Source organism: Aeromicrobium wangtongii, assembly GCF_024584515.1.
Taxonomy (GTDB): Bacteria; Actinomycetota; Actinomycetes; order Propionibacteriales; family Nocardioidaceae; genus Aeromicrobium; species Aeromicrobium wangtongii.
The window spans coordinates 224,232-279,354 of the sequence record NZ_CP102173.1; the positions used below are offsets into that span (position 1 = coordinate 224,232).

General features: G+C 70.8%; 61 protein-coding genes and 1 tRNA gene (2 of these 62 only partly in view). 32 read left to right on the plus strand and 30 right to left on the minus strand.

The features are described 5' to 3' along the window. Nucleotides 1-86, minus strand: partial view of an acyl-CoA dehydrogenase family protein gene (locus NQV15_RS01125; protein ID WP_232403058.1) — the 5' end (the start) only. 1,093 nt of this gene lie to the left of the window's left edge; the window shows 86 of its 1,179 coding nt (coding positions 1-86); its start codon is at nt 84-86; the stop codon falls past the left edge of the window. Nucleotides 87-156: 70 nt separating this feature from the next. Beyond that, on the minus strand, nt 157-1,494 hold the full coding sequence (locus NQV15_RS01130) for a threonine/serine exporter family protein (protein WP_404801322.1): 1,338 nt from the start codon (nt 1,492-1,494) through the stop codon (nt 157-159). 87 nt (nt 1,495-1,581) lie between these two features. On the opposite strand from NQV15_RS01130, the gene NQV15_RS01135 reads away from it, so the two are divergent. The 9 genes from NQV15_RS01135 (at nt 1,582) to aroQ (ending at nt 13,194) form a co-directional block, all read left to right on the plus strand. Then, the gene (locus NQV15_RS01135) at nt 1,582-2,568 is read left to right on the plus strand and encodes an alpha/beta hydrolase (protein WP_232403062.1); all 987 of its coding nucleotides are present in this window, start codon (nt 1,582-1,584) and stop codon (nt 2,566-2,568) included. Between the two features lie 42 nt (nt 2,569-2,610). Continuing rightward, nucleotides 2,611-4,542, plus strand: a complete 1,932-nt coding sequence (locus tag NQV15_RS01140; RefSeq protein WP_232403064.1) for a DNA polymerase III subunit gamma and tau — start codon at nt 2,611-2,613, stop codon at nt 4,540-4,542. Beyond that, nucleotides 4,520-7,174, plus strand: a complete 2,655-nt coding sequence (locus NQV15_RS01145) for an aminodeoxychorismate synthase component I (RefSeq protein ID WP_232403066.1) — start codon at nt 4,520-4,522, stop codon at nt 7,172-7,174. Before NQV15_RS01140 ends, NQV15_RS01145 begins: the two co-directional genes overlap by 23 nt. Nucleotides 7,175-7,228: 54 nt before the next feature. Then, the gene (locus NQV15_RS01150; protein ID WP_232403067.1) at nt 7,229-9,028 is read left to right on the plus strand and encodes an N-acyl-D-amino-acid deacylase family protein; all 1,800 of its coding nucleotides are present in this window, start codon (nt 7,229-7,231) and stop codon (nt 9,026-9,028) included. A 5-nt stretch (nt 9,029-9,033) separates the two neighbouring features. Beyond that, nucleotides 9,034-9,663, plus strand: a complete 630-nt coding sequence (locus tag NQV15_RS01155) for a TetR/AcrR family transcriptional regulator (RefSeq protein WP_232403069.1) — start codon at nt 9,034-9,036, stop codon at nt 9,661-9,663. A gap of 20 nt (nt 9,664-9,683) precedes the next feature. Continuing rightward, on the plus strand, nt 9,684-10,280 hold the full coding sequence (gene recR / locus NQV15_RS01160; protein WP_232403071.1) for a recombination mediator RecR: 597 nt from the start codon (nt 9,684-9,686) through the stop codon (nt 10,278-10,280). 106 nt (nt 10,281-10,386) lie between these two features. Further along, on the plus strand, nt 10,387-11,682 hold the full coding sequence (locus tag NQV15_RS01165; protein ID WP_232403074.1) for an aspartate kinase: 1,296 nt from the start codon (nt 10,387-10,389) through the stop codon (nt 11,680-11,682). Further along, nucleotides 11,679-12,716: an aspartate-semialdehyde dehydrogenase gene (locus NQV15_RS01170; protein WP_232403082.1), complete on the plus strand. Its 1,038-nt coding sequence runs from the start codon at nt 11,679-11,681 to the stop codon at nt 12,714-12,716. Before NQV15_RS01165 ends, NQV15_RS01170 begins: the two co-directional genes overlap by 4 nt. A gap of 34 nt (nt 12,717-12,750) precedes the next feature. After that, on the plus strand, nt 12,751-13,194 hold the full coding sequence (gene aroQ / locus NQV15_RS01175) for a type II 3-dehydroquinate dehydratase (RefSeq protein ID WP_232403085.1): 444 nt from the start codon (nt 12,751-12,753) through the stop codon (nt 13,192-13,194). Between the two features lie 3 nt (nt 13,195-13,197). Here aroQ and NQV15_RS01180 read toward each other — a convergent pair whose 3' ends face one another. The 4 genes from NQV15_RS01180 to NQV15_RS01195 all read right to left on the minus strand — a co-directional run bounded on the left by NQV15_RS01180 (nt 13,198) and on the right by NQV15_RS01195 (nt 16,483). Beyond that, nucleotides 13,198-13,965 carry a hypothetical protein gene (locus NQV15_RS01180; protein ID WP_232403087.1) on the minus strand — a complete coding sequence of 256 codons (768 nt, stop codon included), beginning with the start codon at nt 13,963-13,965 and terminating at the stop codon, nt 13,198-13,200. 24 nt (nt 13,966-13,989) lie between these two features. Further along, nucleotides 13,990-14,610, minus strand: coding sequence for a TetR/AcrR family transcriptional regulator (locus tag NQV15_RS01185; RefSeq protein ID WP_232403088.1), 621 nt, complete (start codon nt 14,608-14,610; stop codon nt 13,990-13,992). A 62-nt stretch (nt 14,611-14,672) separates the two neighbouring features. Further along, nucleotides 14,673-15,356, minus strand: coding sequence for an ABC transporter ATP-binding protein (locus tag NQV15_RS01190; protein ID WP_232403089.1), 684 nt, complete (start codon nt 15,354-15,356; stop codon nt 14,673-14,675). Then, a complete protein-coding gene (locus NQV15_RS01195; protein WP_232403092.1) occupies nt 15,353-16,483 on the minus strand; it encodes an ABC transporter permease in 1,131 nt (376 codons plus the stop codon). Before NQV15_RS01195 ends, NQV15_RS01190 begins: the two co-directional genes overlap by 4 nt. 279 nt (nt 16,484-16,762) lie before the next feature. Between NQV15_RS01195 and NQV15_RS01200 the strand changes: the two genes are divergently transcribed. Continuing rightward, on the plus strand, nt 16,763-17,926 hold the full coding sequence (locus NQV15_RS01200; RefSeq protein WP_232403094.1) for an amidohydrolase family protein: 1,164 nt from the start codon (nt 16,763-16,765) through the stop codon (nt 17,924-17,926). Between the two features lie 98 nt (nt 17,927-18,024). Here the strand turns inward: NQV15_RS01200 and NQV15_RS01205 are convergent. Both NQV15_RS01205 and NQV15_RS01210 read right to left on the minus strand, forming a co-directional pair. After that, a tRNA-Pro gene (locus NQV15_RS01205) sits at nt 18,025-18,101 on the minus strand. A 7-nt stretch (nt 18,102-18,108) separates the two neighbouring features. Beyond that, nucleotides 18,109-19,026, minus strand: a complete 918-nt coding sequence (locus tag NQV15_RS01210; protein WP_232403095.1) for a metallophosphoesterase — start codon at nt 19,024-19,026, stop codon at nt 18,109-18,111. A 50-nt stretch (nt 19,027-19,076) separates the two neighbouring features. On the opposite strand from NQV15_RS01210, the gene NQV15_RS01215 reads away from it, so the two are divergent. Further along, the gene (locus NQV15_RS01215; RefSeq protein ID WP_232403096.1) at nt 19,077-19,538 is read left to right on the plus strand and encodes a GatB/YqeY domain-containing protein; all 462 of its coding nucleotides are present in this window, start codon (nt 19,077-19,079) and stop codon (nt 19,536-19,538) included. Nucleotides 19,539-19,642: 104 nt separating this feature from the next. On the opposite strand, the gene NQV15_RS01220 is transcribed toward NQV15_RS01215, so the two are convergent. Next, the gene (locus NQV15_RS01220; RefSeq protein WP_232403097.1) at nt 19,643-21,823 is read right to left on the minus strand and encodes a transglycosylase domain-containing protein; all 2,181 of its coding nucleotides are present in this window, start codon (nt 21,821-21,823) and stop codon (nt 19,643-19,645) included. A gap of 167 nt (nt 21,824-21,990) precedes the next feature. Here NQV15_RS01220 and NQV15_RS01225 point away from each other — a divergent pair, with 167 nt between their 5' ends. Next, nucleotides 21,991-22,248 (plus strand): WhiB family transcriptional regulator, encoded by a 258-nt coding sequence (locus NQV15_RS01225; RefSeq protein ID WP_255670279.1) that lies wholly within the window; start codon nt 21,991-21,993, stop codon nt 22,246-22,248. A gap of 3 nt (nt 22,249-22,251) precedes the next feature. Here NQV15_RS01225 and NQV15_RS01230 read toward each other — a convergent pair whose 3' ends face one another. Together NQV15_RS01230 and NQV15_RS01235 are read right to left on the minus strand one after the other, a co-directional pair. Further along, the gene (locus NQV15_RS01230; RefSeq protein ID WP_232403098.1) at nt 22,252-23,454 is read right to left on the minus strand and encodes an ArsA family ATPase; all 1,203 of its coding nucleotides are present in this window, start codon (nt 23,452-23,454) and stop codon (nt 22,252-22,254) included. After that, nucleotides 23,451-24,410: an ArsA-related P-loop ATPase gene (locus NQV15_RS01235; protein WP_232403099.1), complete on the minus strand. Its 960-nt coding sequence runs from the start codon at nt 24,408-24,410 to the stop codon at nt 23,451-23,453. The genes NQV15_RS01230 and NQV15_RS01235 overlap by 4 nt, the downstream gene beginning before the upstream one ends. Nucleotides 24,411-24,519: 109 nt before the next feature. Here NQV15_RS01235 and NQV15_RS01240 point away from each other — a divergent pair, with 109 nt between their 5' ends. The 5 genes from NQV15_RS01240 (at nt 24,520) to NQV15_RS01260 (ending at nt 27,807) form a co-directional block, all read left to right on the plus strand. Beyond that, nucleotides 24,520-24,675 (plus strand): DUF4177 domain-containing protein, encoded by a 156-nt coding sequence (locus tag NQV15_RS01240; RefSeq protein WP_118397113.1) that lies wholly within the window; start codon nt 24,520-24,522, stop codon nt 24,673-24,675. Nucleotides 24,676-24,703: 28 nt separating this feature from the next. Further along, entirely contained in the window at nt 24,704-25,165 is a 462-nt protein-coding gene (locus NQV15_RS01245) for a RidA family protein (RefSeq protein ID WP_232403100.1), read from the plus strand. Beyond that, nucleotides 25,162-25,983 (plus strand): NUDIX hydrolase, encoded by an 822-nt coding sequence (locus NQV15_RS01250; protein WP_232403101.1) that lies wholly within the window; start codon nt 25,162-25,164, stop codon nt 25,981-25,983. The genes NQV15_RS01245 and NQV15_RS01250 overlap by 4 nt, the downstream gene beginning before the upstream one ends. Beyond that, nucleotides 25,980-26,765 carry an MBL fold metallo-hydrolase gene (locus NQV15_RS01255; RefSeq protein WP_232403102.1) on the plus strand — a complete coding sequence of 262 codons (786 nt, stop codon included), beginning with the start codon at nt 25,980-25,982 and terminating at the stop codon, nt 26,763-26,765. Before NQV15_RS01250 ends, NQV15_RS01255 begins: the two co-directional genes overlap by 4 nt. Before the next feature lie 145 nt (nt 26,766-26,910). Beyond that, nucleotides 26,911-27,807, plus strand: a complete 897-nt coding sequence (locus NQV15_RS01260) for a DUF559 domain-containing protein (protein WP_232403103.1) — start codon at nt 26,911-26,913, stop codon at nt 27,805-27,807. A gap of 57 nt (nt 27,808-27,864) precedes the next feature. Here the strand turns inward: NQV15_RS01260 and NQV15_RS01265 are convergent, their stop codons facing one another. After that, on the minus strand, nt 27,865-28,542 hold the full coding sequence (locus NQV15_RS01265) for a Crp/Fnr family transcriptional regulator (protein ID WP_232403105.1): 678 nt from the start codon (nt 28,540-28,542) through the stop codon (nt 27,865-27,867). Between the two features lie 125 nt (nt 28,543-28,667). Between NQV15_RS01265 and nth the strand changes: the two genes are divergently transcribed. The 5 genes from nth to NQV15_RS01290 are packed head-to-tail and all read left to right on the plus strand — an operon-like array spanning nt 28,668 to nt 32,672. Next, nucleotides 28,668-29,375, plus strand: coding sequence for an endonuclease III (gene nth / locus NQV15_RS01270; RefSeq protein ID WP_404801323.1), 708 nt, complete (start codon nt 28,668-28,670; stop codon nt 29,373-29,375). Continuing rightward, complete coding sequence (locus tag NQV15_RS01275) at nt 29,372-30,010, plus strand: TlpA family protein disulfide reductase (protein ID WP_232403109.1); 639 nt, start codon at nt 29,372-29,374, stop codon at nt 30,008-30,010. The genes nth and NQV15_RS01275 overlap by 4 nt, the downstream gene beginning before the upstream one ends. Further along, complete coding sequence (locus tag NQV15_RS01280; RefSeq protein ID WP_232403113.1) at nt 30,007-30,654, plus strand: NUDIX hydrolase; 648 nt, start codon at nt 30,007-30,009, stop codon at nt 30,652-30,654. Before NQV15_RS01275 ends, NQV15_RS01280 begins: the two co-directional genes overlap by 4 nt. A gap of 24 nt (nt 30,655-30,678) precedes the next feature. Continuing rightward, entirely contained in the window at nt 30,679-31,851 is a 1,173-nt protein-coding gene (locus NQV15_RS01285) for a MarP family serine protease (protein ID WP_232403116.1), read from the plus strand. Beyond that, nucleotides 31,848-32,672 (plus strand): hypothetical protein, encoded by an 825-nt coding sequence (locus NQV15_RS01290; RefSeq protein ID WP_232403118.1) that lies wholly within the window; start codon nt 31,848-31,850, stop codon nt 32,670-32,672. The genes NQV15_RS01285 and NQV15_RS01290 overlap by 4 nt, the downstream gene beginning before the upstream one ends. A gap of 3 nt (nt 32,673-32,675) precedes the next feature. On the opposite strand, the gene NQV15_RS01295 is transcribed toward NQV15_RS01290, so the two are convergent. From NQV15_RS01295 to NQV15_RS01350, 12 genes are all read right to left on the minus strand, one after another. Beyond that, nucleotides 32,676-33,125 carry a phage holin family protein gene (locus tag NQV15_RS01295; protein ID WP_232403120.1) on the minus strand — a complete coding sequence of 150 codons (450 nt, stop codon included), beginning with the start codon at nt 33,123-33,125 and terminating at the stop codon, nt 32,676-32,678. A gap of 37 nt (nt 33,126-33,162) precedes the next feature. After that, nucleotides 33,163-33,324 (minus strand): hypothetical protein, encoded by a 162-nt coding sequence (locus NQV15_RS01300; protein WP_232403122.1) that lies wholly within the window; start codon nt 33,322-33,324, stop codon nt 33,163-33,165. Between the two features lie 88 nt (nt 33,325-33,412). Then, complete coding sequence (gene acs / locus NQV15_RS01305) at nt 33,413-35,398, minus strand: acetate--CoA ligase (RefSeq protein WP_232403124.1); 1,986 nt, start codon at nt 35,396-35,398, stop codon at nt 33,413-33,415. Nucleotides 35,399-35,477: 79 nt separating this feature from the next. After that, nucleotides 35,478-37,112, minus strand: a complete 1,635-nt coding sequence (locus NQV15_RS01310) for a solute symporter family protein (protein ID WP_232403125.1) — start codon at nt 37,110-37,112, stop codon at nt 35,478-35,480. Next, the gene (locus NQV15_RS01315) at nt 37,109-37,447 is read right to left on the minus strand and encodes a DUF485 domain-containing protein (RefSeq protein WP_232403128.1); all 339 of its coding nucleotides are present in this window, start codon (nt 37,445-37,447) and stop codon (nt 37,109-37,111) included. The genes NQV15_RS01310 and NQV15_RS01315 overlap by 4 nt, the downstream gene beginning before the upstream one ends. Before the next feature lie 198 nt (nt 37,448-37,645). Further along, the gene (locus NQV15_RS01320; protein WP_232403130.1) at nt 37,646-39,154 is read right to left on the minus strand and encodes a sodium/solute symporter; all 1,509 of its coding nucleotides are present in this window, start codon (nt 39,152-39,154) and stop codon (nt 37,646-37,648) included. Beyond that, the gene (locus NQV15_RS01325) at nt 39,151-39,567 is read right to left on the minus strand and encodes a hypothetical protein (RefSeq protein WP_232403132.1); all 417 of its coding nucleotides are present in this window, start codon (nt 39,565-39,567) and stop codon (nt 39,151-39,153) included. The genes NQV15_RS01320 and NQV15_RS01325 overlap by 4 nt, the downstream gene beginning before the upstream one ends. Continuing rightward, the gene (locus NQV15_RS01330) at nt 39,564-40,298 is read right to left on the minus strand and encodes a LytR/AlgR family response regulator transcription factor (protein ID WP_232403134.1); all 735 of its coding nucleotides are present in this window, start codon (nt 40,296-40,298) and stop codon (nt 39,564-39,566) included. Before NQV15_RS01330 ends, NQV15_RS01325 begins: the two co-directional genes overlap by 4 nt. Nucleotides 40,299-40,359: 61 nt before the next feature. Continuing rightward, nucleotides 40,360-41,499, minus strand: coding sequence for a sensor histidine kinase (locus tag NQV15_RS01335; RefSeq protein ID WP_232403136.1), 1,140 nt, complete (start codon nt 41,497-41,499; stop codon nt 40,360-40,362). 25 nt (nt 41,500-41,524) lie between these two features. Continuing rightward, nucleotides 41,525-42,136 (minus strand): energy-coupling factor transporter transmembrane component T family protein, encoded by a 612-nt coding sequence (locus tag NQV15_RS01340; protein ID WP_232403138.1) that lies wholly within the window; start codon nt 42,134-42,136, stop codon nt 41,525-41,527. Then, the gene (locus tag NQV15_RS01345; protein ID WP_232403472.1) at nt 42,133-42,945 is read right to left on the minus strand and encodes an energy-coupling factor ABC transporter ATP-binding protein; all 813 of its coding nucleotides are present in this window, start codon (nt 42,943-42,945) and stop codon (nt 42,133-42,135) included. Before NQV15_RS01345 ends, NQV15_RS01340 begins: the two co-directional genes overlap by 4 nt. Continuing rightward, entirely contained in the window at nt 42,834-43,424 is a 591-nt protein-coding gene (locus NQV15_RS01350) for a biotin transporter BioY (RefSeq protein WP_232403143.1), read from the minus strand. The genes NQV15_RS01345 and NQV15_RS01350 overlap by 112 nt, the downstream gene beginning before the upstream one ends. Nucleotides 43,425-43,522: 98 nt before the next feature. Here NQV15_RS01350 and NQV15_RS01355 point away from each other — a divergent pair, with 98 nt between their 5' ends. Next, nucleotides 43,523-44,113, plus strand: a complete 591-nt coding sequence (locus NQV15_RS01355) for a TetR/AcrR family transcriptional regulator C-terminal domain-containing protein (RefSeq protein ID WP_232403145.1) — start codon at nt 43,523-43,525, stop codon at nt 44,111-44,113. On the opposite strand, the gene NQV15_RS01360 is transcribed toward NQV15_RS01355, so the two are convergent. The 3 genes from NQV15_RS01360 to NQV15_RS01370 all read right to left on the minus strand — a co-directional run bounded on the left by NQV15_RS01360 (nt 44,097) and on the right by NQV15_RS01370 (nt 46,572). Further along, complete coding sequence (locus NQV15_RS01360; protein ID WP_232403147.1) at nt 44,097-44,255, minus strand: hypothetical protein; 159 nt, start codon at nt 44,253-44,255, stop codon at nt 44,097-44,099. The two genes, NQV15_RS01355 and NQV15_RS01360, sit on opposite strands and share 17 nt — an antisense overlap. A 146-nt stretch (nt 44,256-44,401) precedes the next feature. Further along, nucleotides 44,402-45,859, minus strand: a complete 1,458-nt coding sequence (locus tag NQV15_RS01365) for a GuaB1 family IMP dehydrogenase-related protein (protein WP_232403148.1) — start codon at nt 45,857-45,859, stop codon at nt 44,402-44,404. Nucleotides 45,860-45,891: 32 nt separating this feature from the next. Beyond that, nucleotides 45,892-46,572 (minus strand): class I SAM-dependent methyltransferase, encoded by a 681-nt coding sequence (locus NQV15_RS01370; RefSeq protein WP_232403149.1) that lies wholly within the window; start codon nt 46,570-46,572, stop codon nt 45,892-45,894. Nucleotides 46,573-46,620: 48 nt separating this feature from the next. Between NQV15_RS01370 and NQV15_RS01375 the strand changes: the two genes are divergently transcribed. Beyond that, nucleotides 46,621-47,337, plus strand: a complete 717-nt coding sequence (locus tag NQV15_RS01375; RefSeq protein WP_232403150.1) for an oxidoreductase — start codon at nt 46,621-46,623, stop codon at nt 47,335-47,337. A 315-nt stretch (nt 47,338-47,652) separates the two neighbouring features. Here the strand turns inward: NQV15_RS01375 and NQV15_RS01380 are convergent, their stop codons facing one another. Next, complete coding sequence (locus tag NQV15_RS01380) at nt 47,653-48,453, minus strand: HAD family hydrolase (protein ID WP_232403151.1); 801 nt, start codon at nt 48,451-48,453, stop codon at nt 47,653-47,655. Between the two features lie 106 nt (nt 48,454-48,559). Here NQV15_RS01380 and ssd point away from each other — a divergent pair, with 106 nt between their 5' ends. The 8 genes from ssd (at nt 48,560) to NQV15_RS01420 (ending at nt 53,462) form a co-directional block, all read left to right on the plus strand. Then, on the plus strand, nt 48,560-49,597 hold the full coding sequence (gene ssd / locus NQV15_RS01385) for a septum site-determining protein Ssd (protein WP_232403152.1): 1,038 nt from the start codon (nt 48,560-48,562) through the stop codon (nt 49,595-49,597). Further along, the gene (locus tag NQV15_RS01390) at nt 49,594-50,736 is read left to right on the plus strand and encodes a TadA family conjugal transfer-associated ATPase (protein ID WP_232403159.1); all 1,143 of its coding nucleotides are present in this window, start codon (nt 49,594-49,596) and stop codon (nt 50,734-50,736) included. The genes ssd and NQV15_RS01390 overlap by 4 nt, the downstream gene beginning before the upstream one ends. A gap of 2 nt (nt 50,737-50,738) precedes the next feature. Next, entirely contained in the window at nt 50,739-51,527 is a 789-nt protein-coding gene (locus NQV15_RS01395) for a type II secretion system F family protein (protein ID WP_257125079.1), read from the plus strand. After that, nucleotides 51,524-52,222, plus strand: coding sequence for a type II secretion system F family protein (locus NQV15_RS01400; RefSeq protein ID WP_232403169.1), 699 nt, complete (start codon nt 51,524-51,526; stop codon nt 52,220-52,222). Before NQV15_RS01395 ends, NQV15_RS01400 begins: the two co-directional genes overlap by 4 nt. Nucleotides 52,223-52,337: 115 nt before the next feature. After that, on the plus strand, nt 52,338-52,511 hold the full coding sequence (locus NQV15_RS01405; protein ID WP_232403171.1) for a DUF4244 domain-containing protein: 174 nt from the start codon (nt 52,338-52,340) through the stop codon (nt 52,509-52,511). Between the two features lie 56 nt (nt 52,512-52,567). Continuing rightward, the gene (locus tag NQV15_RS01410) at nt 52,568-52,768 is read left to right on the plus strand and encodes a DUF4244 domain-containing protein (RefSeq protein WP_232403173.1); all 201 of its coding nucleotides are present in this window, start codon (nt 52,568-52,570) and stop codon (nt 52,766-52,768) included. Next, entirely contained in the window at nt 52,765-53,115 is a 351-nt protein-coding gene (locus NQV15_RS01415; RefSeq protein WP_232403175.1) for a TadE family type IV pilus minor pilin, read from the plus strand. Before NQV15_RS01410 ends, NQV15_RS01415 begins: the two co-directional genes overlap by 4 nt. Further along, nucleotides 53,112-53,462, plus strand: coding sequence for an Rv3654c family TadE-like protein (locus tag NQV15_RS01420; protein WP_232403177.1), 351 nt, complete (start codon nt 53,112-53,114; stop codon nt 53,460-53,462). The genes NQV15_RS01415 and NQV15_RS01420 overlap by 4 nt, the downstream gene beginning before the upstream one ends. Nucleotides 53,463-53,466: 4 nt before the next feature. Here the strand turns inward: NQV15_RS01420 and NQV15_RS01425 are convergent, their stop codons facing one another. Beyond that, complete coding sequence (locus NQV15_RS01425) at nt 53,467-54,432, minus strand: class I SAM-dependent methyltransferase (protein ID WP_232403179.1); 966 nt, start codon at nt 54,430-54,432, stop codon at nt 53,467-53,469. Nucleotides 54,433-54,525: 93 nt separating this feature from the next. Next, nucleotides 54,526-55,123, minus strand: the final stretch of a protein-coding gene (locus NQV15_RS01430) for a DEAD/DEAH box helicase (RefSeq protein ID WP_232403181.1). 1,718 nt of this gene lie beyond the right edge of the window; only the last 598 of its 2,316 coding nucleotides appear in the window; the start codon falls outside the window, past its right edge; it ends in the stop codon at nt 54,526-54,528.

The following is a 55,123-nucleotide window of genomic DNA, read 5'->3' on the forward strand; positions in this document are numbered from 1 at the left end:
CGGATGTCCTGGGGGATCTGGGTCGTGAAGAACGTGCGCATCTCCTCGCGGAACGCGGCGTCCTCCTCTGACAGCTGCAACTTCATGGGCGGCTCCTCAGCTCGGATGCGCCTGCGGCGCATCGCGAGTCTAGCCCTCGTACGTCAAGATGCACCGTCAGTGCATGTTCTTTTTTCGATCCGCGCGAGCTCGGGTGCGGGCGCGCAGCGGGCCGACGAGCCGCGGACCGGCGAGGCGCTGCTCGAGCCGCCGGGCCTCGCGGCGCAGCGGCTGGGCGACGTACTCGCCCAGGATCACCCCGGCGGCCAGCGAGATCGCGACGGCGGCCGCGGTGATCATCGCCACGATGCCGGTGAAGTCGTCATCGGCGAGCAGCGACAGCGCGCGGTAGATCGAGACGCCCGGCAGCAGCGGCACGATCGCGGCGGTCACGATGACCAGGGGAGGGACGCGGGCCCATCCCGAGACGCTGTAGCTGACCACGCCGATGAAGATCGCCGCGACGGCGGCCGGCCAGGCCCGCCCGCCCCCGTGGTCGACCAGGACCAGGTAGATGGCGGCGGCGGCACCGGCGATCGCGGCGATCGGCAGGAGGACGCGGCGCGGGGCGTAGCCGGCGAAGGCGAAGGCGGCGGCGCCGACAGCGGCGCCGGTGATCATCAGTGGGAGCCGGGACAGGCCTCCCGCCCCCGGCTCGACCATGAGCTGCACCCCCAGCGCGCTGCCCAGCGTGAGGCCACCGCTGACGCCGACGATGACGCCCGCCGTCGACATCATGACCTCCAGGATGCGGGCTCCGGCCGTGACGTAGAAGCCGGTCAGCGCGTCCTGGATCGCACCGATGAAGCCGAGGCCGGCCAGCAGCATCACGATGCTCGCCGTGACGACCAGCGACGGGTCGACGTCGAGATCGGTCGCGCCGACCCCGACCGCCAGCAGGGACGCGAACAGGCCGCCGGCGACCTGGGCGTAGAAGAACGGCAGCCGCAGACGGGACAGGTAGCGCTGCAGCACCTCCAGCCCCATCGCGGCGAAGGCGGCGATGACCGTCACGATGACGCCGCCGCCGATCAGCAGCGCGATGCCGGCGCCGATGCCTCCCCATCCGGCCGTGACCGCCCAGCGCGGGGTCTGGTGGCCGGTGGAGGAGATGCGCGCGACCCGGGCCCGCGCCTCCTCGAGGTCGATCTCGTTGGCCAGCAGGTCCGCGACGAGGTGGTCGACGCGGGTCAGGTCGTCGAAGTCGGTCTCGCGGTGCGTCACCCGCCGGGTCAGCGACACCGGAGGCTCGTCGGCGGAGGCCTGGTAGCTGAGCGTGAGGGTCGTGAAGGTGACGTCCTCCATCACCTGGCGCAGTCCCAGGTGGTGTGCCACCGAGGCCATCGTCGCGGTGACGTCGGCCGCGCCGGCGCCGTTGGACAGCAGCATCTCGCCGACCCGCAGTGCGAGGTCGAGGATCTGGTGCGTATGGCGCGTGCTCGTCACACCCCCCATCATGGTGGCCGTGGCGAACGGACCCGAACGGGTACCCGGCGCGGCCACGCAATCCCGTGGCCGAGAGCCCGACAACGCAGGAGAAACATGAGCGACTGGACGCCCGACGACCTCGGTCACGGCTACGAGAAGCGCACCATCGCTCTCGGCGAGGACCCCGACGGCGAGGGGACGATCGAGGCGACCCTCGTGCGTCACACGCCGCCCGATCCGGTGCGCGCGGCCGTCCTGTACGTCCACGGGTTCAGCGACTACTTCTTCCAGGACGAGATGGCGCGGTTCTACACCGAGCGCGGCTTCGCCTTCTACGCCCTGGACCTGCGCAAGTGCGGGCGCTCGCGGCGTCCCGGCCAGACGGGACACTACGTGTCCGACCTGGCGATGTACGACCGTGAGCTCGACGAGGCGCTGGCGATCGTCCGGCGCGAGACCGGCGACAAGCCGGTGCTGATGTCGGGTCACTCGACAGGCGGGCTGATCATCCCGCTGTGGCTCGACCGGATGAACCGCCGACCGGGCGGCACCAAGGGGGCGGGAGTCGTCGGCGTCGTGCTCAACAGCCCGTGGTTCGACCTGCAGGGCAAGTCATGGATGCGAACGGTCGGGACGCGGGTGATCGCGGCGGTCGCCAGGTTCCGCCCCAAGGACATGATCAACCTGCCGGCCACCGATGCGTACGGGTCGAGCCTGCACGTCAGCGGCCACGGCGAGTGGGAGTTCAACACCGCCTTCAAGCCGCTCAACGGCTTCCCGGTCTCGTACGGATGGCTCACGGCCATCCGCCGCGGCCACGCCCAGCTGCACCGGGGGCTCGACATCGGCGTGCCCTCGCTGGTCCTGCGCTCCACCCGCAGCCGGCCCGCCCGCAGCTGGTCGCCCGATGTCGACGAGGCGGACGTCGTGCTGGACGTCAAGCAGATCGCGCGCTGGTCCGGCTGCCTCGGCGACGCGGTCACCGTCGTGCCGGTCGACAAGGCCCGGCACGACGTGTTCATCTCCAAGAAGGAGCCGCGCGAGGCCGCCTACGCGGTGGTCGACACCTGGCTGCGGGCCACCGGCCTGATCGGGTCCTGACTCCGCTGCGCGCTGTCATGGTCGGTCGTTAGTCTCTACGGTGTGGATGCCCCCCTCGCCCTGTACCGCCGCTACCGGCCGGAGACGTTCGCCGAGGTGATCGGACAGGAGCACGTGACCGATCCGCTCCGGCACGCGCTGGCTGCCAACAAGGTCAACCATGCCTACCTGTTCTCGGGGCCGCGCGGCTGCGGCAAGACGACCAGCGCCCGCATCCTGGCGCGCGCGCTCAACTGCGAGAAGGCGCCCATCTCCGATCCGTGCGGGGAGTGCCAGAGCTGCCGCGACCTGGCACGCGGCGGGCCCGGCAGCATCGACGTCATCGAGATCGACGCTGCCAGCCACGGCGGCGTCGACGACGCCCGTGACCTGCGGGAGCGCGCATTCTTCGCGCCGGTCAGCAGCCGTTACAAGGTCTACATCATCGACGAGGCGCACATGGTCTCCCCGCAGGGCTTCAACGCGCTGCTCAAGCTCGTCGAGGAGCCGCCGCCGCACCTGAAGTTCATCTTCGCCACGACCGAGCCCGACAAGGTCATCGGCACGATCCGGTCGCGGACCCACCACTACCCGTTCCGGCTGGTGCCGCCCAAGGTGCTCGGCGACTACCTCATGCAGCTGTGCCGCGCCGAGGGCGTCGAGCTCGCGCCGACGGCGTTGCCACTGGTCGTCCGTGCCGGCCAGGGCTCGGTGCGTGACACGCTCAGCGTCCTCGACCAGCTGCTCGGCGGTGCCGGGCCCGAGGGTGTGACGTACGACCTCGCGGTCCAGCTGCTGGGCTACACGCCCGACTCGCTGCTCGACGAGGCCATCGACGCCTTCGCCGCCAGCGACGGCGGCGTCGTCTTCGGCGTCGTCGACAAGGTCATCGAGTCCGGGCAGGACCCGCGCCGGTTCGCCGAGGATCTCCTGCAGCGCCTGCGCGACCTGGTGATCGTCGCGGCCGTCCCCGATGCGCTCGACAAGGGCCTGCTCGACGTCCCCGGCGACCGCGCCGAGCGCCTGGTGGCCCAGTCCAACGGCTTCGGCCCGTCCGAGCTGACGCGGGCCGCCGACATCGTCAACGCGGCGCTCATGGAGTTCCGTGGTGCGACGGCGCCGCGGCTGCTGCTCGAGCTGATGTGCGCGCGCATCCTGGTCCCGGGTGCCGACAACTCCACGCAGGGCTTCCAGGCCCGCCTGGACCGCATCGAGCGGCGCCTGGGCGTGCTTCCGGCAGGTGCAGCACCCGCGTCGGCGGTGGACGCCGCGCCGCCGGCCGTCGCCGCGCCCGCGCCCCAGCCGGTCGCGCCCCAGCCTCCCGCGCCCCAGCCGCCCGCGCCGCAGCCGGTCGCGTCCCAGCCGCCCGCGCCGCAGCCGGTCGCGTCCCAGCCGGTCGATCCGCCGGTCGCCGAGCCCGCTCCCGTCGCGCCCCCGGTCTCCGCGGAGCCCGCGCCCGTCGCCGCGGCAGCGCCCGGCCAGCTGACGATCGCCGACGTCCGGCGGCTGTGGCCCGAGATCCTCGACAAGATCCGCGACATGCGCCGTTTCGCCTGGATCATGCTGAGCCAGAACGCCCAGGTCATGGGGCTGGACGGCAACATCCTCACGATCGCGCTGGTCAACACCGGTGCCCGCGACTCCTTCCTGAGCAGCGGCTCGGACGAGTACGTGCAGCGTGCCCTCAACGAGGTGCTCGGCGTGACGTGGCGCATCGAGGCGATCGTCGATCCCGGCGCTCGTCCCGGTGTTGACGACCACCACGAGGAGCGCCCGCCCACGCGTCCCCCGGTGGCCGAGAGCGGCCCGCCGGTCGCCGTGCCCGACTCCGTGCGTGCCGCCCTGCGCGAGTCGCACACGCCCATGACCCGCGAGGACCCCGACGCGTCCGCCGACCGCAACGATCCGGTCGTCGAGGTCGAGGACCTCGACCCTGAGGCGCTGCTCAGCCGCGAGCTGGGTGCGCAGGTCATTGACGAGACCCGCAACGACTGAGCTGTCGCGGCGGCCACTCGACCTCGCGGCGGACCCGCTCGACGTCCTGCGGCGATTCCGGGGACGTGAGCGGCTGGTCGCCCTGCTGGGGGCCTGGCACCACGGCGAGGCGCTGATCGCCTTCGACCCGGTCGAGGTGCTCGACGGTGACCCGTTCAGCGGGATCGACCTCGACGCGCTCGATGCGACCGGTTTCGGTGGCGGCTGGATCGGCGCCTGGGGATATCAGCTGGGCAGGCTGGTCGAGCAGCTGCCGCCGGCGCCGCACCGCCCGCGCCCGCAGCCCGATGCCCGCATCGCGTTCTACGACTGCGTCCTGCGCCTGACCGACGGCACCTGGTGGCTGGAGTCGCTGACCCGCGACCCGGCGCGCGACGAGCGGATCCTGGCGGCCCTGGCCGAACCGGCGCCGCCCCCGCTGCCGTACGAGCTCGGGACGTTCGAGATGACACCGACGCCGCAGGGGCACCGGGCGGCGGTCGGCGCCGTGCTCGAGCACATCGCCGCGGGCGACATCTTCCAGGCCAATCTGTGCGCCCGCCTGGAGGCGCCCTTCGCGGGCGACCCGCTCGACGTCTTCTGTGCGGGCGTCGCGGCGCTGCACCCGGCCTACGCGGCCTTCGTCGACAGCCCCGACGGGGCACTGGTGAGCCTGTCGCCCGAGCTGTTCCTGCGGCGCACCGGCGACGAGGTGCTCAGCTCGCCGATCAAGGGCACGGCACCGCTGGACACCGACCCGGCGGAGCTGGTGGCATCGGCCAAGGATCGCGCCGAGAACATCATGATCGTCGACCTGATGCGCAACGACCTGGGCCGCGTCAGCGTGCCGGGGTCGGTGCGCGTCGCGGCGCTGAACCGGGCCGAGCGGCATGCGGTGTGGCACCTGGTCTCCGATGTCGTGGGTCACGTGGCGCCGGGCGTGCTCGACTCCGACCTGCTGCGCGCGACCTTCCCGCCCGGCTCGGTCACCGGGGCGCCGAAGGTGCGAGCGATGCAGATCATCAACGAGCTGGAGCCCACGGCCCGGGAGGCGTACACCGGTGCGATCGGCCACGTCAGTCCGGCGGCCGGGCTCGAGCTCAACGTCGCGATCCGGACCTTCGAGATCGCGGGCGGCGCGATGTGGCTCGGGGTGGGTGGCGGCATCGTGGCCGACTCGACCCCCGAGGGCGAGTACGCCGAGTGCCTGGTCAAGGCGCGGCCGCTGATCGAGGCCGTCGGCGGGGCGCTCGAGCTGGTGGCGGACGTCGTGCCGCCGGACCGGTCGTTGCACCTCGCCGCGCCGCCGGCCCCGGCGGCCGACGTGTCGCGGGGGGTGTTCGACACACTGCTGGTGGTCGACGGCCGGGCCGTGGACCCGGACGCCCACCTGGCCCGCCTCGACGCGAGCGTGCGCGCGGTGCTCGGATCGACGATCCGGGCGGGGCTCGACGAGGCCGTCGCCCGGCGGGCGGCAGCGCTCACCGGGCGGCACCGGCTGCGCGTCGACGCGGCGCCCCACGGGGACGAGGTCGTGGTGAGCATCGCGACCGCGCCGCTCGAGGAGACGACGGGATCGTGGTCCTTGACCCCGCGGTCGATCGGCGACGGCTGGGGGCAGCACAAGTGGGTCGACCGCAGCCGGCTCCACGACGAGCGGGGGCCGCGGCACGACCTGCTGCTGGTGGCCGACGACGGCTCCGTGCTCGAGACCGCTCGGGCGAATCTGTTCCTGGTGCACGACGACGGGGTCCACACCCCACCGACGGACGGACGGATCCTGCCAGGAACGGCCCGCTCCCGCGTCGTGGAGATCCTGCGCGCGGCATCGGTGCCGGTGTTCCAGCGACGCCTGACCAGCCATGACGTCGCCGCCTCGACCGAGGTGTTCGTGACCAATGCGCTGCGTGGCGTCGTGCCGGTCGAGTCGGTCGACGGCGTGGGCACGTGGGCGCCCGGACGAACCACCGCGTGGCTGCGCGATGAGCTCGAGCGGCTGTGGCGCGGTGACCCCTCGAGCCCTCCGTCCGCTCCGGTGGCCGACCCGTCGTCGCAGCGGGCCAAGGTGCTGTTCGTCGACAACTACGACTCGTTCGTCTACAACCTCGTGCAGTACGTCGGCGAGCTGGGCGCCACGGCCCAGGTGGTCCGCAACGACGAGGTCTCGGTCGAGGAGCTGGTCGCGGCCCGCCGACGCGGGGACTTCACGCACCTGATCGTGTCGCCGGGCCCGGGACGTCCCGACGATGCCGGCATCAGCGTCGAGGCGATCCGTCGACTCGGGCCGACCACCCCGACGCTGGGCGTCTGCCTGGGCCACCAGGCGATCGCCGAGGCCTACGGCGCCCGCGTGGTGCGGGCGCCCGAGATCGTCCACGGAAAGCCGTCCCTGGTCCACCACGACGGTGCCGGCGTGCTCGCCGGCCTGCCGAGCCCTCTGGTCTGTGCGCGCTACCACTCCCTGGTGGTCGACCCGGCGACCCTGCCGGCCGAGCTGGAGGTGACCGCCCGCACGGCGTCCGGCGTCGTCATGGGCATCCGCCACCGCACCCACCCGGTCGAGGGGGTCCAGATGCATCCCGAGTCGATCCTGACCTCCCGCGGCCACGACCTCCTCCAGACCTTCCTCGCCACTCGGCGGGGTGAACCCTAGACATAGCGAGTGGTTGCTCGCTATGTTCGTCACCTCAACTGTGACGGAGGCCACATGAACGCGCTCGACCTGGTGATCAACGGCGGCACCTACTTCGACGGCACCGGGGCGCCCGGCGTCGTCGCGAACGTCGGCATCAAGGACGGACGCATCGCCGCCGTCACTCCCGACCCGCTCCCGGTCGGCCCGGACACGAAGGTCGTCGAGGCGGCCGGCCAGTGGGTCATGCCCGGATTCGTCGACGCCCACACCCACTACGACGCCGAGGTGCAGGTCGCGCCAGGTCTCAACGAGTCCGTGCGCCACGGGGTCACCACGGTGCTGGTCGGCAACTGCTCGCTCTCGACGGTCTACTCCACGCCCCTGGACATCGCCGACCTGTTCAGCCGGGTCGAGGCGCTGCCGCGCACGCACGTGCTGAACGCGTTGGAGGAGGGCAAGACCTGGTCGACGCCGCAGGGCTGGGTCGACGCCCTCGAGTCGCTGCCGCTCGGCCCGCACGTGGCCTCCTTCCTCGGGCACTCGGACGTCCGCGCGAGCGTCATGGGCATGGGACGCTCGACGGACCCGGCCCAGAAGGCCACCCGCGCCGAGCAGGCCGAGATCGAGCGACGCCTCGAGGACGCCCTCGACGCGGGCTTCCTGGGCATCTCGACCATGACGAACCCGTGGGACAAGCTCGACGGCGACCGCTACCGCTCCCGCTCGCTGCCCTCGACGTACTCCAGCTGGAAGGAGTTCCGCGGCCTGAGCCGGGTGCTCCGCCGCCGCGACCGGGTGCTGCAGGGCGTCCCCAACCTGAACAAGAAGTACGACATCGCCTTCTACCTCGCGACCGCCACGGGCATCGGGCGCAAGTCGTTGCGGGTCTCGCTGCTCGCCGCCGCCGACACCAAGGCCGAGCCGTGGGTGCAGCGCATCTTCGAGCCGCTGGCGTTCCTCGCCAACAAGATCGGCAAGGGGCGGTTCACCTGGCAGCACCTGCCCACGACATTTCGCGTGTGGGCCGACGGCATCGACCTGGTGGTCTTCGAGGAGTTCGGCTCCGGCCGCGAGGCCCTGCACCTGCGCGAGGAGATGGGCCGCAACGAGCTGCTGACCGACGAGGCGTACCGCCGCTGGTTCCGGCGCGACTTCGACAAGCGCTTCTCGCCGCGCGTGTGGCACCGCGACTTCGACGACGCCGAGATCACCGAGTGCCCCGATGCGGCGCTGGTCGGCATGATGATCGGCGACGTCGCCCGGCAGCGGGGCATCCACCCGGTCGACTGCTACCTCGACCTCGTGGTCGAGCACGGCACCGCGCTGCGCTGGAAGACCAACATCGCCAACACCCGGCCGGAGGTGCAGGACAAGCTGATCAACCGCTACGGCATCACGATCGGCTTCTCCGACGCCGGCGCACACCTGCGCAACATGGCGTTCTACAACTTCGGCATCCGCCTGCTCAACCGCGTCCACCAGGCGCAGTCGGGCCGCAAGCCCTTCATGAGCGTCGAGAAGGCGATCTTCAAGCTGACCGGCGAGCTCGGCGACTTCTACGGCATCGACGCCGGACACATCCGCGTGGGCGACCGGGCCGACGTCGTCGTGGTGGATCCTGCGGGCCTCAGCGACGAGGTCGACAGCTATCACGAGGCGGTCATGCCCGCGTTCGGCAACATCAGCCGCATGGTCAACCGCAACGACGCAGCGGTCGCGGCGACCGTCGTCAGCGGCGAGGTGGTGTTCGAGCGCGGCGACTTCGTCGAGGGCTACGGACGCACGCTCGGCACCGGTCGCTTCCTGCGCGCCGGCGAGCCCCGCGGCACCGTGGCGCCCGTCCGCAGGGCCGAGCCGGCGATGGCACAGTAGAGGTCGTGACCGCGACCCCCCGACGCACGCAGGCCGAGCGCCGGGAGGGCACGATCGCGGCGATCGTCGACGCGACGGTCGAGGCACTCGGCGAGGTGGGCTACGCCCGCACGACGACCAACGAGATCGCGCGTCGCGCCGGGGTGTCGCAAGGCGGGCTGTTCCGGCACTTCGGCTCGCGCCTGGACGTCATCCTGGCCGCCGCGGACGCGGTGCGGGCGCGCCAGTTCGTCGACTTCCGGGCCGGGCTCGGCGCGCTGGGCCAGTTCGACGTCGCCGCGGTGGTCCGCCTGCTGCGCCGCGCGACCCGGGCACCGGTCAACGCCGCCTGGTACGAGCTGCTCCTCGCGGCGCGCACCGATGCGGATCTGCGTGAGCGTCTCGCGCCGTTGGCCGACCGCTACTACCGCGAGATCGTCGACATGGGCCGGGTGCTGCCGATCGCTGCGAACCTGCCGCCCGAGGAGCTCGACACGATCATCATCAGCATCGTGCACATGCTCGACGGCGAGGCGCTCACCGCGACCGTCCACGTCGACACCGCCCACGAGGACCTGCGGGTGGAGCAGCTCGTGCGGATCCTGGCCGGTCAGCCGCTGGTCGACCGCGAGTCGCATGACGCGGCTCAGGCCTGACCGCATACGCTGAACACCTTATGTATGACGGCGTGGTCCAGGACCTGATCGATGAGCTGGGGCAGCTGCCCGGCATCGGTCCCAAGAGCGCGCAGCGCATTGCCTTCCACCTGCTGGACGCCGATCCCGAGGACGTCCGCCGGTTCGCCGCGACACTGGTCGAGGTCAAGGCCAAGGTCCACTTCTGCTCGACCTGCGGCAACGTCACGGTCGACACCGAGTGCCGCATCTGCGCCGACCCGCGCCGCGACCCCAGCGTGCTGTGCGTGGTCGAGGAGTCCAAGGACGTCATCGCGATCGAGCGCACGCGCGAGTTCCGGGGGCGGTATCACGTGCTGGGCGGGGCGATCTCGCCCATCGCGGGCATCGGCCCCGACCAGCTGCGCATCAAGGAGCTGCTCGGCCGCCTGCAGGACGCCACCGTCACCGAGGTCATCATCGCCACCGATCCCAACCTCGAGGGCGAGGCGACCGCCACCTACCTGATCCGCATGCTCTCGACGTACGGCCTGCGGGTCAGCAAGCTCGCGAGCGGGCTGCCGGTCGGCGGCGACCTGGAGTACGCCGACGAGCTGACCCTCGGCCGGGCGTTCGAGGGCCGCACGACGATCGGCTGATCGGTCCGGGCAAACCCAGATTCTCCCGTGGCGGGGGACGGTGAGTAGACTTCGGGACGCGCAGCGTCGCGCATCCCGTACCTCTTCCTCCAGGTAGGACAGTCCCGTGGGCATTGTCGTCCAGAAGTACGGCGGCTCCTCGGTTGCCGACGCAACCAGCATCAAGAGGGTCGCCCAACGCATCGTCGCGACCAAGAAGGCCGGTCATGACGTCGTCGTCGTGGTCTCGGCCATGGGCGACACCACCGATAACCTCATCGACCTCGCCAACGAGGTCTCCCCGCTGCCGCCGGGTCGTGAGCTCGACATGCTGCTGACCGCGGGCGAGCGGATCAGCATGGCCGTCCTCGCGATGGCCATCGGCAACCTCGGCATGGAGGCGCGCTCGTTCACCGGCTCGCAGGCCGGCGTCATCACCGACTCCGAGCACGGCCGCGCCAAGATCATCGACGTCACCCCCGGTCGCATCCAGGCCGCCCTCCAGGAGGGCGCCATCGCGATCGTCGCGGGCTTCCAGGGCGTCTCGCAGACCACGAAGGACATCACGACGCTGGGCCGCGGCGGCTCCGACACCACCGCCGTCGCCCTGGCCGCCGCGCTGGACGCCGATGTCTGCGAGATCTACACCGATGTCGACGGCATCTTCACCGCCGATCCGCGCATCGTGCCCAATGCGCGCCAGATCCCGCGCATCTCCTACGAGGAGATGCTGGAGATGGCCGCCAACGGTGCCAAGATCCTGCACCTACGGTGCGTCGAGTACGCCCGCCGCAACGACATGCCGATCCATGTCCGGTCGTCCTTCTCGGACAAGATCGGCACCTGGGTCGTCAAGGCCGAGGACGTCATCCCCACAGGCAGCACGAACGAAGAGGGCACCATGGAGCAAGCCATCATCTCCGGCGTCGCGCACGATCGCAGCGAGTCCAAGATCACCGTCGTCGGCGTGCCCGACAAGGTGGGCTTCGCCGCGGCGATCCTGCAGGCCCTGGCGGACGCGCAGATCAACATCGACATGGTCGTGCAGAACGTCTCCGCCGCGGCGACCGCGCTGACCGACATCTCGTTCACGCTGCCGCGTGCCGACGGGCAGACCGCCATGACCGCCCTCGCCCGGCTCAAGGACGAGGTCGGCTACGAGCGCCTGCAGTACGACGACAGCGTCGGCAAGGTGTCGATCGTCGGCGCCGGGATGCGCTCGTCACCGGGCATCACGGCCCGGTTCTTCCAGGCGCTGGCCGATGCCGGGGTCAACATCGAGATGATCTCGACCTCGGAGATCCGCATCTCGGTCATCGTGATGGAGAACCAGATCGACGCCGCCGTGCACGCCGCGCACGCCGCCTTCGACCTGGGCACCGACGAGGTCGAGGCCGTCGTCTACGGAGGTACCGGACGATGAGCGCTGGATCGGGAACCACCCTGGCCGTCGTCGGCGCGACCGGTCAGGTCGGCGTCGCCATGCGCAGCATCCTGGAGGAGCGGAACTTCCCCGCCGACCGGGTGCGCTTCTTCGCGTCGGCCCGGTCCGCCGGCAAGACGCTGCCGTTCCGGGGCGAGCAGATCGTCGTCGAGGACGCCGAGACCGCGGACGTCTCGGGCATCGACATCGCCCTGTTCTCTGCCGGCGCCACGACCTCGCGCGTCCAGGTTCCCCGGTTCGCCGAGGCCGGAGCGATGGTCATCGACAACTCCTCGGCGTTCCGCAAGGACCCCGAGATCCCGCTGATCGTCAGCGAGGTCAACCCCGAGGACGTCGCCAAGGCGCACCGCCGCATCATCGCCAACCCCAACTGCACCACGATGGCAGCGATGCCCGTGCTCAAGCCGCTGCACGACGAGGCCGGCCTGGTCCGTCTCGTGATCAGCAGCTACCAGGCCGTGTCGGGCTCCGGCATCGCCGGCGTCCGTGAGCTGCACGGCCAGGCACAGGCCGTGGTCGACAAGGCCGCCGAGCTGGCGTACGACGGCGCGGCCGTGACGTACCCGGCGCCCGAGGTCTACGTCGCGCCGATCGCGTTCAACGTGCTGCCGATGGCCGGCTCGGTCGTCGACGACGGCTCCTTCGAGACCGACGAGGAGCAGAAGCTGCGCAACGAGAGCCGCAAGATCCTGCACCTGCCGGACCTGCGCGTCTCGGGCACCTGCGTGCGGGTCCCGGTGTTCACCGGCCACTCGCTGTCGATCAACGCCGAGTTCTCCTCCGAGCTCACCGTCGCCCGCGCGACGGAGCTGCTCGGCAGCGCCGCGGGCGTCCGGCTCGTGGACGTCCCGACGCCTCTGCAGGCGGCCGGCACGGATCCGAGCCTGGTCGGTCGCATCCGGCAGGACCAGGGGGTCGACGGCAACCGCGGACTCGTGCTGTTCATCAGCGGCGACAACCTGCGCAAGGGCGCCGCGCTCAACACCGTCCAGATCGCCGAGCTGCTGGTCTGAGGGGTTCGGCCCCGCCAACCGATACCGTGGTCGCGTGAGCACCTCCAAGCGCCTCCTGCTGGTCAACGGGCCGAACCTCAACCTGCTGGGCACCCGCGAGCCCGATGTCTACGGCCACGACACCCTGGCCGACGTCGAGGCGCTCGTCGCGAGCACGGCCGCTGAGGCCGGGCTCGACGTGCGCGCGGTGCAGAGCAATCACGAGGGCGTCCTGATCGACGCGATCCACGCCGCTCGCGAGGACTGCGCCGGCATCGTGATCAACCCGGGGGCGTTCACGCACACCTCGATCGCGCTGCGGGACGCGCTGCTGGCCGTCGGGCTCCCGGTCGCGGAGGTCCACCTGTCCAACGTCCACGCCCGCGAGCCGTTCCGGCACCACTCGTACGTCTCGGACATCGCCTCGTGCGTCGTGGTGGGCGCCGGCGTCCACGGCTACGCCTTCGCGGTGCAGCAGCTGGCCCGCCAGCTCGGCTGAGCGCTACTCGACCACCGTCGGCGCGTTCTCGCCCAGGTCGACGAGCCAGTTCGACACCAGGTACGCGGCCGCCCCGAGCACCGGCAGCAGCACGAGTGCGGCGGCGGAGTCGGCGACGTCCAGGAACAGCCCCAGCATCGCGACGATGGCCAGGATCACCGCGACACAGCTCTTCACCCGCGCGGACGGGGTTCCGAAGCCGCGCAGCAGCGCCTCCCCGGCGAGCACCACGGCGACCGCGAGGACGATGAAGGTCAGGCCCCCCCAGAGCCCGCCGCCGGCCGCGACACCGCGGACGCTGGCGAAGATCGCCAGCGCCGCCGCCCCGAGGAGCGCCGCGACGAGGCCCACGACGGCACCGGTGATGACCGATGCGAGGTAGGCGTTCAGGTGCGGCAGGCGCCAGCCGGCGACCGTGCGGGCGCCGGTGATGGCGTGACGGGCGAGGACGGCCGCGACGTCCCGCGTCGTGTCGGCAGTGGCCCACCAGACGCGTCCGGTGAGCGCGCGGGCGCCGGCTGCCTTCGCGCCGAGATCGAGGTTCGGACGGCGGAGGGTGGTCCTGGTGCGGGGAGCCTTCTGGCCCGCTGGGGGAGTCGTGGGCGTACCGGCGGGACGAGGCGCTGCCTTGGCCTTCGGTCGCGTGGCCGTCGCGACGGGGCGACCGTACCGGACGGTCGGCGGGTTCGGCGTCCGGTCGGCGGGACGCACGACGGTCTTCTTCACCACCCGCTTGACGACCCGCTTGGCGGGCTCCTGCTCGTCGGCCATGCGGTCAGTTTGTCACAGGGTGTGTCAGGTCACAGGCGGGACGGGATCAGGCGTCGGCAGCTGCAGGTAGCCCGACAGCATCCGTCGCACCCGGGCGAGCGCCTGCGCACGCGCCTCGGGCCCCGACGGCGCCCCGTCGCCCCGGATGGCGCGGGACGCCTGCAAGATGATGGCGTCGATGTGCTCGGCCACGGCCTCCGGCTCGTGCTCGCCCAGGTCCTCGAGGGCCTGCCGCAGGGGAATCTGCAGCTGCACGTGGAATGCCTTCATGGGAGGCATCAGCACCTGCGGGTCGACGATCCGCGACAGTGCCCGCGCGACGGCCTGCTCTGCGCTGTCGAACAGGTCGATGTTCGCCTCGATGTAGGCCCACACCCGGTCACCGGGCGTGCTGGCCGCGGCGACCCGCTCGAGCACCGAGCGGGCCCACTCGGGGAAGACATCGGCGACGATGCCTTCGAGCAGCTCCTCCGGAGAGGCGAAGTACTGGTACACGCTGCTGCGAGCGAGGCCGGCCCGACGGCCGACCTCGCTCATCGTCGGGGCCACGCCGGTCGACGCCAGGATGCTGCGGGCAGCGTCCAGCAGGGCCCGACGCTGCCGTGCGTGGTGCTCGGCCACGGTGCCTGCCGTGATACGTGGCATGGGTCCCTCCGAAAAAGCTCCAGCGTGTCCGAGCGGTCAGCCTAGGCGGTCGTACCTAGTCCTCAGGCCGAGGTGGTCACCACAGGGCCCAGCCGGCCGTCGACCATCTCCAGCACCCGGTCGCAGTGGTGCAGCACGTCCTGATCGTGCGTCACCATGATGGTGGCGACACCGTGGGCGTGCGACTCCTCGGCCAGCAGGGCCACGACCTCCTGGCTGCGCTTGCGGTCCAGCGCCGCGGTGGGCTCGTCGACCAGCAGCAGCCGCGGCCGGGTGACCAGCGCGCGGGCGATGCCGATGCGCTGGCGCTCGCCGCCGGACAGCTCGTGCGGGCGGCGCTTGGCCTTGTGCTCCATGCCGACCTCGGCCAGCAGCTCGAGCGGATCGCGCGGATCGGCGACCTTGCCGAACGTCAGCGGCAGGCGCAGCTGGTCGACGCTGGTCAGTGCCGGCACGAGGTTTCCGCTCTGGAAGACGAAGCCGATCTGCTCACGGCGGATGCGGGTGAGCTCCTTCGGCTTCAGGCCGGTCAGGTCGGTGCCGCCGAGGCGGACCGAACCCGTGGTCGGGCTGGTCAACGCACCGGCGATGGCCAACAGGCTCGACTTGCCCGATCCGGAGGGGCCGACGATGGCCACCAGCTCGCCGGCCGCCACGTCCAGGCTGACGTCATCCAGCGCGCGGACGATCTCGTCGCCGTCGCCGTGCTCCAACGATGCATTCTTGATCGAGAGGACGGTGGTCATCGGCTGCCTCCAAGGGCGGTGAGGGGATCGATACGGGTGACGCGCAGCACGGCCACGCCGGCGCCGGCCAGGCCGAGCACGATCAGCAGCACGGTGGCTCCGATGATGGGCCCGGCCTCGAGGGCGAAAGGCATGGGCGTGGAGGCGAGGGCGCTGCCGGCGGCCAGGCCGATACCGATGCCGACACCCGCGGAGAGCACCAGCAGGATGAACGACTGCACGAGACTGTCGCGCAGCAGGTACCGGGTGCTGGCACCCATGGCGCGCAGGACCGCGAGCTCCTGGCGGCGCTGGATCGTCAGCACCGTGAAGAAGGCTCCGACGACCAGGGCGGAGATGGCGTACAGGAAGCCCTGGATGAGCTGCAGGGTCGACGTCTCGGCGGTGTAGCCGGGGGAGGCCCCGTAGGAGTCCTCGCGGGTCAGGGAGGTCGTGCCGGCCGCCTTGTCGCCGGCGGCGAGGTCGACCTTGGCGCCGTCCTTGGCCTGGACGGCGACCGCGGTGTACTCGTCGTAGACGCGGGCGGGAACCGGATCGCCCGGTCGCGTCCCGGCCTTGATCTCCTGCCAGGAACGCATCGGCAGGTAGCCGATGTCGACGTGTCCGAAGGTGTTCTGGTCAGCCATGATGCCCACGACCTTGAGCTGGGTGCCCGACGGCTCCAGGGTCACGGTGTCGCCGAGCTCGACGCCCTCGTCGGCGGCCGTGGAGCTGACGACCACCTCGCCCTCGTCGGCCAGGGCTTTGCCCTCTGCGACCTTGGGGGCGAGGAAGGAGTCGGTCTCGACGCCGAACAGGGCCAGGTCGATCTCGACGTCCCGGTCGGTCCGCGCATTGACCAACGTGTTGCCCAGGGGGGCAGCGTCGGCGACGCCGTCCTGCTCCTGCCACGCGCGGACGGCGTCCGGTCCGACGACGCTGCGTGAGAAGGCGGAGTCCTTGGAGACGTCCTTCTGGAAGGCGAAGGACGTGGCGTTGATGCGCTGGAGGCCGGACACGCCGTCATTGGCCAGGCCGACGGCCAGGCCGCTGAGCAGCACCATCAGGATCGCGATGAGGGCGACGACCGCGCCCATCAGGGCGAAGCGACCACGGGCGAAGGAAAGTTCTCGAAGGGCCAGGAACATGTCAGACCTGCCCGGTGTCACGGAAGACGTTCATGTCTCCATGATACCGACACCCCGTCGGTAAAAAAGGTCAGACCGAGCGATCGTCTCCGTCGCTGCACCGAAAAACACCCGGACCGCTCTCGCAGATCCGAGCAGCACCATTGCCCTCCGTACTCCGCGCGGAGTACGGCGAAGTGTCTCCCGTGGCCGGACGCGTCAGTCCTCCGGTGTTGGCAGCCTGATCGCCATGACGACTGAACGACGGACGCCCACAACACCAAAGGAGCACATACGAACATGGAACCGATCGAACAAGGCCCAGCGCAACCGCGGATCGGGCGCCGCAGTCTCATCACTCACGCGGCTGCACTCAGCGCTGGCGTTGGATTGTCCGCGGCGGCACTCGCGACACGGGACGACGACACCAAGAACAAGGACGTCTCGCTCAGTGCCCAGGAGATCTCACTTCGTGACCAAGATCTGAAATTCATCGGCGCGGAGGAGACGTTCTCGACTCCCGAGCTGTTGAAGCTGAACTCCATCAACGAGGATCACATCGCGTTCCTCGAGGAAATCGGTCTCGCGGATCTGGGCGAACGCCGCATCGGTGACATGGACGAGGGGCGACTCAACGTCCAGATCCTCTCGGCGCACACGCCGTCCGTGCAAAATGTCCCTGGGCAAGAGGGCATCGACTTCGCCTATCGTCTCAACCGGCAGCTCGTGGACGGGCCAATGGCCAGTTACCCGGGCCGCTTCCAGGCATTCGCCACCCTGCCATTGCAGAGCCCGGAGGCGGCGGCGGACGAGCTGGAGCGCTCGGTCCGGGAAGACGGTTTCCTGGGCGCACTGACGAACGGACACATCACGGGGAAGTATCTGGATCATCCCGAATTTGAGCCCGTGCTGGCGCGCGCCCAGGCTCTGGATGTGCCGATCTACCTGCATCCCGGTTATCCAGCTGACGACGTCTTCCAGATCTACTACAAGACGACACGGTCTGAGTACACCGAGGAGTTTCAAGACTTCATCTTCAGTGGGTCTGGATATGGCTGGCACCAGGAAGTGCTGACTCAGTGCATCCGGATGATCACGTACGGGGTCTTCGACAGATTCCCCCATCTGAAGATCATCATCGGCCACATGGGCGAAGGCCTGCCGTTCTACTACGAGCGAATCGCCAATGACATGGGCGAGCCGACCGAGAACTCGCTCGAGAAGCCCTTCGAGCAGTACTTCCAGGACAACTTCTGGATCACGACCAGCGCGTTCTACCAGGACGACCTGCTCCGTCTCTTGCTGAAATACATCAGTGTGGACCGAGTGCTGTTCGCAACCGACTATCCCTTCGCAGGCATCAAGGAAGGGACCGACTGGTTCCGAGCCGTTGATCTTCCGCGTGAGGACAAGGAGAAGATCGCATTCCGCAATGCGGAGAGTCTGTTCGGCATGAAGGTCTGACGCATCGGGGCCCGGCCGCGACCACCAGCCAGAAACCAGAAAAGTCCCGGACCCGCTTCCGCAGGTCCGGGACTTTTCTGTCTCTTGCGAGATCACACTGGTCGGGCTGACAGGATTTGAACCTGCGGCCTCGTCGTCCCGAACGACGCGCGCTACCAAACTGCGCCACAGCCCGACGCTCCCTACGAGAGGGAACCGGAAGAGTCTATCCCAGTGAGGTTGAGCAGTGTTGCCTCGGGTCGGCAGGCGATGCGAATCGGGGCGTACGGCGACGTCCCGAGACCTGCTGAGACGTGCAACCAGGAGGGTTCGTGGGTGCCCACCTGGTGGGTGGAAAGTCCTCTCGCGCGGGCGCGATCGAGGTCGCAGTTGGTCACGAGCGCCCCGTAGAACGGGATGCGCAGCTGGCCGCCGTGGGTGTGCCCGGCCAGGATCAGCGGGTAGCCGAGCTCGTTCCAGCGGTCGAGCACCCGCAGGTACGGCGCGTGTGTCACGCCGATCGCCAGATCGGCCGATCGATCGGCCGGGACGTCGTCCAGGACGTCGTACTCCAGGTGCGGATCGTCGACGCCCACGAAGGCAAGCCGGCGCCCCGCGACCTCGAGCTCATCGTGGCGATTGGTCAGGTCGGTCCACCCGCGCTGGGTGAACGCCGCGCGCAGCTCGTCGAAGGGCAGGTCCTTCACCCGTTCGGCGGTGGGGTCGTTCGCGACGCCGGTGCCGCCCTGGAGGTAGCGCACCGGACTCTTGCGGATCGGCGAGAAGTAGTCGTTGGAGCCGAAGACGAACACGCCCGGCAGGTCGAGGAGATCGCCGTAGGCACGCAGCACCGACGGGACGGCATCCATGTGGGCCAGGTTGTCGCCCGTGTTCACGACCAGGTCGGGTTCCAGCTCGGCGAGACCCTGCAGCCACTTCTGCTTGCGGTGCTGGTCCGGTGTCATGTGGGTGTCCGACAGGTGCAGCACGCGCAACGGCTCGGAGCCCGCGGCCAGCACCGGCACGGTGACCGTGCGCAGCGTGAACGCGTTGACTTCGTAGAGCGCGCCGTAGGCGAGGCCCGCCGCAGCGGCGGCGAACGGCCAGAGGAGGGGACGCATGCGCCCAGCCTGTCACAGGCGGACTGGCGTCGCGGTGGGACACTGGACGCATGTCAGCCCTCAAGGACCAGCTCCACGACGATCTCACCACCTCGATGAAGGCCCGCGACGCCTTGCGCACGTCGACCCTGCGCATGGTGCTCACCGCGATCACCAATGCCGAGGTGTCCGGCAAGCAGGTTCGTGAGCTCACCGACGAGGACGTCCTCACCGTGCTGGGATCCGAGGCCAAGAAGCGTCGTGAGGCCGCTCAGGCGTTCGCCGAGGGCAACCGGCCCGAGCTCGCCGAGAAGGAAAGGGCAGAGGCGGCGATCCTGGCCGAGTACCTGCCGGCGCAGCTGACGGTCGAAGAGATCGCCGTGATCGTGTCGGCGGCCGTCGAGTCCGCCGGCGCCGCCGGTCAGGGGATGAAGGCGATGGGCAAGGTCATGGGCATCGTGTCGCCGCAGGTCAAGGGCAAGGCCGACGGTGGCGCCGTCGCCGCGGAGGTCAAGCGCCAGCTCGGCGCCTGACCCCACCGCCCCTTGAGCTTGTCGAAAGGTGAAGGAAGTTCCCTTTCGACAAGCTCAAGGGGCGGGTCAGCTCAAAGGGGCGGGTCAGCTCAAGGGGCGGGCCGTCAGCGGTCGCGCTTGCGTCCTCGGTCGCGCCGGTCAGGGCCGTCGCCACTCTTCTTCGGCGCCGCGGCCCGGGCCGGCGCCCGCTTGGGCGGCGGGTCGAAGTTGACCGGCGTGAGGCTGTCCTGGATCTTCTGCATCGCCTTGGCCCACATCGGGCCGGCCAGCGATGAGCCGCCGACCGAGTTGAAGTCCAGCAGCCGGCCGTTGATCGTGACGCCGGCCAGCGACTTGGGCCGACCGTTCAGCTCCGGGTTCTTGCTGTTGGTCACCACGCCGGCGATCATGGACGCGGTGGCGAGCTCGGGCGTGTAGCCGGAGTACCAGACGGCCTTGTTGTCCTGCGTCGTACCGGTCTTGGCGGCCGACGGGACCTTGAGCCCGGTGCCGTTGGAGAAGCCGAAGCCGCCGGGCTCCTGCACACCGCGCAGGATGTCGTTGATCTGCGCGGCCTGGTCCTTGGTGAGGGCCCGCTTGCAGTTCGGGTCGAACTTCTTGAGCAGCTTGCCCGAGGAGTCGAGGATCTCGTCGACGGGTCGCGGCTTGCAGTACATGCCGCCGGAGGCTGCCGTGGCGTACGCCGAGGCCATGTCGAGCGGGCTGACGTCGGTGACGCCCAGGGTGAACGGGCCGACCTGGTTCTGCCGGGGCACCTTGATCCCCATCGCCTCCGCGGCGCGGACCGTGTTGCACAGGCCGGCCTGCTTCTCCAGCTGCGCGAAGTAGGTGTTGACGGACTTGCGGGTGCCCTCGTACATGTTCATGCGACCCGACACGGTGGAGTTGCTGACCTTCCACAGCGCGGTGCCATTGCCCTCGCAGTCGAAGTAGCTGCCGGCAGGCATCGTGAGATCGCGCGGCGAGTTGTACGTCTGCCCGACGTCGATGCCGTTCTTGAGGGCCGCGGCCACCGTGAACATCTTGAACGTCGAACCGGCCGGGAAGCCGCCGGACTGCCCGTAGGCGCCCGGGACCACGAAGTTGATGAACGACTCGCCGCGCTTCTTGCTGCGTCCCATCGGCCGCGACTGCGCCACGGCACGCACCTTGCCGGTGCCGGGCTCGATCATCGCGAGGGCCGCGATCGCCTCGTCGGTGGACTTGACCGTGGACCGCACCGCGTCGTCGGCGGCGGACTGCATGCCCAGGTCGATGTTGGACTTGATGGTCAGGCCGCCGCGCTCGAGGGTGGCGCGGCGCTCGTCGGGGGTCGCCCCGAGGGTCGGTTGCGCGAGCAGCCACTGGCGGGCGTAGTCGCACGAGAACTCACCCGTCACGCCGACGCAGCCGTTGGGGAACTCGGTGATCTTCAGCCCCAGCGGAGCGGCCCGGTACTCCGCGCCCTGCTCGGGGGTGATCTTGCCCAGCCGCTCCATGACGGCCAGGACGGTGTTGCGGCGCTGCAGCGCCTTCTCGGGATAGACGTTGGGGTCGTACTCGACCGGGTTCTTGACCAGGCCGGCCAGCGTCGCGGCCTGGCGGGCGTTGAGCTCGTTCGGTGCCTTGGAGAAGTAGTGGAAGGCAGCCGCGCTGATGCCGTAGGCACCGTCGCCGAAGTACGCCAGGTTCAGGTAGCGCTCCAGGATCTGCTTCTTGGTGTGCTTCTCCTCGTACTCGATCGCGAGCTTGAGCTCACGGATCTTGCGGGCGGTCGACTTCTTGGTCGCGGCCCGGCGCTGCTCGTCGGTGGTCGCCTGTGACAGCAATGTCAGCTTGACCAGCTGCTGGGTGATCGACGAACCGCCCTGCGTCTGACCCTCCGCGGCATTGTTGACCAGCGCGCGCAGCGTGCCCTTGAGGTCGAGCGCGCCGTGGTCGTAGAAGCGGGCGTCCTCGATCGACAGCAGGGCGTCCTGCATGACCGGGGCGATCTCCGACAGCGGGACGTCCTGGCGGTTCTCGTTGTAGAAGTAGGCGATCAGCTCGCCGTTGGAGGCCAGGAGGCGCGACGTCTGGGCGCTCGGCTGGTCCTCCAGCGTCAGGGGCAGGTCCAGGACGTCGTCGGTGGCCTTGCTGACGGTCACCGCAACGATCGCGGTCGTGGGGATCAGGATCAGCGCGATCAGCAGACCCGCCAGGCCCGACAGACGGGCCATCGCGGCGATCAGGACGGTGCGATGCCTGCTGTGCGTCTCGGACTGGGCTGCGCGACGCAGCGAGTCGCGAAAATCCTGCGGAGCCATGGGCAACAGCCTACGTGACTGGTCCCGGAGCGGAACCGATGCGACAACGTGTTAGTCATTAGTGACTACTCAAGATGACTCGTAACGCTCTGATACCCGCCGTCGTTAGTTCCTAAGTTGGGAGCTGCCAACTTCGGTCATCCGGACCGGTCTCGGGGAGGTTCATCATGTGGAATGAAAACTGGGCGGCTGACGCCGCGTGTCGTGGCAAGTCAGATGCACTGTTCGTCAAGGGCGCGGAGCAGAATCGCGCCAAGCAGGTGTGCGGCACGTGCCAGGTGCGGGCCGAGTGCCTCGCCGAAGCGCTGGACAACCGCATCGAGTGGGGCGTCTGGGGCGGCATGACGGAGCGTGAGCGCCGTGCGCTGCTGCGCCGCCGGCCCAATGTCACCGCGTGGCGCAGTGTCCTGCAGGTCGCGATCTAGCGCTCAGCTCGGCGCTTTCGCGCCCGTCAGCAGGTCGCCGATGAGGCGCAGTCCGTCCAGGTCGTGCACATCGCCGGCGAGGGCGGGCACGGAGACCGTCGCGACGCCGGGATAGGCAGCCGAGAACCGCTTCTTGAGGCGTTCGTCCTTCGCGGCCGCGCGCATGCGGTCCGCATGGATCGTCAGCAGCTCGGCGGTGGCCACGTCGCCGGCGCTGCCACCGGCCAGCTTGTGGGCGGCGGCCTCGGCGTCGACGGCCTCGATGCCGTCGGCGGCGCCGGTGCGCACACGGTTGACCACCAGGCCGGCCAGCGGCATCTGCTCGCCGGCGAGGCGCTCCACGAAGTAGGACGCCTCGCGCATCGCGTCCGGCTCGGGTGCCGCGACGACCAGGAAGGCCGTGCCCTCGGCCTGCAGCAGGGCATAGGTGCTCTCCGCCCGTTGGCGGAATCCGCCGAACAGGGTGTCGAAAGCCGCCACGAACGTCTGCACGTCAGTGAGCACCTGGGCGCCGAGGATCTTGTTCAGCGCACTGGTCACGATCCCGAATCCGGCACTGATCAACCGGGCAGGGCCCTTCGCCGGGGCGAGCAGGAGCTTGATGAACCGGCCGTCCAGCAGCGAGGAGAGGCGGTCCGGCGCGTCCAGGAAGTCCAGCGCCGAGCGGGACGGCGGGGTGTCGACGACGATCAGGTCCCACGTGCCGGTCGCGTGCAGCTGACCGAGCTTCTCCATCGCCATGTACTCCTGCGTGCCGGCGAAGGAGCTCGACAAGGCGATGTAGAACGGGTTGGACAGGATCTGGGCGGCCTTGTCCGGGGTCGCGTGCTGCTCGACGACCTCGTCGAAGGTCCGCTTCATGTCCAGCATCATGGCGTCGAGCGATCCGCCGTCCAGCGCTGCGCCCTTGACCGGCCGGGGGGTGTTGTCGAGCTCGGTCAGGCCCATCGACTGCGCCAGCCGGCGAGCCGGGTCGATCGTCAGCACGCACACCGCGCGACCCTTCTCGGCCGCGCGCAGGGCCAGTGCGGCGGCGGTCGTCGTCTTGCCCACCCCGCCGGAACCGCAGCACACGATGATCTGGGTCGTCCTGTCCTCCAGCAGCGCGTCGACGTCGATGTCACCGGCGGCCTGTTCGCGGGTGCCGCCGCGCGGCGACGGGTGTCCCTTGCGGGCGGAGGGGCTGGTCTGCGGCTTGCGGCTCATGCGAGCTCCTTGAGCTGCTCGGCCAGCTCGTACAGGGCACCGAGGTCGATGCCGTCGCTCAGCAGCGGCAGCTCGACGAGTGGACGTCCGCAGTCCTCCAGGATCTCGCGCTGGCCGTCCTGCAGGCGCTGCCGCTCGAGGTGTGCGGTGCCACCGGCGATGAGCGCGGGGGCCGCCGCGGCGTCCAGGTCGACGCGACGCAGGGAGGTCGCGACCGTCGCGGTCTTGAGCGATCCGCTCGACAGGGCCTCGCGGGTCGCGACGGACAGCATCGAGGGACGGACGAGGTTGAGGATCACGTGGCCCACCGGGAGCCGGTCGGACGTCAGCTCGGTGATGCCGTCGATCGTCTCCTGCACCGGCATCTCCTCCAGCACGGTGACCAGGTGCACGCGGGTCTGCGGCGATCTCATCATCTGCATGATCGAGTCGGCCTGACGGCGGATGGGGCCCACCTTCGCCAGGCCGGCGACCTCCGCGTTGACGTTGAGGAAGCGGCTGATGCGGCCGGTCGGCGGGGCGTCCATGATGACCGCGTCATAGGCGAACCGGTTGCCGTCGCGGCGACGCGCGGCCTCGTAGACCTTTCCGGTCAGCAGGACGTCGCGGACACCCGGCGCGATCGTCGTGGCGAAGTCGATGATGCCGAACTTGTCGAGTGCCTTGCCGGCCCGGCCGAGGCGGTAGAACATCGCCAGGTACTCCAGCAGGGCGGCCTCGGGGTCGATCGCGAGCGCGTAGACCTCGCCGCCGCCCGGTCCGACGGCGATCTGGCGCTCCTCGTACGGCAACGGCGGGACGTCGAACAGCTGGGCGATGCCCTGGCGCCCCTCGACCTCGCAGAGCAGGACCTTCTTGCCCCGCCCGGCCAAGGACATCGCGAGAGCGGCGGCGACGGTCGTCTTGCCGGTGCCGCCCTTGCCGGTGACGACATGGAGCTGGGTCGAGAGAGCCACGCCACGAGCCTACCGAGCATGCGCGAGTTCGCCTCCCGATCGGGACCGGCAGCGTTTCGGCGGTCGCTGGCCGGCCGCATCGGCTGCGCACACCGATACAGTCGGCATCATGACGAAATGGGAGTACCTCACCGCGCCGGTCCTCGTCCACGCGACCAAGCAGATCCTCGACAACTTCGGGCAGGACGGCTGGGAGCTCGTCCAGATCGTCCCGGGGATGAATCCCGAGAACCTGGTCGCCTACTTCAAGCGACCGGTCGCATGAGCCGCGCGGCCGAAGGACGGGTCCGCTGATGTCCGCCGTGGACGACCGCCTCGCCGGAGCCGGCCTGAGCGTCCCGCCCGTCCCCGCGCCCGTCGCGGTCTACGTCCCGGCGGTCCGGACCGGTTCATACGTCTACACGTCGGGCCAGCTGCCGCTGCGCGACGGCGAGCTGCTCGCGACCGGCAAGGTCGGTGGCGAGATCAGCGCCGAGGACGCCTATGACTGCGCACGGCAGGCCGCCCTCAACGCGATCGCCGCCGTCGGCTCGGTCGTCGACGACCTGGATGCGGTCGTGCGGGTCGTCAAGGCCACGGTGTTCGTCGCCAGCACCCCGGACTTCACCGGCCAGCCCGGGGTGGCCAACGGCGCCAGTGAGCTGTTCGGCCTGGCCTTCGGGGATGCCGGACAGCACGCCCGCAGCGCCGTCGGTGTGCCGGTGCTGCCCCTGGACTCACCCGTCGAGGTCGAGCTGATCGTCGAGGTCGGATGACCGTCCGGATCCCGGTGCCGGATCGGCTTCGCGCGGCGGCGGAGAACCCGCCGCCGGCGCCGGCCGAGCCGCGCGACGCCGCGACGATCGTCGTGGTCCGCGACGGGGACGAGGGGATCGAGGCCTACCTCATGCGGCGCCAGAGCAGCATGGCGTTCGCGGCCGGGATGTACGTGTTTCCCGGTGGCGGTCTCTCGAGGGCTGACGTGGAGCGCGAGGTGCCGTGGGTCGGACCCGATGCGACGGAGTGGGGACGCCGGTTCCGGTGCGCCCCCGACCTCGCTCGCGGACTGGTCGTGGCCGCGGTGCGCGAGACGTTCGAGGAGACCGGGATCCTCCTGGCCGGCCCCGATGGCGACACGATCGTGTCCGACACCAGCAGCGCCGAGATGCAGGCTGCCCGGCCGGCTCTCGACGCCGGTGAGATGGCCTTCGCCGACTTCCTGACCGATCACGGTCTCGTGCTGCGGGCCGACCTGGTGGGCGCGTGGGCGCACTGGATCACCCCCGCATTCGAGCCGCGGCGCTATGACACCCGGTTCTTCGTCGCGGCGCTTCCGGACGGCCAGCGGGTCGGCACGATGAGCCGCGAGGCCGATCATGCCGACTGGGTGCCGCTGTCGCGCGTCCTGGCGTCGGTGGACGCGGGCGAGGCCGCCATGATGCCGCCGACCATCGCCGCATGCCGCGAGGTCTCGGCCCACAGCGCGGCGACCGTGGTCGCAGCGGCGGCCGACCGGACGTTCCCGACGATCCTGCCGCAGCTCGTGGTCGTCGACGACGAGCTCTTTCTCGAGACCTACCTGGGGGAGTCATGACCATCAGCCCTGTCGCCGTGACGGATCGGGCCTCGTTCGTCCTCGCCGCCAATCCCGGCATCATGACGCTCGACGGGACGAACACGTGGATCCTGCGTGAACCCGGCGCGACGCATGCGGTCGTGGTCGATCCGGGACCCTCGGACGAGACCCACCTGCAGGCCGTGCTGGCGGCGGCCGGCGAGGTGGGCCTGGTGCTGTTCACCCACCGACACTTCGACCACACCGAGGCGCTGGGACGGATCGTCGAGCTGACCGGCGCGCCCGCGCGGTCGATCGACCCGGAGTTCACCCGTGGGGCCGAGCCGCTCGTCGACGGCGAGACGATCGACGTGGACGGCCTGTCGATCGACGTCTTCGCGACGCCCGGGCACACGACCGACTCGGCCTGCTTCCTGATGGGCGCGGAGCGGTCGCTGCTGAGCGGCGACACGATCCTGGGCCGTGGAACGACCGTCATCGCCCATCCTGACGGCGTCCTCGGCGCCTACCTCGACTCGCTCGCTCACATCCGCGAGCTCATCGAGGAGGGCCTCGTCGAGCGCATCCTGCCGGGGCACGGACCGGTGATCGACCAACCGGCCGAGGTCGTGGACTTCTACCTCGACCACCGCGCCGAGCGCCTCGACCAGGTGCGGGCAGCCGTGGACGCCGGGGCCACGACCCCTCGCGAGGTCGTCCAGCGGGTGTACCGGGACGTCGACGAGTCGCTCTGGGGCGCGGCCGAGCTCAGCGTCGCCGCCCAGCTCGACTACCTCCGCCAGCCGAATTTTGGCGCCTGAGCAACCGTTTCTCCGGCCGCAAGAGGTCAGAACGGTTGCTCGAGCGCCAAAACTTGGTCGTGCACAGGGGGCGGCAGGGTTTTGTCGGTCCACAGCCGCTCGGCGTCGATGTCCTCGGCGGTCGTTCTTCGGGCACCGTCGCGGGATGCGTCCTGTTCCGCCCGAGCTCCACGGCCGCGTCTTCACGCCCCGTGAGGCGGCCCGGTACGGCGTGACGCCGCGGATGCTCCAGGGCGCGCGGTTCGCGCAGGTCTTCCTGGGTGTCTGGCGAACGTCCGCGACGCCCGAGACGGAGGAGCTGCGCATCCGCGCGGCGCTGAGGATCCTGCCGGACGATGCCGCGCTGTCCCACCTCAGTGCCGTGCGGTGGCGCGGCCTCGACGTGGGCGCCTCCGTCCCGCTGCACTTCTCGACCGCATCGGCCGTGCACGTCGAGCGTGAGGGACTGGTCGTCCACCGCCGTCAGGCGCGACTGCGACCGCACCTCGTGCGGGGGGTGCCGGTGCTCGACGGGGCGCGCACGTTCGTCGACGTGGCCACCGACGTCGGGGACCGGGCACTGCTGCGGATCGGCGACTGGCTCGTGCGGCACGGACACGTCGACCTGCTGGAGCTGCGGGCGTTCGCGATCGCCGAGCACCTCGACGGCGTCCAACGGGCCCGGCGGGTGGCGCCGCTCGTGCGGGAGAGGGTCGACTCGGTCCGTGAGTCGGACGTGCGGTGGATCATCCACGCCGCGGGTCTGCCGATGCCGGAGCCGAATGTGCCGATCCGGGACGCCCAGGGGGTCCACGTGGCCAACGGAGACCTGGTCTATTGCGTCCACCGGGTGCTGATCGAGCACGATGGCTGGCACCACGAGCGGGATGCGGTCCAACGTCAGCGCGACCACCTGCGACGCGAGATGCTCGAGGCACTGGGGTGGCGGGTCATCGTCATCACCGTCAAGGACTTCGAGGACGAACGACAGATCGCGTGGCGGGTCTTCAACGCGTTGCGCGAGCGCGGCTACCGCGGCCCGTCACCAAGATTTGGCCGCTGAGCAACCGTTTCGGGACGCGAACGTCCTAGAAACGGTTGCTGAGGCGCCAAATTTTGGTCAGCGGGCGCGGCGCTGCAGGCGCTCGAGGTCGAGGATCACGACGCTGCGGGGCTCGAGGCGCAGCCAGCCGCGGCTGGCGAAGTCGGCCAGGGCCTTGTTGACCGTCTCGCGCGAGGCGCCGACCAGCTGGGCGAGCTCCTCCTGCGTGAGGTCGTGATTGACGTGGATGCCGTCATCGGCGCGACGACCGAAGCGCGACGCGAGGTCGAGCAGGGCCTTCGCGACACGACCGGGAACGTCGCTGAACACGAGGTCACCGACGACCTCGTTGGTGCGGCGCAGGCGTCCGGCGAGCTGGTTGAGCAGTGCGTGGGCGACATCGGGGTGCGCGTTGAGCACGGGGCTCAGGGCCTCGTGGCCCAGGCTCTTGAGCTCGACGTCGGTGACGGCGGTGGCCGTTGCGGAACGCGGCCCGGGATCGAAGAAGGACAGCTCGCCGAACATCTGTCCGGGGCCCAGGATCGCGAGCAGGTTCTCGCGGCCGTCGGGGGAGGTGCGGCCCAGCTTGATCTTTCCGTCGGTCACGACGTAGAGCTGGTCGCCGTCATCGCCCTCGCTGAACAAGACCTCGCCGCGGCGAAGGCTCGTCGACGACATCGATGCCTCGAGTGCCTCCGCGACCTGGTCATCGAGGCCGGAGAACAGCGGTGCCTGTCGAAGAACGTCGTCGGTCACGGTCATCCCTATCAGTCGTGGAGCGGGCGTCACATAGATGTGCCCCTTGTGCAGTTTCCCACATTCGGACGGTCCGCGGCGAGCCACTCGCTGCGGCACGTACGCTGGAGCCTGTGTCGAAGACCGTGACGAGGCCGGATACGGCACTCGTGCGCCGGGCGCGCAGGATCCATCGGGGCCTGGCTCAAACTTATCCCGAGGCTGGTTGCGAGCTCGACTTCAGGTCCCCCTTCGAGCTCCTGGTGGCGACGGTGCTGTCGGCCCAGACCACCGATCGGCGGGTCAATGCCATCACGCCGGTCCTGTTCGAGGCCTTTCCCGACCCCGCGGCCATGGCGGCGGCCCCCCGTGCCGAGCTGGAGCAGATCATCCGGCCCACCGGCTTCTTCCGGGCCAAGACCGACAGCCTGCTCGGCCTGTCGGCGGCACTGGTCGAGCGCTACGACGGGCAGGTTCCTGGGCGGCTCGACGACCTGGTGACCCTCCCGGGCGTGGGGCGCAAGACGGCCCACGTCGTGCTGGGCAATGCCTTCGACATCCCGGGGCTGACCGTCGACACCCACTTCGCGCGGCTCGTGCGACGGTTCGAGTGGGTCCCCGAGGACATCGCGAAGGATCCGGTCAAGATCGAGCACGCCGTGGCCGCGCTCTTCCCGCGCAAGGACTGGACGATGCTGAGCCACCGCCTGATCTGGCACGGACGCCGTCGCTGCCACGCCAAGAAGCCCGCCTGCGGAGCATGCCCCGTCGCGCAGTGGTGCCCGTCGTTCGGCATCGGCCCGACCGACCCGGTGATCGCCGAGGCGCTGGTCACCACGCAGGGCCCGGCATGAGCGCGGCGGCGCGGCGGACGGCTGCGGCGCTCGTCGCGGCGGTCCTGGCGCTGACCCTCGCCGCGTGCTCGTCATCGGACCCGGAGCCGGCCAAACCGACCTTCGGTGGCGGCGGTGCGGCCACCTCGGGCTCGTCCGACGAGCTCGCCGCCGCCAAGGCGCGCGCGGGCATCGAGGACTGCCCGGCCGGCGGGGAGCGGGCCTCGGGCGACGGCGCGCTGCCCGACGTGACGCTCGCGTGCCTCGGCGGGGGGCGATCGGTCGAGCTGTCGACCTTGACCGGCACACCGACGGTCATCAACCTGTGGGCGAGCTGGTGCGTCCCGTGCCGCAAGGAGCTGCCCCTGCTCGCTCGCGTGGACGCCGAGTACGGCGACAGGCTGCGGGTCATCGGCATCGACTTCAAGGAGACGAGTCCCGGTGCGGCGATCGAGCTGGCCCGCGCGACGGGCGTGACCTACCCGCAGCTGAGCGATCCGGACCAGTCCGCGGCCGCGGGTCTGGGGGTCGTGGCGCTGCCGCAGACCATCTTCGTGGATGCGCAGGGAAGAATAACTGCCACGGAGCGCAAGGAGTTCCGTTCGTACGCCGATCTGACGGCCGCGATCGAACGACACCTGGGAGTGACACCATGACGGCCGACACGCTGCCGGACTGGCTGCGCCCCCTCGCCGACCTGGCGGGAACGGTCACGGCAGCGGACCTGTCACCGCACTTCACCTCGGTGCCGGCCGATGCGCGCCCTGCGGCGGTGCTGCTGCTGTTCGCCGACGGCCCGGACGGCCCCGAGCTGCTGCTGACCGAGCGCGCGGCCACGATGCGCAACCACCCGGGTCAGATCGCCTTCCCCGGCGGCAAGTCCGACCGCGGCGATGCCGATGCGGTGCACACGGCGTTGCGGGAGGCGCAGGAGGAGGTCGGGCTCGATCCGTCCACCGTCGACGTCTTCGCGACGCTGCCGACGCTGTGGCTGCCGCCGAGCAACTTCGCGGTCACCCCGGTCCTGGGCTACTGGCGCGAGCCGCGTGTTCTCGGGGCGGTCAGCGACCAGGAGGTCGTGACGGTCATCCACCGGCCGATCCGCAGTCTCATCGACCCCGACAACCGGTTCAGCGTCACCCATCCGTCCGGATGGCGGGGCCCCGGCTTCGAGATCGGCACGACGATGCCGCTGTGGGGCTTCACCGCCGGGATCATCGCCCGGCTGTTCGCAGCGGTGGGCTGGGAGCAGCCGTGGGACGACTCGGTGACCCGGCCGCTGCCCGAGCTGCCTCGATGACGCCGGAAACCGGGTGAGCCCGCGATGAACTCCCTCGACGTCATCTTGCTGGTGGTCCTCGTGGCCTATGCGATCTCCGGCTACATCCAGGGCTTCCTGGTCAACCTCGTCGCGACGCTGGGTCTGCTCGCCGGCGGACTGCTGGCCCTGGCGATCGTCCCGCAGGTCCTGTCGGGCGACATGCCGACGCTGTCACGCTCGCTGCTGGCGCTGGGCCTGGTGATCGGTGCGGGCGGCATCGGCCAGGCCATCGGCACCCTCATCGGCGTGGGTCTGCGCAACCGGCTCACGTGGAAGCCGTTGCGATCGGTGGACGCTGTCGGCGGCAGTGCCCTGAGCATCGTCGCGGTGCTGTGCGTCGCCTGGGCGCTGGGCTACTCGGTCAGCGGCACCACGATCCCCTACCTGTCGACGGCAGCGCGCGACTCCACGATCCTCCAGCGGGTCGACGGCGTGATGCCGCCCCGTGCGACATCGGTGCTCCGCTCGTTCAACGAGGTGCTGGACTCCAGCCTGTTCCCCCGGTACATCGACCCGTTCGACTCCGAGGAGATCACCCAGGTCGAGCCGCCCGACGAGGCGACGCTGAAGAGCCGGGGTGTCGCGCGGGCCAAGGACAGCGTCGTGAAGATCCTCGGTCAGGCCCGCTGCGACCGGGGCATCGAGGGCACCGGTTTCGCCTACGCGGACGATCGCATCATGACCAATGCCCATGTCGTGGCCGGCGTCCAGAACCCCACCGTCGTCGTCGACGACCGGCGGGTGCCTGCCCGGGTGGTCCTGTTCGACCGACAGCTCGACGTCGCGGTGCTCGCCGTGAACGACCTCGGCCTGCGGCCGCTGCGCTTCGACGACGACGGCCGGGCCGGACAGCCCGCTGCGGTGCTGGGATATCCCGAGAACGGCCCCTTCGACGCCCGCGCGGCGCGCATCCGCAAGCAGATCAAGCTGCGCAGCCCTGACATCTACGACCGCGGCCAGGTCGTCCGTGAGACCTTCTCGGTGCGCGGGCTCGTGCGGTCCGGGAACTCCGGCGGCCCGCTGGTCTCGGAGTCCGGCAAGGTGCTGGGGGTGATCTTCGCGGCCTCGGTGTCCGACAAGTCCACGGGGTACGCGCTGACCGCCGGCCAGGTCGCCGAGGACGCTCGCCGCGGCGCCACCGCGACCTCGAGCGTGTCGACGGGCGACTGCGCATGAGGCCCGTCGTCGCGGTGCTCGCAGGCCTGGTGGCCTTCGCCGCCGCAGTCGTCACCGTGCCGCTGCTGTGGGTCTCGACGCACGTGGCGGACGAGGACGGCTACGTGAGGTTCAGCAGCGAGCTGGCGACCGACCAGAAGCTGCAGGAGGCGTTCGTGGCGCGCCTGGTGGACGAGTACGTGCAGCGAAAGGACATTCCGGAGTCGCTGCAGGAGCCGGTGACCTCCGCCCTGACCGACGTGACCCGCACGACGACCAACCAGCCGGGATTCGTCGAGGCGTGGGAGCAGACCCAGCGTGACCTGCACCGGTCGGCGTTCAAGGACGGCGACGGACCGCTGACCGTCAGCCTGCGCCCCATGGCCACCTTCGTGACGAGCCGGCTGGACCGCAACCTGCCCATCTCGCTGGAGGTGCCCGGCGAGGTGCGTGCCCAGATCGGCACGGCGCAGGACCGCGAACGGCTGGTGTGGGTGGAGCGGTCCCGGACGTGGTCGCTGCTGGGGCTCCTGGTCGTGCTCGTGGCCGCCACGGTGTCACTGGTCGCCGCGCGCAGCAGGCCGCTGGCACTGGCCGGCCTCGGTCTCGGCGCCCTCGCGACGGCCGGGGTGCTGCGGGTCGCGATCGAGATCGCGGTCCCCGAGCTGACCGAGCGGGCCGAGTCGAAGTCGCCGTTCGCCCGGGCGGTCCAGCCGCTGCTGGTCGACCGCGCGGCCGCATCGCTGACGGACTGGCTGGTCTGGATCGCGCTGGGCGGGGGTGCCGCCGTCGTCCTGGGGGTGCTCGGGCGACTGGTGTCCGGACGGCCCCGACGGGGCTGAGGTCTAGCGGCGGTGCGAGGCCGGACGCGGGGCCGTGGTCAGCGGTGTCTGCGCGCCGGCAGCAGCGTCGGTGTGGCCCTTGAGCGCAGCGGGGATCTCCTTGGCGGCTGCGATCGTCTTCTCCGGCGCCCGGATCTTCTTGAGCAGCCGGATGCCGACGAGGATCAGCAGCGCGACCAGCACCAGGTAGAAGCCGGCGACGATCAGGAACGCCCATGCGGGGTCGAGGCCCGCCATGACGATGAAGTACGCCGCCGCGATCGACAGCAGGACGATGATCAGCAGGCCGAAGAACGCGGACACCGCGATCATGCCGATACCGACGGCGCCGGCCTTCGCGCTGACGCGCAGCTCGCTCTTGGCAAGCTTGATGACGGTCTGGACCAGCAGGGCGATGTCGCGGCTGGCGTCGCCGACCAAGCGGCCGATGGTCGGTTCCTCCGGGGAGCTCATAGCGGGAGCCTACAAGTGTTCGGGCGGAGTGCGCAGGTCAGCGTCCGGCGATGGCCGCCACCACGCCGGCGTCGGACGCCTGCCACAGCAGGTTGCCACCGATCACGATCGCGAGCAGCATGCCGCCGGCCGTCAGATCGGTGCGAACCCGGCGGCGGGGCTCGGACTTCGGGGCGGACGGGGTGTTCGTGTTCTGCATGGCAGCACGGTGCCCCGCGCACATGAGATCAAACTGAACGCGGGGCACCCGTACGGGGCAGGCGTGAGCAAGGCCACACCTGCTGCGGCTAGTCGTCGTCGGTGGCGGCCTTCATCCCGGACGTGATCAGGTCCATGACGCCGGCGTCGGCCAGGGTCGTGGTGCTGCCGACCTCACGGTTCTCCGCGACGTCGCGCAGCAGCCGCCGCATGATCTTGCCCGAGCGAGTCTTGGGCAGCTCGGGGACGACCATGATCTGGCGCGGCTTCGCGATCGCACCGATGTGCTGGCCGACGTGGGCCCGCAGCTCGGCGACGATGTCCTCGCCCCCGTCGAGCGCCGAGTCCCGCAGGATCACGAACGCGACGACGGCCTGGCCGGTCGTGTCGTCGGTGGCTCCCACGACCGCCGCCTCGGCGACCTTCGGGTGGGACACCAGCGCGGACTCGATCTCGGTGGTCGACAGCCGGTGCCCCGAGACGTTCATGACGTCGTCGACGCGGCCGAGCAGCCAGATCGCCCCGTCCTCGTCCTTGCGGGCGCCGTCCCCGGCGAAGTAGTACTGCGGCCAGCGCGACCAGTAGGTCTTCTTGTAGCGCTCGTCATCGCCCCAGATCGTGCGGAGCATCGACGGCCAGGGCTCGGTGATGACCAGGTAGCCGCCCTCGCCGTTGTCGACCGGGTTGCCGGCGTCGTCGACGACCTCGGCCGAGATGCCGGGGATGGGGGTCATCGCCGATCCCGGCTTGCCTGCCGTGACGCCCGGCAGGGGGCTGATCATGTGGGCGCCGGTCTCGGTCTGCCACCAGGTGTCGACGATCGGGGTCCGCCCGCCGCCGATGTTCTCGCGGTACCAGACGTACGCCTCGGGGTTGATCGACTCGCCCACCGAGCCCAGGATGCGCAGGCTGGACAGGTCGGACTTCGCCGGGATCTCGTCGCCCCACTTCATGAAGGTGCGGATGGCGGTGGGGGCGGTGTAGAAGAGCGAGACCTTGTACTTCTCGATGATCTCCCACCAGCGGCCCTTGTGGGGGGTGTCCGGGGTGCCCTCGTAGAGCACCTGTGTCGCGCCGTTCGCGAGCGGGCCGTAGACGATGTAGGAGTGCCCGGTGACCCAGCCGACGTCGGCGGTGCACCAGTAGACGTCGTCCGGCTTGTGGTCGAACACCGCCCAGAACGTCCACGCCGACTGCACGAGGTATCCGCCGGTGGTGTGCAGGATTCCCTTGGGGTTCCCGGTCGTGCCGGAGGTGTACATGACGTACAGGGGGTGCTCGGCGTCGAACATCTCCGGCGTGTGCTCGGTCGATGCCTTGTCGACGGTGTCGTGCCACCACACGTCGCGTCCCTCGGTCCAGTCGACCTCCTGCCCGGTGCGGCGCACGACCAGGACGCCGGTGACGTCCGGACACTTCTCGAGGGCCTCGTCGACCGCGGGCTTGAGGGCGGACGGCGCGCCGCGGCGGAAGCCGCCGTCGGCCGTGATGACGACCTTCGCATCGCAGTCCAGGATGCGGCTGCTGAGGGCGTCGGCGCTGAAGCCGCCGAAGACCACGGTGTGGGGAGCGCCGAGGCGGGCGCACGCCAGCATCGCGATGACCGCCTCGGGGATCATCGGCAGGTAGATCGCGACCCGGTCGCCGGCCCGGAGGCCGAGGTCGGTCAGCGCGTTCGCGGCCTGGGACACCAGGTCCTTGAGCTCGGCGTAGGTGATGTCGCGGGTGTCGTCGTCGGGCTCGCCGACGAAGTGCAGCGCGACCCGGTCGCCGTTGCCGGCCTCGACGTGCCGGTCCACGCAGTTGTAGGCCGCATTGAGCTTGCCCCCGACGAACCACTTCGCGAACGGGGCATTCGACCAGTCGAGCACCTCGGTGAACGGGGTGTCCCAGTCCAGGCGTGCCGCCTGCTCGCCCCAGAAGGCGAGGCGGTCGGCTGCGGCCGTCTCGTACACGTCGGCCGTGACGTTGGCGTGCGCCGCGAGGTCCTCCGGAGGAGGAAACGTCCGGTCCTCCGTGGACAGGTTGCTGATGTTCTGCTCGTTCACCGGTGGCTCCTTGGATCGGTTCGTCATCGCATGCATTGTGTCTCACGTCACCTCGAGGGTCATCCCGGGCGGGCCGCAGAGCGTCCGCCCGGGATGACGTCCCGGTCTATTTCTCGGAGCCGGCCCCCGTCATCGAGCGGACGTCGAGCTCGACGTAGCGGGCCTCCGCATCGGAGTCCCGGGCGGTGATGGTGCCGAGCCAGCCGAAGAAGAAGCCCAGCGGGATCGAGATGATGCCCGGATTCGCCAGCGGGAACCAGCTGAAGTCCGCTCCGGTGATCATCGCGGTCTCCGAGCCCGACACGACCGGCGAGAAGATCACCAGGCCGACGCACGAGATGAGTCCGCCGTAGATGCTCCACACCGCCCCGCGGGTGTTGAACCGGCGCCAGAACAGGTTGAACAGCAGCGCCGGCAGGTTCGCCGAGGCGGCGACGGCGAAGGCCAGCGCCACCAGGAAGGCGATGTTGAGCTTCTGGGCCGGGATCGACAGCGCGATCGCGACACCGCCGATCACGAAGGCGGCGATACGGGCCACCTTGACCTCCTGCTTCTCGGTGACCTTGCCCTTCTGCCAGACATTGGCGTACAGGTCGTGCGCCACCGACGAGGCCGATGTCAGGGTGAGCCCGGCGACGACCGCCAGGATCGTGGCGAAGGCGACCGCCGAGATCAGGGCCAGCAGCACGGCGCCCCCGGTCGAGCCGGAACCGCCGCCGACGGCCTCGGCCAGCAGCGGCGAGGCCAGGTTGCCGCCGGAGTCGACGATGTCCTGCTTCTTGTCGCCCTTGACCAGTGCGGCCGCACCGAAGCCCAGCACGAGGGTCATCAGGTAGAACGAGCCGATCAGGCCGATCGCCCAGAGCACCGACTTGCGGGCCTGGCGGGCGGTCGGGACGGTGTAGAAGCGGATCAGGATGTGCGGCAGCCCTGCGGTGCCCAGCACGAGCGCCAGGCCAAGGGAGATGAAGTCGATCTTGGACTCCGTCGACACGCCGTACTTGAGACCGGGCTCCAGGAATGCCTTGCCGGCGCCGCTCTCCTCGGCCGCGGTGCCGAGCATGTCGCTGATGTTGAAGTCGAACTTCGCGAGCACCAGCACCGTGATCAGGATCGTGCCGACCATCAGCAGGACGGCCTTGACGATCTGCACCCAGGTGGTGCCCTTCATGCCGCCCACGACGACGTAGAAGATCATCAGGATGCCGACGGCCACGATCGTCAGGTTCTTGGCGGTCTCGCTGTCGACGCCCAGCAGCAGGGCCACCAGCGCGCCGGCGCCCACCATCTGGGCCAGCAGGTAGAAGATCGACACCACCACGGTGGAGGTCGCGGCCGCGGTGCGGACCGGGCGCTGACGCATCCGGAAGGCGAGCTGGTCGGCCATCGTGAAGCGGCCGGAGTTGCGCAGCAGCTCGGCCACCAGCAGCAGGGCCACGAGCCAAGCGACCAGGAAGCCGATCGAGTACAGGAAGCCGTCGTATCCCGACAGCGCGATCGCGCCGGAGATGCCCAGGAACGAGGCGGCCGACATGTAGTCGCCGGCCACGGCGAATCCGTTCTGGGCGCCGGAGAAGCTGCGCCCGCCGGCGTAGTAGTCGGCCGCGGTCTTGGTGTTGCGGCTGGCCCAGAACGTGATGGCGACCGTGATCAGCACGATCACGACGAACAGCGAGCCGGTCAGCAGCTGGTTGCTGCCATCGCCCTCGTCGGCGGCCTGCAGGAGGGTTGCGGCGCTCATCGCTCGATCTCCTGCTCGTACTCGTCACGCAGGCGATCGGCGATGGGATCCATGCGCCGCGCCGCGAACAGTGCGTACCAGATCGCGATCCCGAAGGTCGTCACGAACTGCAGCAGCCCGAACACGAGGGCCACGTTGATGTTGCCGAACAGGACATGGCCCATGAATCCGCCCGCGTAGTTCGAGAGCAGGACGTACAGCAGGTACCAGGCCATGAAGGCGATGGTCAGCGGGACGACGAATCCGAAGTACGACTTCTTCAGCTGTGCGAAGTCCTCGGAGGCATGGATGCGTTGATAGGCCTCGTGGGCCTCGACGGAGATCTTCTCGCTCACAGGTCTCACCACTTTCTGACGGGGGCGGTCTGGCGGGGACGGTTCCCGGCAGCGCTGCGCCGAGTGGTGCAGACGGTAGGCAACCGCCGCGATGTGGGCCAGATCACTGGAGGGCGTTGCGGTGGGCCACCGTGCCCGTGCGGTGGGCGGTCGTCGCGCTGCGCCGAACGGTCGTCCTGGGACGACGAACGGTTGCGTCTAGTCCTGGCGCTCGACGTCCACGTGCTCGGGGGTGTGCAGGCGGACCATCGTGCGCGACACGTTGCCGGGCACGGCGTCGCGGGTGAGCAGCGAGACGCCGATCATCAGGCCGAAGCCGATCGGGACGGTCCACGCCGCCGGCTGGCTCATCAGCACGCCCAGCCACCCGTCCGGTCCCCACACGATCGTCAGCACGGGCGCGATGCCGGCGCACAGGCCGCCACCGATCATCCCCGCGATGGCCCCGTGCGCGGTCAGCCCGCGCCACCAGATGCCCAGCACGAGCAGGGGGCAGAACGTGGACGCCGCCAGCGCGAAGGCGAAGGTGACCGAGTTGGCCACCGAGATGCGTTCGGCCGACAGGGCGAGGACCAGCGGGACCAGGATGCCCCCGGCGGCGGCCAGCCGCAGGGCCGTGATGGTGCTGAGGCGCCGGCCCGGGCGCTGCTCGGAGCGGGCCAGCCCCTGCCCGAGGACCCCGGCGATCGACATCGTCAGGCCGGACGACGTGGACAGGAAGGCCGCGAACGCCCCCGCCGTGAGCAGCGCCGCCAGCAGCTCGCCGGTGCTGCCGCCCAGCATGCGCGACGGGAGCTCCAGCACCACGGTGTCGGTGCGGCCCGCGGCCAGCAGGTCGCCGGCGTAGATGCGCCCCAGGACCCCGTAGATCGTCGGCAGGAGGTAGAAGGTGCCGAGCAGCGCCAGCACGATCAGCGTCGTGCGGCGCGCCGCGCGGCCGTCCGGGTTGGTGTAGAACCGCACCACGACGTGCGGCAGGCCCATCGTGCCCAGGAAGGTCGCGATCATGACCGAGTACGTCAGGTACAGGCCGGTGGCGTCGGTGCGGCCCAGCGGGGTGAACCAGTCCTGCGGCGCGACCGGGGACGGGCGGCCGTCGCTGGACCAGGCGTGCAGCAGGAAGAACACCGGGATCAGCAGGGCGGTGAGCTTCAGCCAGTACTGGAAGGCCTGCACGAAGGTGATGCTGCGCATGCCGCCCGAGACGACGTTGATGACCACGATCACCGCGACGAGCACCGTGCCGGCCCAGGTCGGGGCGCCGGTCACGGTGCGCAGCGTCAGCCCTGCGCCCTGGAACTGCGGGATGAGGTACAGCCAGCCGACCGCCACGACCAGGACGCTGGCCACCTCCCGCACCCGCACGGACTGCAGCCTGACCTGGGCGAAGTCCGGGATCGTGTAGGCGCCGGAGCGGCGCAGCGGGGCCGCCACGAACACCAGCAGCATCAGGTAGCCGGTGGTCCAGCCGATCGGGTACCAGAGCATGTCTGCCCCGTAGGCCAGCACGAGGCCGGCCACGCCGAGGAAGGAAGCCGCCGACAGGTACTCGCCGCCGATCGCGGAGCTGTTCCAGACCGGGCTGACCGATCGCGAGGCGACGTAGAAGTCGCTCGTGGTCCGGCTGAACCGCAGGCCGAACGCCCCGATGCCGAGCGTCGCGACGGCCACGAGGGCGACGGCCACGATGCCGTAGGTGGTGCTCACGGACGGCGGGCCTCGTCAGGATGCTGGGGATCGACCAGCTGGCTGAAGTCCCGCTCCGCGCGTTCTGCCTGGCGGATGTAGACCCAGCCCAGGCCGAACAGGCCCGGATAGACCAGGACGCCCAGGATCACCCAGGGCGCCGGCACCCCCAGCACCCGGAACTCGGTCACGGCGTCGGACAGCAGGAAGACCAGTGGCAGCGCGCCGATCGACAGCATCAGTGTGAGGGCCACGGTCAGCGCGGCCCGCAGCTGCGACCGGATGAGGGAGCGCATGTAGATCTCGCCGACCCCGGTCGACTCGTCGATCTCCTGGCGCACGCTGCGCCGCACGTGGGTCGGGGCGGAGGTCAGCGGGCTCGTGACGCGCACCCGTCCCGGGTGGGCCGCCGGCGGCTGGGGTGGCTCGGTCACAGCGCGCGTTCGTGGATCAGGTCGCGCAGGGCGCGCGTGTGCCGCCGCGCCACCGGCAGCTCGAGCAAGGAGGTCCCGGAGGGAACCAGGACGCTGCACCGCCCGGCCTGCGCGCGGATCTCCCGCACGTGCGCCAGGTTGACCACGATGCTGCGGTGGACCCGTACGAAGCCCGCCTCGGCCCACTGGTCGGCCAGGACGCCCAGTGGCGTCCGGACCAGGTGGCTGGCGCAGTCCTCGAGGTGCAGCCGCACGTAGTCGCCCTGCGCCTCGGCATGGGTCACGGACGACCGGGACACGAACCGGGTCACCCCGCCGAGCTCGACGGCGATCTGCTCATCGGCCGTGGCGGGAGCGTGCTCGCCGTCGGCGCAGGCCCGGCGGACGCTCTCGCGCAGCCGCTCCTCGCGGATGGGCTTGAGCAGGTAGTCGACGGCGTTCATCTCGAAGGCCTCCACCGCATGGGCCTCGTGGGCGGTCACGAACACGATGCGCGGCGGATCGCGGAACCGACCCAGGAGTCGGGCGATGTCGAGCCCGCTGAGCCCCGGCATCGCGACGTCCAGGAACACCACGTCGATCTCGTTCTGCTCGAGCACCCGCAAGGCGTCCGTCCCGCTGTGGCTGGCGCGGACCGAGGCGATCCGGTCATCGCGCTCGAGCAGCCAGACCAGCTCGTCGAGGACGGGTTGCTCGTCGTCGACGACCAGGGCGTGCAGGGCAGCGGACATGGACAGATCCTCGCGGAGCGTGACCGGCGCCACAACCCCCGTCGTCCGTCATGGGCTGCGGTCAGGGGACCGGGTCGACCGCCGGGGAGAACTTGGGCACGCGCAGCGACACCTTCGTGCCGTGCCCGGGTGCCGTCTCGACGACGATCCCGTACTGGTTGCCGTAGACCGTCCGCATGCGTTCGTCGACGTTCGCCAGACCGACCGAGGCGCTCGCGCTGCCGCCTGACAGCGCCGCGCGCACGACCTCCGGGTCGACGCCGGCGCCGTCGTCCTCGATGGTGATGAGGCACTCGTTGCCGGCGTCGAGCGCGGTGACGCTGATCGTCCCGTCGCCGGCGCGGCTCTCCAGCCCGTGCCGTACCGCGTTCTCGACCAGCGGCTGGACGGACAGGAACGGCAGGGTCACGCTCAGCACCTCGGGGGCGATGAGCGTGACGACCCGCAGGCGGTCCCCGAACCGGGCCTTCTCCAGCACGAGGTAGCGCTCGATCGAGCGCAGCTCCTCGGCGAGGGTCGTGAACTCGCCGTGCTGGCGGAACGAGTAGCGGGTGAAGTCGGCGAACTCCAGCAGCAGCTCGCGGGCGCGTTCGGGATCGGTGCGGACGAACGAGGCGATCGCGCCCAGGGAGTTGTAGATGAAGTGAGGGGAGATCTGTGCCCGCAGGGCGCGCAGCTCGGCCTCCATCAACGCCGTGCGGGACGCCGCGAGCTCGGCCAGCTCGAGCTGGCTGGACATCCAGCGGGCGACCTCGGTCGTGGCCCGGACAAGCCCCGCCGACACCTCGTCGGTCAGGATCACGATGGTGCCGATCACGACCCCCTCGACCGCCAAGGGGGCGACGATCGCCCGGCCCGAGGCCTGCGTCGTGCCACCGTCCATCGCCGCGCTCATCAGGTCGGCGACGTCCTCGGGGTCGACGGGGCCGTCCCAGGCCAGGGGCTGGCGGGTGTCGGTGATCGCGATGGTCCGGACGCCCAGCAGCGTCCGGACGTGGGGCAGGGCGCTCGCGGCGCTCTCGGCGTCCAGGCCCCGCCGCAGCGCGGGTGCGGCCAGTGCCGCGGTGTGCAGCGTCTCGTACGTCGCGCGGTCCTCCGCGGTGCCCAGGCTGGGTCGCCGGGACAGCAGCCACCACCGGGCGAAGCCCGCGACCGCGACGAGCGCGACGGCGGCGATGATCGCGGTCAGCAGGTTGTCCATCGCCCGACGCTATCGCCGGTGCCGGTCAGTCGTCGCCGATTCCGCGGGCGTGCAGCGCTGCGCCGGTCTCGTAGGCCTGCGCCACGGTGCGGATCGCCATCGGCACCACCAGTGCTCGGGGGCTGCGCTCGAGGCCGCGGGCCTTCGCGGCGGCGCGGGTCTCCTGCGCGATCGCCAGGACGCCGGGGATCGCGCCGATCATCAGGGAGAACGCGAGCGCGATCTTCTCGGGATTCACCCCGATCCGGCGGGCCGGGCGCAGGCCCCGCACGATCGCGTCCAGCATCGCGTCGACCCGCGTCGTGCCGGTGAAGACCAGCGCGGCGATCACCAGCGCCAGCAGGTCGCCGATGACGTGGATCGCGGTGGGCCAGCCGCGCTGCCAGACCTGGAAGGCCGCCACGAGGACGATGACCAGCAGCAGGGGGCGCAGCGCCCGCAGCACGGGGCGCACCGGCAGGCCGGCGACGGCGACCAGCAGCATCGACAGGGCGAGGAATCCCACCGCCGACCACGCACCGCTCACCAGCACGGTGACGATCCCGTACGCCGCCAGCAGGCCCAGCTTGGGTCCGGCCGGGATGCGGTGCAGCACCGTCGTGCCGGGCCGGTAGGTGCCCAGGGGTGAGGTGATCACCGGCCGACCCGGTCGCGGTAGAACGCGACGGCCTCGGCGGGTGCTCCGTCGAAGACGATGGCGGCGTCGTCCACGACCAGCGCCCGGTCGCAGCGAGCGGCGAGCTCGAGGTCGTGGGTCACCAGCACCAGCTGCTGGGGCAGGGAGAACAGCCGCTCGGCGACCAGCCGGGTGTTGCGCAGGTCGAGCAGGGTCGTCGGCTCGTCCGCGACGAGGACCCGCGGGCCCGTCGCCAGCACGCCGGCCAGGGCCAGCATCTGCTTCTGCCCACCGGACAGGGCGTGGACGGAGGTGTCGGCCTTGTCGCCCAGGCCGAGCTCGTCCAGGATCGCTCGGGCCTGCGCATGCCGCTCGGACTTGCGGGGCACGGATCGGCGCAAGGACAGCGCGATGTCCTCCAGGCACGTCGGCATGACGAGCTGGGCGTCCGGGTTCGTGAACACGAAGCCGACCTGACGGCGCACGGCCGGCCCGTCCTTGGCCGTGTCGAGCCCGTTGACCGTCACGGTTCCGGTCGTCGGCTCGACCAGCCCGTTGAGCAGCCGGGCGAACGTCGACTTGCCCGAGCCGTTGCCCCCGATCAGCGCGATGCGGTGCTCGCCCAGCTCGACCGTGGTCGGGCGCAGCAGGACGAGGTCACCGCCAGGGGTGTCGACCGTGACGGTGACCTCGTGGAGCGAGATCGTGGACGGCGCGCTCAGCGTCGGCTCACCAGCTGCGGGAAGGCGCGCAGGACCGCTGCCGCGACGACCGCCGCGAGGATGCCCTTGCCGATGTCGGCCACGAAGTACGGTGTCGCCAGCGCCCAGGCCGCCGACAGGCTGAGGTCGAGCTTGAGCGCCATGCCGAGCGCGCCCAGGGTGCCGACCACGGCGACGGTCACGATCGCGGCGACGACCGAGACGACCACCGTGAACAGGCCGGGGCTGCGGCGGGCGACCCGGTGCGCCACGAACCCGACGATGAGGGCGGCGAGCGGGAAGGCCAGCAGGTACCCGCCGGTCGCCGATGCCCACTCGGCCGGGCCGGCGGCGCCGCGGGCGAACACGGGCAGCCCTGCCGTCCCGACGGCGAGGTACAGCAGGACGCTCAGCACCCCGCGGACGGCGCCCAGCACGGAGGCAGCCAGGAAGATCGCGAACATCTGCAGGGTGAAGGGGGCGTTGGCGGCGGCGATCGTGATCTGTGCGCACACCGCCATGAGGGCCGCGAAGGTGGAGATCAGCGCGAGATCGGTAGGGCCGACGACGGGCCGTCGCGGGCCGGCGGACATCGTCGAGCTTCGCACGGCGGCCTCCCTCGGGTCGATACCTGAACGGTGCTCAGGTGAACGGTGTTCAGGTTAGTCTATGGAGGCGTACCGCCGTCAACAGTCAAGGGGATTCCATGCGCTATCGCCGTGAGGACATCGTCGAGCGGGCGGTGGGCGTCCTGGACGAGCACGGGCTGGCGGACCTGTCGATGCGGCGGATCGCCGCCGAGCTCGGCCTGCAGCCGTCGGCGCTGTACCACCACTTCGCCAGCAAGCAGGAGCTGTTGGCCGCGGTCGCCGACGAGCTGCTGGAGCGGGGCACCCGGCCCGAGGCGGGGGTCGACTCGTGGGACGCGCGGGTCGTCGCGCTGAGCCACGAGCTGCGCGACGCGATGCTGGCCTACCGGGACGGCGCCGAGCTCGTCGCGACGGTGCACGCCTTCGGCCTGGGCGTCAACGGGCCGTCCAGGCGCCTTGCCGCGGCAGTGCGGGATGCCGGTTTCGATGCCGAGTTCTCGCGGGCCGCGGCGATGACGGTGCTGCACTTCGTGTTCGGGCACGTGTCGGACGAGCAGACGCACCTGCAGGCCAACAGCGTCGGCGCGATCGATGCCGCGCCGGACGATCGCTCGGGGACGGACTCCTTCGACCTGGGACTGTCGCTGATCGTGGACGGCATCCGGCAGCGCCTGGCGGCCGCCGGGTCGGTCAGGCCCCGCGGCTGAGCTCGCGGACCTCGGGCAGGTCGACCGAGAACGCGATGCCGCAGTGCCGGCAGTGCCCGACCGGCGGCTCCTCGTGCAGGTCGACCTCGCCGTCGCAGATCTCGCAGATCAGCAAGACATCCAGAAACCGCAACGTGTCCATGCCTTCACAGTGAAAGCCTCACCCGACAGATCCAGGAAGATCCGTGGGGTGTTTCCCGCCCATGGCGAGCGGAGCGAGCAGGCGGCCCGATGCGAGCGCCAGCGAGCAGCGGAAGCGAGGGGCGAGGAACGAGCCCCGCCCGCCTACTACCAGGAGGCGTGGAGCGGGCGGCCCTCCTCGTAGCCGGCCGAGCTCTGCAGACCGACGACGGCGCGGGCGTGGAACTGCTCGATGGAGCGGGCGCCGGCGTAGGTGGCGCTGGATCGGACGCCCGCGATGATCGAGTCGACGAGGTCCTCGACGCCGGGGCGGTCCGGGTCCAGGAACATGCGCGAGGAGGAGATGCCCTCCTCGAACAGGGCCATGCGGGCCCGCTCGAAACCGGCGGCGTCACGGGTCCGGTTGGACACCGCGCGCGCCGAGGCCATTCCGAAGGACTCCTTGTAGGGGCGGCCGTCGGGGCCGGTGATGAGATCGCCGGGGCTCTCCAGCGTCCCGGCGAACCAGGAGCCGATCATGACGCTGGCGGCACCCGCGGCCAGGGCCAGCGCGACGTCGCGCGGGTAGCGCACGCCACCGTCGGCCCAGACATGTGCTCCGGCCTCCCGCGCCGCGGCCGCGCACTCCAGGACGGCCGAGAACTGCGGGCGTCCCACACCGGTCATCATCCGGGTCGTGCACATCGCGCCGGGGCCGACGCCGACCTTGACGATGTCGGCGCCCGCGGCCACCAGGTCGCGGACGCCGGAGGCCGACACGACGTTGCCGGCGGCGACGGGCACGCGGTGGCCGGTCGTCGCCTCATGGGCGTCGCGGGCGGCGACGACGACGGGCAGCGCCTCGAGCATCTTGTCCTGGTGGCCGTGGGCGGTGTCGACGACCAGGACGTCGATGCCCATCGCCAGCAGGGCTGCGGCCTTGCCGGACACGTCGCCGTTGATGCCGACCGCGGCACCGATGACCAGATGGCCGTCGGCGTCGACGGCAGGCTGGTAGATCGTGGAGCGCAGTGCGGACTTGCGGGTCAGCACGCCGGCCAGGACCCCGCCGTCCAGCACGGGCGCGAAGTCGACGTGGCGCGCCGACATCTCGTTGAAGCAGTCGCGGGGGTCGATGCCGACCTGGAAGGTCAGCACATCGGTCGTCATGACCTGCTGGACCTGGGTGAAGCGGTCGATCTCGGCGCCGTCGTGCTCGGTGACGATGCCCAGCACCTTGCCGTCCTCGACGACGACGGCGGCGCCGTGGGCGCGCTTGGGGATGAGGCTCAGCGCCTCGCCGACCGTGGTGCTGGGGGAGACCGACACCGGGGTGTCGTAGACGGTGTGGGCAGCCTTCACCCGGTCGACGGTCGCGGCGACGATGTCCAGCGGGATGTCCTGCGGGATGATCGCGATGCCGCCGCGGCGGGCGATCGTCTCGGCCATTCGCTTGCCGGAGACCGCGGTCATGTTGGCGACGACCAGCGGCAGCGTCGTCCCGGTGCCGTCCGTGGTCGACAGGTCCACGTCGAACCGGCTGGTGACGTCGGAGCGGGCCGGCACCATGAACACGTCGTTGTAGGTGAGGTCGTGCGAGGGCGCAAGATCGTTGAGGAACTTCACCCATCGAGTCTAGGTCGTCGCCGGGGACAGACCTAGCGGAAATCCAGCAACATCGTGTCCGGCGGCGGGACGTCCTGGCTCATGGCGGCCTTGTCGACCCGGGCGCGGATGCAGACCGTCTCGTGCCGCAGCCGCAGGAAGCCGGTCTGGCCGGCATAGCTGAGGAACAGGTCGCGCACCTGCGACAGGGCCGAGTCACCGACGGACGGGTGCTTGGTCGCCTCGGCGAACCTGAGCAGCCCCGGCAGGTCGAGCTTCTCCCAGCTGCCGACCTCGTGGGTCTCGGGCTCGCGGAACAGCCCCGAGGCGCTGAACGTGTCGGCCGGGATGGGGGCGCTGTCGCGGGCACCGGTGATCTCGCGCAGCTTGCGCATCCACGGGATGGAGTCGTCGTGGTGGCGCGAGATCGTCGAGAGCAGGCCGTCGCGGCGCAGGACCCGGGCGTACTCCGCCAGGGCGGTCGGGGCCTCGCGCAGCTCGGGGACGATCACGACGTCGAAGGCATCGCCCACGAACGGCAGCCGCTCGCCGGCGCTGCGGACGTACTGGATGTCGGGATGGCGGCTGGCCGTGACGTCGTCGCCGGCGACCACGACCTCGTGTCCCTGTTCGGCGAGCTGATAGGCCAGCGAGGCGTCGCCCAGGTGCAGGACGCAGGACAGGCGGTCCCCGACCAGCCACTTGGCCGTGCGGTCCTCGGGCGTTTCGATCACGTCATGAGGCTACTCGTTCGCTCTCGGGGCGGCGGGTACGCTTCGGTCGTGTCCGATCCCTTCATCTCGGCGGCCCTCCTGGAGGGCATCCCCTCGACGTACGCGGGCGCCCGCGACGGCATCGACTCGATCCTGCGGGACCGGGGTCTGCGGCGCAGCACGCCCGATGACACCGCCCGTTCCCTGCTGCTCGGCGCGGTCGCCACGGCCTCGCTGGAGGGCAGCTCGTACGACGCGGAGACGCTGGCTTCCGGCGGCGGCGACGAGGTGGCTCGCGGCGCGGTGCGGCTGTCGACCGAGCTGCTGGGCCTCCTGCCGGTGTGGAACCGGTCGCCCATCCAGGCCCTGGCCCGCATCCACTCGCTCGCCGCCTCCGAGACAGCCGACATCGCCGACCTCGGCCGGCCGGTCAATCCCGACGGCGTCGCGCGGCTCACCGAGCTGGCCTGGATGCTGGGCCAGCCGACGGAGGCGCCCGGCCTCGTGGTCGCTGCCCTCGTCAACGCCGAGATCACCGCGGCAGCGGCGTTCGCCACCCTCAACGGCGTCATCGGCCGCGCCGCCGAACGTCTGGTCCTGCTCTCCAAGGGCGTCGACCCGGCCTCGGTGCTGGTGCCGGAGGCCGGCCACGCCGCCGAGCCCGAGGGCTACCGCGCAGCCCTGGCCGCATACGCCAGCGGCACCCCGACCGGCGTGCACCAGTGGTTGATGTACGCCGCGCAGGCCTTCACCCGCGCCGCCGAGGCGTCCCCGCTCGCGCGCTGAGCACGACAACAACGGCGGCGGTACCGGTCAGATGACCGACACCGCCGCCGAACGGCGCAACTCGCCCGAGTACCAGGCGTGCTGGATCTGAGTCGTCGTGTCTCCAGGAGTCCCTGAGTGGACTGGAGTCCGTCGAGCGACTGTCCCATTCAGATGGGTGATCGCCGCGTGGGTTTCGAGGTGCCTTGCCGTTTGTTGTGTTGGTTCATGTGTACGCCGGATGAGGCCGCAGCAAAAGGGCTACCCGTCCGTAATGTTGTGCGCCCTGCTTCACAAGCACCCGGGACACGATCTCCCGGGCGGCTCAGCGGGACCTCAGTCGTTGCCGCGCTTGCGGCGCGACACGACGCTCGCCGCAACCGCGCTGACCGCTCCGGCCACGACGGCCGCCGCGGCGGCCTTGCCCACCTTGGTGTCCAGGCCGAGGCGGCGCCGCAGCGCCACGGGACGGGCGAACACCAGGATCGGCCAGCCGTTCTCGCCGGCCAGCTTGCGCAGCGACTTGTCGGGGTTGACCGCGAAGGGATGGCCCACCGCCTCGAGCATCGGGACGTCTGTCTCGGAGTCGGAGTACGCGAAGGACTCGGACAGGTCGTACCCGCGATCCTGGGCGAGCCGCCGCATCGCCACGGCCTTGTTCGGCCCGTAGGCGTAGAAGTCGACCTCGCCGGTGTATCGACCGTCCTCGGCCACCAGCGTGGTCGCGATGACGTGGTCGACGCCCAGCATCGCGCCGATCGGCTCAACGACCTCGATGCCGGATGCGGACACGATGATGACATCGCGTCCGGCGGCCTGGTGCTGCTCGATCAGCGTCACGGCCTCCTCGAACACGATCGGGTCGATGATGGTGTGCAGGGTCTCGGCCACGGACTGGCGCACGACCTCCACCTCCCACCCGGTGACCATCTGCGTCAGGTAGGCGCGCATCTTCTCGAGCTGGTCGTGGTCCGCGCCGCTCAGCGAGAACATGAAGTTGGCGTAGGCGCTGCGTAGCACCGCCCGGCGGTTGAGCAGGCCACCGTCGTAGAAGGGCTTGCCGAAGGCAAGCGTGCTCGACTTGGCGATGATGGTCTTGTCGAGGTCGAAGAATGCGGCAGTCCGCGAAGGGCTCACCCCCTCAGGATAGGACGATCCACAGCGGGGCGGGCCAGGCTGCGCCGTCCACAGGGCACCGAGTTCGGGCTTTCCGCGGTGATCCGACGCCGGAATCGTCGGGCGCATGACCGATGCCCCCGCGCCCCTCATCGCCACGACGGACGAGCGGTTGGTCGACGACGGCATGCGCTGGTGTGCGGCGGTCGGCGCGACGCCGCAGCTCGCCCATGACCTGACGGGTGTCCGGAGGGCCTGGCGGACGGCCGCTGCGGTCGTCGTCGGGGAGGACCTCGTCGAGGAGATCGCGCGGGCGGCGTTGCCGCGCCGTGAGCACGTGCTGGTCGTCGCGCACGACCCGGACCGGTGGTGGCCGACGGCCGTCGCGCTGGGGGCCACCGCGGTCTGCCGCGCCGGGGACGAGGACCGAGCCGTCGAGCTGTTGTCCGCCGCGCTGGACGGGACCGGCGAGGCGTGTGTCGTCTCGGTGGTCGGGGGCGCCGGCGGCGCCGGCGCGTCCACACTCACCGCTGCCCTCGGGCTGGCGGCACGGCGACGCCACCTGCGTCCGCTCGTGGTGGACGCCGATCCGCTGGGCGGCGGCCTCGACCTGGTGCTGGGAGCCGAGCGCGCCGAGGGCGTCCGGTGGGAGGACTTCGGGGCGACCCGGGGACGGCTCGACGCCGCGTCGCTGGCCGATGTGCTGCCGGCACGCGACGGCGTCAGCCACCTGGCCTGGGCGCGGGAGGGCCCACGCCGGCTTCCGCAGTCCTGGTCGGCGGTGCTGTCGGCGGCCGTGCGGGCCTACGACCTGGTCGCGGTCGACGTGCCCCGACACCTGGACGATGCGGGGATCGAGATCATCGGCCGGTCCGTCCTGACCCTGGTCGTCGTGCCGGAGGAGATCGCCGCCGTCGCGGCAGCGCGGCACCTGCTGGCCGCAGTGCGACGCGGCGCCCCCGCCGTCGGTCTGGTCAGCGTGCGGCGTCCGTCCGGCATCGGCCCGACGGCCGTGGCGGACGCCCTCGAGCTGCCGGTGCTGGCGCGCGTCCGCCCGGATCGCCGGGTCCGGGGCGCGGTCGACCGCGGGCACGGACCACGGCGGTCCAGATCCCTGCGCCGGGTGGCGGGCACCGTGCTGGACGCACTGGGGCTCGAGCCGTGAGCGATCAGCCGATCGTCGACCGGATCCGCCGGCGCCTGAGCGCCGACTCGTCCGATCCCACGCCCAGCAGCGTCGCCGAGGCGCTGCGCGCCGAGCACCAGGTGGCCGGCAGCAGCACGGTGCTGCGACTGGTCGACCAGCTCCGCAGCGAGACCCGCGGCGCCGGCCTGCTGGACCCGCTGCTCGCGATGCCCGATGTCACCGACGTGCTGGTCAACGGCCCCGACGACGTCTACGTCGACCGAGGGCTGGGGCTCGAGGCGATGGCGGTCCGCTTCGAGGACGATGACGCGGTGCGCCGCCTCGCCCAGCGGCTGGCCGCGCAGGCCGGCCGTCGCCTGGACGATGCGAGCCCGTGGGTCGACGCACGGTTGCACGACGGCACCCGCCTGCACGCGGTACTGGCACCCTTGGCGCGGCCCGGCACCGTGATCTCGCTGCGGATTCCCGCCCGGCGCTCCTACAGCCTGGCCGCGCTGCGCGAGGCCGGGTCGTTGACGGGCGACGGGCTGCACCTGCTGCAACGCCTGGTCTCGTCCCGGGCGGCCTTCCTGGTGACCGGGGGAACCGGCACGGGCAAGACCACGCTGCTGTCGGCGCTGCTGTCGGAGGTGGCGCCGGCCGAGCGAATCGTGGTCGTCGAGGACGCCACCGAGCTGCGGCCCGACCACCCACACGTCGTCGGCCTGGAGGCGCGTCCGGCCAATGCCGAAGGGGCGGGTCGGGTCACGGTCCGCGACCTGGTCCGTCAGGCGCTGCGCATGCGACCCGACCGGCTCGTCGTGGGGGAGGTCCGGGGTGCCGAGGTCGTCGACCTGCTCGCGGCGCTCAACACCGGGCACGAGGGCGGCTGCGGCACGGTGCACGCCAACTCCACGGCCGACGTCCCGGCGCGGTTCGAGGCGCTCGGCGTCGCGGCCGGGCTGCCGCGGGAGGCGGTGCACAGCCAGCTCGCGGCCGGCATCGACGTCGTCGTCCACGTCGCTCGCTCGCGCGGAGGACTCCGCACCGTCGACCAGGTCGCGGTGATCGAACGGACCGCCGGCGGTGTCGTCTCGTGTGCCCCGGCGGTCACGTTCCGCGACGGGCGCACGGTCGAGGGACGCGGCAGCGAACGGCTCCTGGAGGTGCTGGGGTGAGCGTGGCCGCAGCACTGCTGACCGCGACGGCGGTCCTCCTGCGGTGGCCGTCGGGCAGCTGGCGGCTGCGCCGCCGCCTGGGAGGTCGCGCGCAGATCCCGAGGGGGTGGGCGATGTTGGCGGCCACGGCGATCGCCGCATCCGCCCTGCCCCTGCTCCCGGCGGTGTCGGGGCCGCGGGTGGTGCTGGCCGCGACGGCCGCGGGCGTCATCTGGTTCGGCGCGGGTCAGCTGGGCCGGTCACGTCGGCGCGACCGCATGGCCCGGCTCCGCAGCGAGAGCATCGAGCTGGTGGGCCTGATGGCGGCCGAGCTGCGCGCCGGGGTGCTGCCACAGCGGATGCTGACGGGACTGGCCGGGGACTTCGAGGTCGTGGCCGCCGCGGCGCGTGCCGCGGAGCTGGGTGGCGACGTGCCGGCCGTCCTGCGCGAGGCGGCCACCGAGCCCGGTCGTGGCCTGCTGCGCGACCTGGCCGGCGCCTGGCAGGTGGCCGACCGTTCGGGAGCGCCCCTGGCCACGGTCCTGGACCGGTTGGAGCAGTCCGCCCGGATCGATCGCGAGATCGCCCGCGAGATCGAGTCCGGGGTTGCGCCGGCCCGCGCCACCGGCCGTCTCATGGCCGCGCTCCCGGTCCTGGGGCTGATGCTGGGCTCGGGCATGGGCGGAGATCCGGTCGCGGTGCTCACGTCGACCTGGATCGGGGTCCTGTGCCTCGCCGCCGGGTGCGCCTTGGCCTGTGCGGGGATCGCCTGGATCGAGCACATCGCGGCCTCCGCCGCGCAGCCGCCGTGAGCGCAGCGCTGCTCGCCGCGCTGGCGGCCTGGTGTGCGGTGCCGCCGTCGGCCAGGCCGCGGGCCCGACGTGTCCTGCTGGCCCCTGCCGTGTCGCGCCGGGCCGAGCCGGCAGTCGTGGCCGCGGCACTCGTCCCGGTGGCGGCGGTGGTCGTGCTCGGGCCGGCGTGGGGGATCGTGGTCGGGCTGGTCCTCGTGCCACTCACGTACCGGGCCGTCGGGCGTCTGGAGTCGACGGCGGCGCGCCGGCGAGCGGCCCGCATCGAGGCGGACCTGCCCGGCGCCCTCGACCTGGTGGTCGCCGCGCTCCTGGTGGGCCGGCCACCTGTCACGGCATTCACCCTCGCCGCCGAGGCGACCCGCGAGCCGCTGGGAGCCGAGCTCGCCGTCGTGGCCGGCCGTCTCGCGCTGGCGGCCGATCCGGAGTCCGTCTGGCGCACGATGGCGCACGACCCGGGACTGGCGCCCGTCGGGCGAGCGTTCCGGCGGGCCATGGCGTCGGGCATGCCGGTGGCCGAGATCGTCAGGGGCGTCGCCGACGAGCTGCGGCGCGAGCGAGCCGCCCGGCAGCGCGAGCGCAGCCAGCGCGTCGGCGTGCGGACGGCCGCGCCCTTGGGGCTGTGCTTCCTGCCGGCGTTCTTCCTGATCGGCATCGTCCCCACGATCGTGGCGACCTTCAGCTCGCTGTCCTGGTGATGTCCACACCGGGTGGCCGCGGTCGGACTGTCCCCAGCCCTTGGTCGTCGATCGCAGAACCGGCGTCCGGTTCCCCATCTTCTGGTCGACACATCCACCCATGAAGGGACGATCCATGAAGAAGCTGTTCAACCGCGACGAGTCGGGCATGTCGACCTCGGAGTACGCCGTCGGCACGCTGGGCGCCTGCACGATCGGCGGTGTGCTGGTCAAGATCGGCCAGTCCGAGTGGTTCGGAGACCTGGTCCGGGACCTGTTCGACAAGATCCCCGGGATCCTGCCGTTCTGACCACTCCGGGGCGGTGCGGTGGCGCCGCCCCGGCCCGCTCTCCGGAAGGATCTTCCATGACCCAACAAGACGATGAGGGAACGACGACCGCCGAGTACGCGGTGGGCACGATCGGCGCCTGCACCCTCGCGCTCGTGCTCCACGAGCTCGTGGCCGACGGCTACTGGTTCGAGCGTGTCACCGAGATCTTCGTGCGGGCCCTCAGATGGCACAACTTCCTCGACGGGGTGCCCATCCCGCGGATCAGGCTGCGATGAGGCGCGAGCGCGGCATGGTCACGGCCGAGCTGATGACGGTCATGCCCTTCGCGATCGCTCTGGCGTTCGCCCTGCTGTGGGTCGTGTCGCTCGGGCTCACCCAGGTCCGCCTCGCCGATGCGTCGCGGGAGTCCGCCCGCATGGTGGCCCGCGGGGAGTCGCAGCACGCGGCCGAGGCCATGGCCAAGCGACACGCTCCCGGACGCGCGACCGTCGACGTCACGACACGCGACGGGGTGGTGACGGTGACCGTGGCGACGAGGTCGCAGCTGCCGATCCCGTTCTTCTCGGGGGTCGGTTCGCGTCCGATGCAGTCCACCTCGGTGGCTGCTGCGGAGATCCCATGAGGGACCGCGGCGCGATGGCCGTCCACGCCGTGACGCTCTCGATCCTGCTGGTCGTGGTGGCGCTGGTCGTCGTCCAGGGAGCAGGCCTGGTGCGGATGCGGCACCGGGTCGCGGCGGCGGCCGACCTGGCGGCCCTGGCCGCGTCCCAGGCCAGCGTCGAGGGCCGGGACGGTTGCCGCGTCGCACGGTCCATTGCCCGCCGCAACGGGGCGGAGCTGACCCGGTGCCGCATGGACTACGACGTCGCGACGGTCACCGCCCGGGCCACGAGCCCGCCCTGGTGGGGCGGCCGCTGGGCCACCGAGCAACGGGCCCGCGCGGCGCCGGAGTCCTATGTGGCGCGGTGACGGCTCAGCCGCGCCGCAGGACGCGCCGGGCGGCCCGAACCGCGGCCCGTTTGCGCTCGATGAGCCGGCGCTCGCGATCGCTGACCGTGAAGCCCTTCGCGGGGGTCTGCAGAGTGCGGAACCGGTCGGGGGAGTCGTTGGTGTGCTTCTTGCCCTTCGCGCGCAGCTCTTTGTCCCGTTCGGGGCTGCGATCGCGCGGCAGCCGACGCAGGACGGCGTAGAACTCCAGCTCGTTGGGACGCGTGTTCTGGACCTTTTCGACGATGAACTCGCACAGGCCCAGCTCGCCCAGCTCGTTGATCTGCTGGATCAGGGTGAGCGGGCGGAACGTCCAGACATGTGAGTCGACGTACCGGCCGGCCTTGGCCTGCTCGACCCCGGCCATGACGAGGGGCAGGCCATGTTGTCTGGACCCGGCGAGGCCGGGTCTCTTGTCGGCCCACGCCTCGGCGGCCGTGATGGTCGAGGCGGAGCGCAGGTAGTCGTACACGGCGCGGACGCTGGGGATCAGATCCTGCTGGTGGTGGGCCTGCAGCATCTGCCCGACGGTCGTCTGGGGCCGGTAGGCGTCGAAGGAGTAGCGAGTGTCCGGCACGGCGAGCACCAGCGCGCCGTCGTCGCGCAGCAGCGTCGCGATGTCGTCGAGCCAGGTGATCAGGTCCGGGACGTGCTCGATGACGTGGGACGCCAGGACCCACGAGTACGGCGCGTTGGCCTTCGCGGCTTCCGACAGCGGACGGATGGTGCCGTCGGGGCCGGTCAGTGGGAAGTCGACCGGCGCGATGTCATCCCCGGGGATGTTCGGGTCGCCGGCGTAGTGGGCCACGAGCTCCTCGGTGGGGAGGATGTCGACATAGCTGACGTCCCAGTCCGACTTGCGCATGATCGGGTTGTGGAGGGGAGCGATCTCCAGCCCCGGCCCGTGATCGAGGTCGGTCAGCTCGATGATCCTTCGCGAACGCTCGTCCATCGTCACAATTGCGTCTCCTGGTCGGGGGCGGCTACCCCGATCAGAATGGTGCACGGGGGACGCCCCGGCAACCTCCTCGCGGCATGCGCGTCGCTAGCGCGCCGGTGGCGGCGTCGACGGAGCGTCGGCCAGGAAGGCGTCCAGCAGGCGGATTGCGCCGGCCTTGTCGAGCGGCTCGTTGCCGTTGCCGCACTTGGGCGAGTACACGCACGACGGGCAGCCGTCGGGGCATGCGCACGCCGCGATCGCATCGCGCGTGACCCGCAGCCACGTGGCGGCGAGCTCGTAGCCCCGCTCGGCGAAGCCGGCTCCGCCGGGATATCCGTCGTAGACGAAGACGGTCAGCGTCCCGGTGTCGGGGTGCAGGGCGGTCGACACGCCGCCGATGTCCCAGCGGTCGCACGTGGCCAGCAGCGGCAGCAGGCCGATGGCCGCGTGCTCGGCGGCGTGGGCCGAACCGGGGACGTCCTCGGTGCCCATCGTCGCCGCGACGACCTCGGGCGACAGCGTCCACCAGACGGCCTTGGTCAGCAGCGACCGTGCCGGCAGGTCGAGCAGCTCCTCGCCGAGGATCCCGCCGCCGGTCGTGCTGCGCATGAGGTATGCCACGACCTGGTTGACGACCTCGACGGAGCCGAACGACATCGCGGCGGCGCCCCACTGCTCGGTGCGCTCCGTCTCGGTGATCGCG

Bases quoted from the DNA above. Each gene is read 5' to 3' on its own strand.
- NQV15_RS01130 (WP_404801322.1), bottom strand. From the start codon at position 1,494: ATGGGGGGTGTGACGAGCACGCGCCATACGCACCAGATCCTCGACCTC.
- NQV15_RS01135 (WP_232403062.1), top strand. From the start codon at position 1,582: ATGAGCGACTGGACGCCCGACGACCTCGGTCACGGCTACGAGAAGCGC.
- NQV15_RS01150 (WP_232403067.1), top strand. From the start codon at position 7,229: ATGAACGCGCTCGACCTGGTGATCAACGGCGGCACCTACTTCGACGGC.
- recR (WP_232403071.1), top strand. From the start codon at position 9,684: ATGTATGACGGCGTGGTCCAGGACCTGATCGATGAGCTGGGGCAGCTG.
- NQV15_RS01170 (WP_232403082.1), top strand. From the start codon at position 11,679: ATGAGCGCTGGATCGGGAACCACCCTGGCCGTCGTCGGCGCGACCGGT.
- NQV15_RS01180 (WP_232403087.1), bottom strand. From the start codon at position 13,965: ATGGCCGACGAGCAGGAGCCCGCCAAGCGGGTCGTCAAGCGGGTGGTG.
- NQV15_RS01185 (WP_232403088.1), bottom strand. From the start codon at position 14,610: ATGCCACGTATCACGGCAGGCACCGTGGCCGAGCACCACGCACGGCAG.
- NQV15_RS01190 (WP_232403089.1), bottom strand. From the start codon at position 15,356: ATGACCACCGTCCTCTCGATCAAGAATGCATCGTTGGAGCACGGCGAC.
- NQV15_RS01195 (WP_232403092.1), bottom strand. From the start codon at position 16,483: ATGTTCCTGGCCCTTCGAGAACTTTCCTTCGCCCGTGGTCGCTTCGCC.
- NQV15_RS01200 (WP_232403094.1), top strand. From the start codon at position 16,763: ATGGAACCGATCGAACAAGGCCCAGCGCAACCGCGGATCGGGCGCCGC.
- NQV15_RS01210 (WP_232403095.1), bottom strand. From the start codon at position 19,026: ATGCGTCCCCTCCTCTGGCCGTTCGCCGCCGCTGCGGCGGGCCTCGCC.
- NQV15_RS01215 (WP_232403096.1), top strand. From the start codon at position 19,077: ATGTCAGCCCTCAAGGACCAGCTCCACGACGATCTCACCACCTCGATG.
- NQV15_RS01220 (WP_232403097.1), bottom strand. From the start codon at position 21,823: ATGGCTCCGCAGGATTTTCGCGACTCGCTGCGTCGCGCAGCCCAGTCC.
- NQV15_RS01225 (WP_255670279.1), top strand. From the start codon at position 21,991: ATGTGGAATGAAAACTGGGCGGCTGACGCCGCGTGTCGTGGCAAGTCA.
- NQV15_RS01230 (WP_232403098.1), bottom strand. From the start codon at position 23,454: ATGAGCCGCAAGCCGCAGACCAGCCCCTCCGCCCGCAAGGGACACCCG.
- NQV15_RS01240 (WP_118397113.1), top strand. From the start codon at position 24,520: ATGACGAAATGGGAGTACCTCACCGCGCCGGTCCTCGTCCACGCGACC.
- NQV15_RS01245 (WP_232403100.1), top strand. From the start codon at position 24,704: ATGTCCGCCGTGGACGACCGCCTCGCCGGAGCCGGCCTGAGCGTCCCG.
- NQV15_RS01250 (WP_232403101.1), top strand. From the start codon at position 25,162: ATGACCGTCCGGATCCCGGTGCCGGATCGGCTTCGCGCGGCGGCGGAG.
- NQV15_RS01255 (WP_232403102.1), top strand. From the start codon at position 25,980: ATGACCATCAGCCCTGTCGCCGTGACGGATCGGGCCTCGTTCGTCCTC.
- NQV15_RS01260 (WP_232403103.1), top strand. From the start codon at position 26,911: ATGCGTCCTGTTCCGCCCGAGCTCCACGGCCGCGTCTTCACGCCCCGT.
- NQV15_RS01275 (WP_232403109.1), top strand. From the start codon at position 29,372: ATGAGCGCGGCGGCGCGGCGGACGGCTGCGGCGCTCGTCGCGGCGGTC.
- NQV15_RS01280 (WP_232403113.1), top strand. From the start codon at position 30,007: ATGACGGCCGACACGCTGCCGGACTGGCTGCGCCCCCTCGCCGACCTG.
- NQV15_RS01285 (WP_232403116.1), top strand. From the start codon at position 30,679: ATGAACTCCCTCGACGTCATCTTGCTGGTGGTCCTCGTGGCCTATGCG.
- NQV15_RS01290 (WP_232403118.1), top strand. From the start codon at position 31,848: ATGAGGCCCGTCGTCGCGGTGCTCGCAGGCCTGGTGGCCTTCGCCGCC.
- NQV15_RS01295 (WP_232403120.1), bottom strand. From the start codon at position 33,125: ATGAGCTCCCCGGAGGAACCGACCATCGGCCGCTTGGTCGGCGACGCC.
- NQV15_RS01300 (WP_232403122.1), bottom strand. From the start codon at position 33,324: ATGCAGAACACGAACACCCCGTCCGCCCCGAAGTCCGAGCCCCGCCGC.
- acs (WP_232403124.1), bottom strand. From the start codon at position 35,398: ATGACGAACCGATCCAAGGAGCCACCGGTGAACGAGCAGAACATCAGC.
- NQV15_RS01310 (WP_232403125.1), bottom strand. From the start codon at position 37,112: ATGAGCGCCGCAACCCTCCTGCAGGCCGCCGACGAGGGCGATGGCAGC.
- NQV15_RS01330 (WP_232403134.1), bottom strand. From the start codon at position 40,298: ATGTCCGCTGCCCTGCACGCCCTGGTCGTCGACGACGAGCAACCCGTC.
- NQV15_RS01335 (WP_232403136.1), bottom strand. From the start codon at position 41,499: ATGGACAACCTGCTGACCGCGATCATCGCCGCCGTCGCGCTCGTCGCG.
- NQV15_RS01355 (WP_232403145.1), top strand. From the start codon at position 43,523: ATGCGCTATCGCCGTGAGGACATCGTCGAGCGGGCGGTGGGCGTCCTG.
- NQV15_RS01360 (WP_232403147.1), bottom strand. From the start codon at position 44,255: ATGGACACGTTGCGGTTTCTGGATGTCTTGCTGATCTGCGAGATCTGC.
- ssd (WP_232403152.1), top strand. From the start codon at position 48,560: ATGACCGATGCCCCCGCGCCCCTCATCGCCACGACGGACGAGCGGTTG.
- NQV15_RS01405 (WP_232403171.1), top strand. From the start codon at position 52,338: ATGAAGAAGCTGTTCAACCGCGACGAGTCGGGCATGTCGACCTCGGAG.
- NQV15_RS01410 (WP_232403173.1), top strand. From the start codon at position 52,568: ATGACCCAACAAGACGATGAGGGAACGACGACCGCCGAGTACGCGGTG.
- NQV15_RS01415 (WP_232403175.1), top strand. From the start codon at position 52,765: ATGAGGCGCGAGCGCGGCATGGTCACGGCCGAGCTGATGACGGTCATG.
- NQV15_RS01420 (WP_232403177.1), top strand. From the start codon at position 53,112: ATGAGGGACCGCGGCGCGATGGCCGTCCACGCCGTGACGCTCTCGATC.
- NQV15_RS01425 (WP_232403179.1), bottom strand. From the start codon at position 54,432: ATGGACGAGCGTTCGCGAAGGATCATCGAGCTGACCGACCTCGATCAC.